This is a genomic window from Roseovarius sp., assembly GCF_030373445.1.
Lineage (GTDB): Bacteria > Pseudomonadota > Alphaproteobacteria > Rhodobacterales > Rhodobacteraceae > Roseovarius.
Genome location: NZ_JAUCYU010000011.1, coordinates 55878 through 113548 on the forward strand (window position 1 = coordinate 55878; position 57671 = coordinate 113548).

Annotated in this window: 51 protein-coding genes and 1 riboswitch (2 of these 52 cut by a window edge); of the genes, 33 read left to right on the forward strand and 18 right to left on the reverse strand. The window is 64.8% G+C overall.

Going from position 1 to position 57671, the window contains the following annotated elements:
* The 4 genes in view from QUV18_RS18305 to thiD are tightly spaced (at most 1 nt apart) and all read right to left on the reverse strand, a layout consistent with a single transcriptional unit that may run on beyond the window.
* Positions 1-68 carry the start of a thiazole synthase gene (locus QUV18_RS18305; RefSeq protein ID WP_300895536.1) on the reverse strand. Its footprint begins 703 nt before the window's first position, so only the first 68 of its 771 coding nucleotides appear in the window; it begins with the start codon at positions 66-68; its stop codon lies beyond the left edge, outside the window.
* A 1-nt stretch (position 69) separates the two neighbouring features.
* Entirely contained in the window at positions 70-267 is a 198-nt protein-coding gene (gene thiS / locus QUV18_RS18310; protein WP_300895537.1) for a sulfur carrier protein ThiS, read from the reverse strand.
* A complete protein-coding gene (locus QUV18_RS18315; RefSeq protein ID WP_300895538.1) occupies positions 264-1232 on the reverse strand; it encodes an FAD-dependent oxidoreductase in 969 nt (322 codons plus the stop codon). The genes thiS and QUV18_RS18315 overlap by 4 nt, the downstream gene beginning before the upstream one ends.
* Positions 1232-2044 (reverse strand): bifunctional hydroxymethylpyrimidine kinase/phosphomethylpyrimidine kinase, encoded by an 813-nt coding sequence (gene thiD / locus QUV18_RS18320; protein ID WP_300895539.1) that lies wholly within the window; start codon positions 2042-2044, stop codon positions 1232-1234. Before thiD ends, QUV18_RS18315 begins: the two co-directional genes overlap by 1 nt.
* 55 nt (positions 2045-2099) lie before the next feature.
* Positions 2100-2202: riboswitch (TPP riboswitch) on the reverse strand.
* A gap of 228 nt (positions 2203-2430) precedes the next feature.
* On the opposite strand from thiD, the gene QUV18_RS18325 reads away from it, so the two are divergent.
* Entirely contained in the window at positions 2431-4500 is a 2070-nt protein-coding gene (locus QUV18_RS18325) for a TonB-dependent siderophore receptor (protein ID WP_300895540.1), read from the forward strand.
* Positions 4497-5696 carry an MFS transporter gene (locus tag QUV18_RS18330; protein WP_300895541.1) on the forward strand — a complete coding sequence of 400 codons (1200 nt, stop codon included), beginning with the start codon at positions 4497-4499 and terminating at the stop codon, positions 5694-5696. The genes QUV18_RS18325 and QUV18_RS18330 overlap by 4 nt, the downstream gene beginning before the upstream one ends.
* Positions 5697-5700: 4 nt before the next feature.
* Here the strand turns inward: QUV18_RS18330 and QUV18_RS18335 are convergent, their stop codons facing one another.
* Together QUV18_RS18335 and QUV18_RS18340 are read right to left on the reverse strand one after the other, a co-directional pair.
* Positions 5701-6705 (reverse strand): DNA topoisomerase IB, encoded by a 1005-nt coding sequence (locus QUV18_RS18335; RefSeq protein ID WP_300895542.1) that lies wholly within the window; start codon positions 6703-6705, stop codon positions 5701-5703.
* 10 nt (positions 6706-6715) lie between these two features.
* Positions 6716-6901: a DUF3008 family protein gene (locus tag QUV18_RS18340; protein ID WP_300895543.1), complete on the reverse strand. Its 186-nt coding sequence runs from the start codon at positions 6899-6901 to the stop codon at positions 6716-6718.
* A gap of 651 nt (positions 6902-7552) precedes the next feature.
* Between QUV18_RS18340 and QUV18_RS18345 the strand changes: the two genes are divergently transcribed.
* The 4 genes from QUV18_RS18345 to QUV18_RS18360 all read left to right on the forward strand — a co-directional run bounded on the left by QUV18_RS18345 (position 7553) and on the right by QUV18_RS18360 (position 13271).
* Positions 7553-8434, forward strand: a complete 882-nt coding sequence (locus tag QUV18_RS18345) for a choline kinase family protein (protein WP_300895544.1) — start codon at positions 7553-7555, stop codon at positions 8432-8434.
* A gap of 8 nt (positions 8435-8442) precedes the next feature.
* On the forward strand, positions 8443-10890 hold the full coding sequence (locus tag QUV18_RS18350) for an FAD-dependent oxidoreductase (RefSeq protein ID WP_300895545.1): 2448 nt from the start codon (positions 8443-8445) through the stop codon (positions 10888-10890).
* 30 nt (positions 10891-10920) lie between these two features.
* Positions 10921-11694: an inositol monophosphatase family protein gene (locus tag QUV18_RS18355; RefSeq protein WP_300895546.1), complete on the forward strand. Its 774-nt coding sequence runs from the start codon at positions 10921-10923 to the stop codon at positions 11692-11694.
* Between the two features lie 221 nt (positions 11695-11915).
* Positions 11916-13271: a glutamine synthetase family protein gene (locus QUV18_RS18360; protein ID WP_300895547.1), complete on the forward strand. Its 1356-nt coding sequence runs from the start codon at positions 11916-11918 to the stop codon at positions 13269-13271.
* A gap of 38 nt (positions 13272-13309) precedes the next feature.
* Here QUV18_RS18360 and QUV18_RS18365 read toward each other — a convergent pair whose 3' ends face one another.
* From QUV18_RS18365 to QUV18_RS18380, 4 genes are all read right to left on the reverse strand, one after another.
* Complete coding sequence (locus tag QUV18_RS18365; RefSeq protein ID WP_300895548.1) at positions 13310-14101, reverse strand: DeoR/GlpR family DNA-binding transcription regulator; 792 nt, start codon at positions 14099-14101, stop codon at positions 13310-13312.
* A 127-nt stretch (positions 14102-14228) separates the two neighbouring features.
* On the reverse strand, positions 14229-16307 hold the full coding sequence (locus QUV18_RS18370; protein ID WP_300895549.1) for an ABC transporter permease subunit: 2079 nt from the start codon (positions 16305-16307) through the stop codon (positions 14229-14231).
* Between the two features lies 1 nt (position 16308).
* The gene (locus QUV18_RS18375) at positions 16309-17418 is read right to left on the reverse strand and encodes an ATP-binding cassette domain-containing protein (protein WP_300895550.1); all 1110 of its coding nucleotides are present in this window, start codon (positions 17416-17418) and stop codon (positions 16309-16311) included.
* Positions 17419-17542: 124 nt separating this feature from the next.
* A complete protein-coding gene (locus QUV18_RS18380; RefSeq protein ID WP_300895551.1) occupies positions 17543-18529 on the reverse strand; it encodes an ABC transporter substrate-binding protein in 987 nt (328 codons plus the stop codon).
* Between the two features lie 313 nt (positions 18530-18842).
* Between QUV18_RS18380 and QUV18_RS18385 the strand changes: the two genes are divergently transcribed.
* The 8 genes from QUV18_RS18385 to QUV18_RS18420 all read left to right on the forward strand — a co-directional run bounded on the left by QUV18_RS18385 (position 18843) and on the right by QUV18_RS18420 (position 27073).
* The gene (locus QUV18_RS18385; protein WP_300895552.1) at positions 18843-21194 is read left to right on the forward strand and encodes an aminomethyltransferase family protein; all 2352 of its coding nucleotides are present in this window, start codon (positions 18843-18845) and stop codon (positions 21192-21194) included.
* Positions 21195-21246: 52 nt separating this feature from the next.
* The gene (locus QUV18_RS18390) at positions 21247-21414 is read left to right on the forward strand and encodes a hypothetical protein (protein ID WP_300895553.1); all 168 of its coding nucleotides are present in this window, start codon (positions 21247-21249) and stop codon (positions 21412-21414) included.
* Positions 21415-21633: 219 nt separating this feature from the next.
* Entirely contained in the window at positions 21634-21909 is a 276-nt protein-coding gene (locus QUV18_RS18395; RefSeq protein WP_300895554.1) for a hypothetical protein, read from the forward strand.
* A 24-nt stretch (positions 21910-21933) separates the two neighbouring features.
* Positions 21934-23028: an LLM class flavin-dependent oxidoreductase gene (locus QUV18_RS18400; RefSeq protein ID WP_300895555.1), complete on the forward strand. Its 1095-nt coding sequence runs from the start codon at positions 21934-21936 to the stop codon at positions 23026-23028.
* Positions 23025-24698 carry an amidohydrolase family protein gene (locus QUV18_RS18405; RefSeq protein WP_300895556.1) on the forward strand — a complete coding sequence of 558 codons (1674 nt, stop codon included), beginning with the start codon at positions 23025-23027 and terminating at the stop codon, positions 24696-24698. Before QUV18_RS18400 ends, QUV18_RS18405 begins: the two co-directional genes overlap by 4 nt.
* The gene (locus tag QUV18_RS18410) at positions 24695-25240 is read left to right on the forward strand and encodes a flavin reductase family protein (RefSeq protein ID WP_300895557.1); all 546 of its coding nucleotides are present in this window, start codon (positions 24695-24697) and stop codon (positions 25238-25240) included. Before QUV18_RS18405 ends, QUV18_RS18410 begins: the two co-directional genes overlap by 4 nt.
* On the forward strand, positions 25237-25548 hold the full coding sequence (locus QUV18_RS18415) for an EthD family reductase (RefSeq protein WP_300895558.1): 312 nt from the start codon (positions 25237-25239) through the stop codon (positions 25546-25548). The genes QUV18_RS18410 and QUV18_RS18415 overlap by 4 nt, the downstream gene beginning before the upstream one ends.
* A 22-nt stretch (positions 25549-25570) precedes the next feature.
* A complete protein-coding gene (locus QUV18_RS18420; RefSeq protein ID WP_300895559.1) occupies positions 25571-27073 on the forward strand; it encodes an aldehyde dehydrogenase family protein in 1503 nt (500 codons plus the stop codon).
* Here the strand turns inward: QUV18_RS18420 and QUV18_RS18425 are convergent.
* A complete protein-coding gene (locus QUV18_RS18425; RefSeq protein WP_300895560.1) occupies positions 27064-28122 on the reverse strand; it encodes an Lrp/AsnC family transcriptional regulator in 1059 nt (352 codons plus the stop codon). The genes QUV18_RS18420 and QUV18_RS18425 overlap by 10 nt on opposite strands.
* A gap of 191 nt (positions 28123-28313) precedes the next feature.
* Here QUV18_RS18425 and QUV18_RS18430 point away from each other — a divergent pair, with 191 nt between their 5' ends.
* From QUV18_RS18430 to ribB, 4 genes are all read left to right on the forward strand, one after another.
* Entirely contained in the window at positions 28314-29279 is a 966-nt protein-coding gene (locus QUV18_RS18430) for an ABC transporter substrate-binding protein (protein WP_300895561.1), read from the forward strand.
* 64 nt (positions 29280-29343) lie between these two features.
* Positions 29344-30459, forward strand: a complete 1116-nt coding sequence (locus QUV18_RS18435) for a betaine/proline/choline family ABC transporter ATP-binding protein (RefSeq protein WP_300895562.1) — start codon at positions 29344-29346, stop codon at positions 30457-30459.
* Positions 30456-32591: an ABC transporter permease subunit gene (locus tag QUV18_RS18440; RefSeq protein ID WP_300895563.1), complete on the forward strand. Its 2136-nt coding sequence runs from the start codon at positions 30456-30458 to the stop codon at positions 32589-32591. The genes QUV18_RS18435 and QUV18_RS18440 overlap by 4 nt, the downstream gene beginning before the upstream one ends.
* A gap of 20 nt (positions 32592-32611) precedes the next feature.
* On the forward strand, positions 32612-33748 hold the full coding sequence (gene ribB / locus QUV18_RS18445; RefSeq protein WP_300895564.1) for a 3,4-dihydroxy-2-butanone-4-phosphate synthase: 1137 nt from the start codon (positions 32612-32614) through the stop codon (positions 33746-33748).
* A gap of 180 nt (positions 33749-33928) precedes the next feature.
* Here the strand turns inward: ribB and QUV18_RS18450 are convergent, their stop codons facing one another.
* Entirely contained in the window at positions 33929-34507 is a 579-nt protein-coding gene (locus QUV18_RS18450; RefSeq protein ID WP_300895565.1) for a hypothetical protein, read from the reverse strand.
* A gap of 282 nt (positions 34508-34789) precedes the next feature.
* On the opposite strand from QUV18_RS18450, the gene QUV18_RS18455 reads away from it, so the two are divergent.
* Both QUV18_RS18455 and QUV18_RS18460 read left to right on the forward strand, forming a co-directional pair.
* Positions 34790-35965, forward strand: a complete 1176-nt coding sequence (locus QUV18_RS18455; RefSeq protein ID WP_300895566.1) for an HlyD family secretion protein — start codon at positions 34790-34792, stop codon at positions 35963-35965.
* A gap of 3 nt (positions 35966-35968) precedes the next feature.
* Positions 35969-37930 (forward strand): glycosyltransferase, encoded by a 1962-nt coding sequence (locus QUV18_RS18460; protein WP_300895567.1) that lies wholly within the window; start codon positions 35969-35971, stop codon positions 37928-37930.
* On the opposite strand, the gene QUV18_RS18465 is transcribed toward QUV18_RS18460, so the two are convergent.
* A complete protein-coding gene (locus QUV18_RS18465; protein ID WP_300895568.1) occupies positions 37927-38997 on the reverse strand; it encodes a cache domain-containing protein in 1071 nt (356 codons plus the stop codon). The two genes, QUV18_RS18460 and QUV18_RS18465, sit on opposite strands and share 4 nt — an antisense overlap.
* A 349-nt stretch (positions 38998-39346) precedes the next feature.
* Here QUV18_RS18465 and QUV18_RS18470 point away from each other — a divergent pair, with 349 nt between their 5' ends.
* On the forward strand, positions 39347-41185 hold the full coding sequence (locus tag QUV18_RS18470; protein ID WP_300895569.1) for an FAD-dependent oxidoreductase: 1839 nt from the start codon (positions 39347-39349) through the stop codon (positions 41183-41185).
* A gap of 415 nt (positions 41186-41600) precedes the next feature.
* On the forward strand, positions 41601-42125 hold the full coding sequence (locus tag QUV18_RS18475) for a hypothetical protein (protein ID WP_300895570.1): 525 nt from the start codon (positions 41601-41603) through the stop codon (positions 42123-42125).
* 127 nt (positions 42126-42252) lie between these two features.
* On the opposite strand, the gene QUV18_RS18480 is transcribed toward QUV18_RS18475, so the two are convergent.
* On the reverse strand, positions 42253-42948 hold the full coding sequence (locus QUV18_RS18480) for a TetR/AcrR family transcriptional regulator (RefSeq protein ID WP_300895571.1): 696 nt from the start codon (positions 42946-42948) through the stop codon (positions 42253-42255).
* A 207-nt stretch (positions 42949-43155) separates the two neighbouring features.
* Between QUV18_RS18480 and QUV18_RS18485 the strand changes: the two genes are divergently transcribed.
* From QUV18_RS18485 to QUV18_RS18530, 10 genes are all read left to right on the forward strand, one after another.
* On the forward strand, positions 43156-44691 hold the full coding sequence (locus QUV18_RS18485) for an AMP-binding protein (RefSeq protein WP_300895572.1): 1536 nt from the start codon (positions 43156-43158) through the stop codon (positions 44689-44691).
* Complete coding sequence (locus QUV18_RS18490; protein WP_300895573.1) at positions 44663-45505, forward strand: enoyl-CoA hydratase/isomerase family protein; 843 nt, start codon at positions 44663-44665, stop codon at positions 45503-45505. The genes QUV18_RS18485 and QUV18_RS18490 overlap by 29 nt, the downstream gene beginning before the upstream one ends.
* A gap of 64 nt (positions 45506-45569) precedes the next feature.
* A complete protein-coding gene (locus QUV18_RS18495) occupies positions 45570-46676 on the forward strand; it encodes an extracellular solute-binding protein (RefSeq protein ID WP_300895574.1) in 1107 nt (368 codons plus the stop codon).
* Positions 46616-47602, forward strand: a complete 987-nt coding sequence (locus QUV18_RS18500) for an ABC transporter permease (protein WP_300895575.1) — start codon at positions 46616-46618, stop codon at positions 47600-47602. The genes QUV18_RS18495 and QUV18_RS18500 overlap by 61 nt, the downstream gene beginning before the upstream one ends.
* The gene (locus QUV18_RS18505) at positions 47599-48414 is read left to right on the forward strand and encodes an ABC transporter permease (RefSeq protein WP_300895576.1); all 816 of its coding nucleotides are present in this window, start codon (positions 47599-47601) and stop codon (positions 48412-48414) included. The genes QUV18_RS18500 and QUV18_RS18505 overlap by 4 nt, the downstream gene beginning before the upstream one ends.
* A complete protein-coding gene (locus tag QUV18_RS18510; protein WP_300895577.1) occupies positions 48411-49694 on the forward strand; it encodes an ABC transporter ATP-binding protein in 1284 nt (427 codons plus the stop codon). The genes QUV18_RS18505 and QUV18_RS18510 overlap by 4 nt, the downstream gene beginning before the upstream one ends.
* 30 nt (positions 49695-49724) lie before the next feature.
* Entirely contained in the window at positions 49725-51104 is a 1380-nt protein-coding gene (locus QUV18_RS18515) for an LLM class flavin-dependent oxidoreductase (RefSeq protein WP_300895578.1), read from the forward strand.
* A 3-nt stretch (positions 51105-51107) separates the two neighbouring features.
* A complete protein-coding gene (locus QUV18_RS18520; protein ID WP_300895579.1) occupies positions 51108-52295 on the forward strand; it encodes a CoA transferase in 1188 nt (395 codons plus the stop codon).
* Positions 52292-52810, forward strand: coding sequence for a flavin reductase family protein (locus QUV18_RS18525; RefSeq protein WP_300895580.1), 519 nt, complete (start codon positions 52292-52294; stop codon positions 52808-52810). Before QUV18_RS18520 ends, QUV18_RS18525 begins: the two co-directional genes overlap by 4 nt.
* Positions 52811-52835: 25 nt before the next feature.
* Positions 52836-53426, forward strand: a complete 591-nt coding sequence (locus QUV18_RS18530) for a malonic semialdehyde reductase (RefSeq protein ID WP_300895581.1) — start codon at positions 52836-52838, stop codon at positions 53424-53426.
* A gap of 279 nt (positions 53427-53705) precedes the next feature.
* Here the strand turns inward: QUV18_RS18530 and QUV18_RS18535 are convergent, their stop codons facing one another.
* Genes QUV18_RS18535 through QUV18_RS18550 form a run of 4 tightly spaced genes read right to left on the reverse strand, consistent with a single transcriptional unit; the run spans position 53706 to position 56967 of the window.
* Positions 53706-54659, reverse strand: a complete 954-nt coding sequence (locus tag QUV18_RS18535; RefSeq protein WP_300895582.1) for an aldo/keto reductase — start codon at positions 54657-54659, stop codon at positions 53706-53708.
* 25 nt (positions 54660-54684) lie between these two features.
* Complete coding sequence (locus QUV18_RS18540; RefSeq protein ID WP_300895583.1) at positions 54685-55386, reverse strand: SDR family oxidoreductase; 702 nt, start codon at positions 55384-55386, stop codon at positions 54685-54687.
* 1 nt (position 55387) lies between these two features.
* Positions 55388-55909: a VOC family protein gene (locus tag QUV18_RS18545; RefSeq protein WP_300895584.1), complete on the reverse strand. Its 522-nt coding sequence runs from the start codon at positions 55907-55909 to the stop codon at positions 55388-55390.
* Positions 55906-56967, reverse strand: a complete 1062-nt coding sequence (locus QUV18_RS18550) for an SDR family oxidoreductase (RefSeq protein ID WP_300895585.1) — start codon at positions 56965-56967, stop codon at positions 55906-55908. Before QUV18_RS18550 ends, QUV18_RS18545 begins: the two co-directional genes overlap by 4 nt.
* A 99-nt stretch (positions 56968-57066) precedes the next feature.
* Between QUV18_RS18550 and QUV18_RS18555 the strand changes: the two genes are divergently transcribed.
* Positions 57067-57671, forward strand: the 5' portion of a protein-coding gene (locus tag QUV18_RS18555; protein WP_300895586.1) for a LysR family transcriptional regulator. Its footprint extends 292 nt past the window's final position; the window shows 605 of its 897 coding nt (coding positions 1-605); it begins with the start codon at positions 57067-57069; its stop codon lies off the right edge, out of view.

Here is a 57671-nt window from a genome sequence, read left to right on the forward strand (position 1 = left end):
GGGGAGGGGTATTGCGCCGTGCCCAGCATCAGAGGCGAGGCGATCTCGGTGCCATAGAAAACCGGCATCTCAGCCTCCCTGCCGTGGCGCGAGGATTTCCAGCCGGTCGCCCTCGGACAGCTCGGTTCCGGCCCTTGCCGCGCCCGGCACGAACCGCTCGTTCACGGCGGTCGCCACCCTTGCTTGCGCATATCCCAGCTCCTTCAGCGCCTCTGACAGCGTCGTGGCGCTGACCTCGGCCGGCGCCCCGTTCACGGTGATCTTCATTCCATCAACTCCGGTGTTTTCATGTCCAGAAGGTGATCCGCCGCCATCCGCGCCAGCGCGGGCGCCAGCAGGAATCCGTGGCGGAACAACCCGTTGACATGCAGGCGGTCGCCCCGCCGCACGAGGCGCGGCAGGTTGTCGGCAAAGGCGGGCCGCGCATCGGCGCCGATCTCAAGCACCTCGGCCTCGGCGAACGCGGGGTGCAGCGCATACCCCGCGTTCAGCAACTCGACGGTCGAGCGCAGGCTGGCCGGCCCCCGCCCGTCGCTCTCGATCTGGGTGGCGCCCAGCATGTAGACGCCGTCGCCGCGCGGCACCACGTAAAGCGGATGGCGCGGGTGCAGCAGCCGCACGGTCCGCCCAAGGCGCACAGCCGGCGCCCGCAGCACCACCATCTCGCCCCTGACACCCCGCAACCCCGGCAGCACATCCCGCGCCGCCAGCCCCCGGCAATCGACGATCCGGCCCTCCGGCTCCGCGTTCCGCTCCACCGTCACGCCCCGTTCGGCCAGCCGCTCGCAAAGCGTTACCAACGCCCCGCGCGGATCGAGATGCGCCTCGCCTGCAAAATGCAGCCCCCGGCCAAACCGCCCGGCCAGTTCCGGCTCCAGCTTGCCAACCCCCTCGGCCGAAAGCGCCTCATGCCCCGCCGTCCGCCGCGCGAACCGGTCCAGCTCCGCCCGGTCCCGCCCAAGCGCCAGCACCAGCGTGCCTTTCTGCTCCACCGGCACGCCCGCCGCCTGCCACCAGCCGGCCGCCTCCTGGCCCAGGCGCACAACCTCCGCCTCCGCCGTCTCGCCCTCGCAGTCGGGCGCCAGCATCCCGCCGGCCCACCACGAACAGCCCTGCTTGCCCGGCCCGCCGCCGGGGTCGATCACCCGCACCCGCGCGCCCCGCGCGACAAGCTCCGTCGCCACGCACAGCCCGGCCACGCCCGCGCCCAGGATGGTCACGTCCACCGCCATCACCAGACCTCGTGGAAATGATGCACCGGCCCCTGGCCGTGGCCCACGCCCAACCCGTCCGCCGCGGCAATCGCCCCGTGCAGCCAGCCATGCGCCCGGCCCACCGAGTCCACCAGCGTCGCCCCCTTGGCCAGCTCCGCAGCAACCGCCGAGGACAGTGAACAGCCCGTCCCATGCGTGTTGCGCGTCTCCAGCCGCGGCGCCTCGAACACCGCCTCACACTCAGCCCCGCCGTCACCCGTCACCAGCACGTCACGGCACACCGGCCCCTCCGCATGGCCGCCCTTCATCAGCACCGCGCCCGCGCCCATCGCCCGCAGCGCCGCGCCCTGCGCCCGCACCTCCTCCGGCGTCGTGGCCACCTTCCGCCCCAGCAGCCGCGCCGCCTCGGGCAGGTTCGGCGTCAGCAAGCGCGACATCGGCAACAGCCGCTCGGCCACCGCCGCCACCGCCTCATCCGCCAGCAGCGCATCGCCCGACTTCGCCACCATCACCGGGTCCAGCACCACCGGCCCGTCAAACCCCGCCAGCGCATCGGCCACCGCATCCACGATCCCCGCATCGCCCAGCATCCCGATCTTGACGGCGCCGATCCCGATATCCTCCAGCACGGCACTGATCTGCGCGCCGACGATCCCGGGCGACAGCATCTCCACCGCCCGCACGCCGCGCGTGTTCTGCGCGGTGATCGCGGTCAGCGCCGTCGCGGCATAGACGCCAAGCGCCGAGGCGGTCTTGATATCGGCCTGGATACCGGCGCCCCCGCCGCTGTCCGACCCTGCGATGACAAGTAGTTTGGCGATCTGTTCCATCTTCGGCTCCGGTGTCGGGCACCGGTGCTCGGGATGGGGAAAACGGGCGTCTCTCGCGCGCTCGATCTCCGTTCCCTACGCCGGCATTGCCCGGATCAGGTTCGATGGGTTGACGCTTGGCCTCTCAGCCCCCTTGCGGGGCACCCCAACGGATTCGGGCGAACGTTAGCGGCTTTGTCCGGGGCGGGCAAGCGGGCGCGCGCAGGCCACGCATCAAACCGGCATACCGGCGCCCCATCGCCCGGCGACACGACAGGAACGGCAGGTAACATGATGCAAAACCTTGATAAATCTTCCGGCCCAGATTCCTGACTATTTCTGTTTGTTATTTCTGGCCGCCTGTGCCAGAACTCCGCCAAAACCGGGACAGGACAGGAGAAGACCTCGTGCGCACATCCATCAACGCGATCCTCGCGGCCACCGCGATCGGCCTGCCCGCCTCGGCCCAGCAGGCGCAGAATTACGACCTCGGCACGCTCCAGCTCGAGGCCGAAAGCGACGATACCCTGCAACAGGACGGCTACGTCGCCCAGCGGGGCCGGCAGGCCACGAAAGTGGACACCGAGATCCGCCGCATCCCCCAGAACATCAGCGTCGTCACCGAGGACCAGATCGAGGATCAGCAGCCCCGCACCCTGCTCGACACGGTGGGCTATTCCAGCGGCACCTCGGTCAACAATTTCGGCTTCGACACCCGCTACGACGCGCTCTACCTGCGCGGCTTCCCGGCCTTCTACACCGGCCTCTTCCGCGACGGGCTGCGCCAGTACAACGGCCCCTCGGCATGGTTCCGCAACGATCCCTACACCTACGAGGGCGTCGCGCTCCTCAAGGGCCCGGCCTCCTCGCTCTACGGCGTCAGCGGCCCGGGCGGCATCGCCAACGTGGTCTCCAAGCGCCCACTCGACTACCGCTTCCGCGAGCTGAAAGTCACCACCGGCACCGATGACCGGGCCGAGCTGGCCTTCGACTTCTCCGGCCCGGTGGACGAGGACGGCAAGCTGCTCTACCGCCTCACCGGCCTCTGGCGCGACGCGGGCACGCCGCTGCCGGGCTACGACGACGACAAGATGCTGCTCGCCCCCAGCCTGACCTACCACTTCAACGACCGCACCCGGATCACCTTCCTCGGCGAGTATTCCGAGGCCACGGTCGGCGGCACGGCGGCCTTCTACAACCCCAGCTACGGCACCGCCTCCAACCTCTACAACGGCGACCCCGCCTACAACGATTTCGACCAGACCCAGTGGCGCGCCGGCTACCAGCTCGAACACGACCTGACCGACGCCATCACCCTGCGCCAGAACCTGCGCTATGCCGAGGTCGACGCCGACCTCGAATACAGCGGCTTCTACGCGGCCGGCGGCGGCCTGGCCCGCTACTGGGGGCATTACGTCGAGGACATGCAGCAATTCACCGTCGACACCCATGCCGAGATCGCCTTCAACACCGGCGCGGTCGATCACGAGTTCGTCGCCGGCATCGACTACACGCAAGCCTCCTACGACGCCTTCTCCGCCGTCGGCTACGTGTCGGCCGCCGACACCGCGGCGATGCCGCTGCCCTATGCCGGCGGGCAGGAGAACGACCAGACGGGCGTCTATTTCCACGACCAGATGACCGCCGGCGCCTGGACGATCTTCGCCAGCGGCCGCTACGACTGGGTCGACACCACCGCCCGCGACGCCACCGGCACCCGCACCTCCACCTCCGACGAGGCCTTCTCGGGCCGGCTCGGCGTGGCTTACGAGTTCGCCAATGGCGTCACTCCCTTCGCCAACTACTCCACCTCCTTCTCGCCCAACGTGGGCCGCGTCTTCGACGACGTCACCTCCACCGTCAGCCGCGCCGCCGAACCCACCCGCGCCGAACAGGCCGAGATCGGCGTCAAGTACGTGATCCCCGGCACCGACAGCCTGATCACCGCCTCGCTCTTCGACATCCAGCAGGAAGACGGCGTGGTCTTCGACACCTCCACCGGCGTCAACAAGCAGCGCCAGCTCGACCTGCACTCGAAGGGCTTCGAGATCGAGGCACAGGCCAACCTGACCGAGGCGCTCCGCGTCACCGGCAGCTTCACGCAGGTCGAGGTCGAGATCGAGAAGGGCGCCGCCGGCACCAACGGCAACGACCTCTCCGCCATCCCCGAAACCAGCGCCTCGCTCTGGGCCTTCTACGAGCCCCGGGCCGGCGCGCTGAAGGGCATCGGCATCGGCGGCGGCCTGCGCTACGTGGGCCCAAGCTGGGGTGACGACCAGAACACCTTCCGCAACTCCGAGAAACTGTTCGCCGACCTCTCCTTCACCTACGACCTCGCCCGCCACGGGATCAAGGGCATGGTGCTGCAGGCCAACATCAAGAACCTCTTCGACGAAGACGGCCAGACCTGCAGCGCCGGCACCTGCTACCGCTACGAAGGGCGCACCGCGACCCTCGGCCTCCGGCACCGGTTTTGAGCACGCGCGCCCCCTCGGCGCCGGCGGTCGTGGGGGCGATCGGCGGCGTCTACGTCGCGCAAAGCGTGATCGGCGGGCTGACATGGTCGGGCCTGCCCGGCGTGCTCCGGGCACAGGGCCTGCCGCTCGACCGGATCGGCCTTCTGTCGCTGCTCGTCCTGCCCTGGGCGCTCAAGTTCCTCTGGGCACCCGCCGTCGAACGCTACCGCCTGCCCATGCGCGGCCGCCACCGCTCGGCGCAGATCGTGCTGGCGGGCGGGCTGGTGTCCATCGCCGGGCTGGCCATCGCCGGGCTGATCGGCCCCGCACCGGTGCTGCCGGTCATGGCGGTGCTGCTGGCCGTGGCCTTCGCCACCGCCACGGTCGACATCTCCTGTGACGGCTACGCCGTGGCCGCCCTGCAAGGCGGGCAATACGGCTGGGGCAACGCGGCGCAGGTGGGCGGCGCCTATGTCGGCTCGGCCATCGGCGGCGGCCTGTTCCTGGTGCTCGTCGACCGCGCCGGCTGGACCATGGGGGCAGGGGCAATGGCCGCCCTCGTGGCGCTGCTGATCCTGCCCTTCCTCCTCATCGCCCGCGCCGGCACGGACGAGTCCCGCTCCCACGTCCCCCGCCTCTCCGACGCGCTGTCCCGCCCCGAGGTCCGCCGCGGCCTCGCCATCGCGGCGATCTACGTCGTCGCCCAGAAAACCGCCATTGGCATGATCGGGCCCTTCTTCGTCGACGCGGGCTACACCCTCACCGATCTCGGCCTCGTCAACGGCGCGGGCAGCCTCGGCCTCGGCCTTCTCGGCGCCCTCTTCGGCGGCGCCCTCGTCCGCAGGCTGGGCAGCCGCCCGGTGCTGGCCGGCGCCGTGGTGATACAGGCGGCGCTACTGGCGCTCGTCGCCCTTTCGGCCGCCACCGGCATCGTCGAGACACGCCTCACCGCCCCTCTCGCCATCGCCGGCAGCGCGGCGATGATGGCGCTGGGCTTCGTGGCCCTCTACGCGCTTTTCATGAAATGGTCCGATCCCCGGCAGGCCGGCGTCGACTTCACCCTCTTCCAGTGCATGGACGCCGCCGTCAGCATGGTCGCGGGCACCCTCGCGGGCATCGTCGCCGAACGCTTCGGCTACGGCATCTTCTTCGCCATCGCCGCCGCCATCGCCGTCGCGGCCCTGCCAGCCATCCTCCGCCTCAGCCGCGCAACCTGAAACCTCAGCGCCGCGTGCCGCCCTCCAGGAACCCGATCAACAGGCCCTCCTGCGCCCGCAGCCCGCTCAACTCCACCTCCGCAACGGCCCCCAGCCGCGCCTCCCTTTCCCCGGGCGCCATCTCGGCCAGCGCGATCACCTCGGGGTGAATGTAGCTCCCCCGCGCGATGGCCGGCGTGTTGCCCAGCCGCTCCGCCGCGGCCTCGGCCATCATCGCGATGGTCAGCGGCCCGGGCGCCACCGCCACCCGGAACGCCGCGACCGTGCCGTTCCATGTCCGGAAACTCTTCGCCGTCGTCCCCTCGCCGCAGACCTCCTCCAGCAGCGCGTTCACCTGCGCCGGGCCGATGGCGTGATACGCCCCGTCCGGCCCCCGCCACGAGATCAGCTCCGCCCCGGGCAGGTCGCGCACTTTGTGCAGCGCCCGCAACAGCCGCGCCCCCTGCAGGTGGCAGGTCACCGGAAGCTGCCCCTTGCCGGGAAAGCTCAGCGTCACGCCGGTCTCGTCGAACCGCACGTGGCGGTTCTGCAGCGTCGTCGCGCCGAAACTCTCGTTCTCCTTGGCATACCCGGCCGAGCCCACCCGGATCGACGCGCGGTCCAGCAGCGCCAGCACCGACGCCAGCGCCAGCTCGCGCGACCCGGCAGGCGTGCGCAGCCCGGCGGCGATCCGGGCGCGCAGGGCGGGCAGGGTGCGCCCGAAACCCGCCAGCCCGTCATACTTGCGCCGCGCCCGCATCGCCTGCCAGTCGGCATGATACCGGTACTGCTTGCGCCCCTTGGCATCGCGCCCGGTGGCCTGAAGGTGGCCCAGCGGCTCGGGGGTGATCCAAACCGCGCTATAGGCGGGCGGCACGGCAATCGCCGCGATGCGGTCACGTTCGACCGCATCGCGGATCAGGCTGCCGTCGGGGGCGTGGTAGCTGAACCCGCGCCCCCGGCGCCGGCGGGTGATGCCCGGCCGGTCATCGGGGTAATAGAGCAGCCCGTTGAGACGTCTCGCTGTCATCGCGGCCGGATCACTCGCTGTCGATCTCGACCCCGGCCGGGTAATGCCGGCCGCTCATCTTCTCAAGCTCCTGCGCGGTCATCGACACGTAAAGCCGCCGCGCCGCGTCCTCCAGCTCGTTCACCTTCGTATAGCCGCGCTTGGCCAGCAATGCCGCGTCCGCGGCTTTCTGCTCGTCGGGCGTTATGAGTGACATGGCCTTTCCTCCTGAAACCCCGGCCTCACGCCGGGCCGGGCAATTCCGGAAACCCCCCAAACGCCCCTGCGGTTCCCGCCGCATGGCCCGCCTGCGCGCTATCGTACGGCGCCCTTCCGCCACTCCTCTCCGCGGCCGTTGCGCGGCCCCCCACATCTCGCGGCCCCCGCCACCGCGCGCCACATTAACCATTGGCGGTGCCGACGCCCGCACCGACGCGATACCGACGTGATACCGACGTTGAAACCCCTGCAAAATATGGCCATTAACCATTGAAGCGCTCCAGTCGACCGGCGCGGCCGCATCCCGAAGCGCTGCAACCATGGGCTCCCAGGGGTGTCGAAATCAACATTTTGCAACATTCATGCACTTTATCTGTTGAGTTCTGTTGCGATTGATGTGTGAATACTTCCCAGCGACCCAAGGAAGGAATCTGCCGTGACCCCTGCCACACCCGTCCCGCCCGACCGGCCAGTCTCCCCCGGGCAATGCGTGTGGCAAGGCCCTGTTCTGGAAGGGGAAAACCGCCATTCCGCCCTGTCTTGCCGACACCCCGCGCCGCCACTCCGATCAGGGCCGCCGCGCTCTCCCCGGCGGGGCGCTGCCCCGGGCCTGTCGCTTGCAGCCAGAATTGTCTAGAAAGTTGATATCATGAGCGAAAATGACCTGATCGCCCGCATCCAGGCCTTGCCGATCTGGAAAGGCAGGATCACGGCCACCCCCCTCACGGGCGGTATCACCAACGTCAACTACCGCGTCACCGACGACCAGGCCACCTACGTCGTCCGCGTCGGCGACGACATCCCCCTCCATCAGGTCCTGCGCTTCAACGAACTCTCCGCCGCCCGCGCCGCCCACGCCGCCGGTCTCTCCCCGGCGGTCGTCCATGCCGAGAACGGCCTGACCGTGCTCGACTACATCGAAAGCCGGACCCTGACCGAGGAAGACGTGCGCCGCCCCGACATGCTGCCCCGCATCCTCGATCTGGTGACCCGCTGCCACCGCGAGGTGCCCGCCCACCTGCGCGGCCCGGCCCTTGTTTTCTGGGTGTTTCACGTCATCCGCGACTATGCCGCCACGCTCACCGAAGGCCAGAGCGACCACAAGGCGATGCTGCCCGAGCTGGTCGAAACCGGCAACGAGCTGGAACGCGCCGCGGGCCCGTTCGAGATCGTCTTCGGCCATAACGACCTGCTCTGCGGCAACCTGCTCGACGATGGCACCCGGCTCTGGCTGATCGATTTCGACTATGCCGGTTTCAACACGCCCCTCTTCGACCTCGGCGGGCTGGCCTCTAACAACGGGCTGAGCCCCGAACAGGAAGACTGGATGCTCGAGACCTATTTCGAGACCCCGGTCACCGACGACCTGCGCCACCGCTATGCCGCCATGAAATGCGCCTCGCTCCTGCGCGAAACGATGTGGAGCATGGTCTCGGAACTGACCTCCGACATCGACTTCGACTACCGGGCCTACACGGCCGAGAACCTCGCGCGCTTCCACGCCGCACTGGAAAATTTCAAGCAAGGCTGAATACGGACATGAGCGAACTACCCTCAACCGCAAAGGCGGTCATCATCGGCGGCGGGATCATCGGCTGTTCCACCGCCTACCACCTGGCAAGGCTCGGCTGGACCGATACGATCCTGCTGGAACGCAACAAGCTCACCAGCGGCACGACCTTCCACGCCGCGGGCCTCGTCGGTCAGCTGCGCTCGAACGCCAACATCACGCAATTGCTGGGTTATTCCGTCGATCTCTATAACAGGATCGAGCAGGAAACCGGGCTGGGCACCGGCTGGAAAATGAATGGCGGGCTGCGTCTCGCCTGCACCGAGGAACGCTGGACCGAGGTGAAGCGCCAGGCGACGACTGCCCATTCCTTCGGCCTGGAAATGAACCTCCTCACCCCGAAGGAGGCCCAGGAGCTCTGGCCGCTCATGGACGTCTCCGACGTCATCGGCGCCGCCTTCCTGCCCACCGACGGGCAGGCCAACCCCTCGGACATCACCCAGGCGCTGGCCAAGGGCGCCCGCATGGCCGGCGCGAAGCTGTTCGAGGACACGGCCGTCACCGATATCGAGATCGAGGATGGCGTCATCCGCGCGGTGATCACCGATGCCGGGCGGATCGAATGCGAGAAGGTGATCTGCTGCGCCGGACAGTGGACACGCGCCTTCGCCCGCCGGTTCGGCGTGAACGTGCCCCTGGTCTCGATGGAGCACCAGTACATGGTCACCGAGCCGTTCGACGGCGTGCCCGCCAACCTGCCCACGCTGCGCGACCCCGACCGCCTGACCTACTACAAGGAAGAGGTCGGCGGGCTGGTCATGGGCGGCTACGAGCCGAACCCCATTCCCTGGGCGGTGGACGGCATTCCCGAGGGGTTCCATTACAGCCTGCTCGACAGCAATTACGAGCATTTCGAACAGCTTATGGAACTCTCGCTCGGCCGCGTGCCGGCGCTGGAAAGCGCGGGCATCAAGACCCTGACGAACGGTCCGGAAAGCTTCACCCCCGACGGCAACTTCATCATCGGCGAGGCGCCGGAACAGCGCAATTTCTTCGTCGGCGCGGGGTTCAACGCCTTCGGTATCGCCGCCGGCGGCGGCGCCGGCATGGCGCTCGCCGAATGGGTCCACAAGGGAGAGCCGCCCTTCGATCTCTGGTCTGCCGACATCCGCCGCTTCGGCCGCCCGCATTTCGACACCGACTGGGTCCGCACCCGCACGGTCGAGGCCTACGGCAAGCACTACACCATGTCCTGGCCCCACGAAGAGCACGACAGCGGCCGCCCCTGCCGCAAGTCCCCGCTCTACGACATCCTCAAGGCCCACGGCGCCTGCTTCGGCGAAAAGCTGGGCTGGGAACGCCCCAACTGGTTCGCCGACACGGCCCGGGGCGAAACCCCGGAGGACATCTACAGTTTCGGCCGCCAGAACTGGTTCGACGCGGTCGGCCGCGAGCACGCCGCCGCGCGCAACGCCGCCGTCCTGATCGACCAGACCTCCTTCGCCAAGTTCCTGCTGAAAGGCCCCGACGCCCTCGACGCGCTCACGTGGATCTGCGCCAACGATATCGACAAACCGGTCGGCGCCCTGACCTACACCCAGATGCTCAACGACCACGGCGGCATCGAGTGCGACCTCACCGTCGGCCGCATCGCCCATGACGAGTTCTACATCGTCACCGGCACCGGCTACGCCACCCACGATTTCGACTGGATCAGCCGCAACATCCCCGCCGGCATGAACTGCCAGCTCGTCGACATCACCTCCGCCAACGCGGTGCTGTCCCTCATGGGCCCCAACGCCCGCAAGATACTCGGGACCGTCACCCGCGACGACGTCTCCAACGCCGCCTTCCCCTTCGGCACCCTGCGCACCATCGGCATCGCCGGCTGCCCGGTGCGCGCCCTGCGCGTCACCTACGTGGGCGAGCTCGGCTGGGAGTTGCACCTGCCCGTCGAGTACGCCCAGACGGTCTACCAGGCGATCATGCAGGCGGGCGAACCCCTGGGCCTCGTCAATGCCGGCTACCGCGCCATCGAGTCCCTGCGGCTGGAAAAGGGTTACCGCGCCTGGGGCGCCGATATCGGCCCCGATCACACCCCGGTCGAAAGCGGCCTCGGCTGGGCCGTCAAGCTGCGCAAGAACGTCGACTTCAAGGGCCGCGACGCCGTGAAGGCGCAAAAGGAGGCAGGCGTGAAGAAGAGGCTCGTCTGCTTCACCACCGACCCCGATGTCGTGCTCCTGGGCCGCGAGACGATCTATCGCAACGGCGAACGCGTCGGCTGGCTCAGCTCGGGCGGCTTCGGCTACACGGTCGGAAAATCCATCGGCTTCGGATACGTGCGCTGCGCCGATGGTGTCGATGCCGATTATGTCACCGCTGGCACCTACGAGCTGGAAGTGGCCACCGAACGGGTCGCGGCGCAGGCGACCCTTGCCCCGCTCTACGATCCGAAGATGGACCGCGTCAAAGCCTGAGCCGTGATGCCCGCCAAAGGAGACCCCACCGTGACGGAGATCGACCAGCTGGAGCATCACGCCCTCGGTGCCGCCCGGCTCGCCGCCGACACCGCGATGCGGTATTTCCGCAACCCCCTCGATATCGAGATCAAGCCCGACGAAAGCCCCGTCACCCAGGCTGACAAGGCGGTCGAAGCCGCCGTTCGCGCCCATCTCCGGCAGGCCTTCCCCGATCACGGCATCTTCGGCGAAGAGCACGGAACGGAAGGCGGCACCGCCCGCGACCTCTGGGTCGTGGACCCGATCGACGGCACGCGGTCCTTCCTGTCGGGGAATCCGCTCTTCGGCTTCCTGCTGGCCCACCTGGCGGACGATACGGTCGACCTCGGCGTGATCGGCATGCCCGCGCTGGGCGAAACCTATCTCGGTGTGCCCGGCCGCGGCGCCTCCCGCAACGGCGCGCCGATCCGGGTGTCCGGGCAGACCGACCTGGCCAGCGCCGTCTTCTACCTGAACGAGGCCGAGAAGATCTACCGCGACCGCCCCGAGCTTTTCGAGACGCTGGCGCGATGCGGCCAGACGCGCCGCTTCGGGTATGATTGCTACCCCCATGCGCTGCTGGCCTCGGGCCTTGTCGACGCGGTCGTCGATTACGACCTGCAACCCTATGATTTCCTCGCCGTCTCCGCGGTGGTCGAGGCCGCCGGCGGGGTCATGACCGACTGGCAGGGCAACCGCCTCACCCGCCAGTCCGACGGCGCGGTCCTCGCCGCCGCAACGCCGGGGCTGCACGCAAGCCTCCTGGCGCTGCTGAATGGCTGAGGGCGCGCCCGCGCGGGCCGGGCAGGGCACAGCGCCTGACGCGGCCGCGCCCGGCAGGACCGCCTTCAAAGCCCAATTCTTCACCCTGTCAGCCCACCGACCGCCCCGCGCGGCCGGGATCGGCTTGCTGAATGTCCCTTGCCCCCGCATGGTGAACGCAAGACCGCGCCGGGCCCGGCCCCGCATTACAACACGCCCCCGACTGCACTGGAGACACCGACATGACCATCAGCCTTGAAACCCTGCAGGAAAAAACCGCCAGCGGAGAGATCGATACCGTTCTGGTCTGCTTTCCCGACATGCAGGGCCGCCTGTTGGGCAAGCGGTTCCACGCGGGCCACTTCGTCGACGGCGGGTATGACGAAACCCATTGCTGCAACTACCTGCTGGCCACGGACATGAAGATGGCCACGCCCGACGGCTATGCCTCCACGAGCTGGGAAAAGGGCTATGGCGACTACGTGATGAAACCCGACCTCGGCACCCTGCGCCTGATGCCCTGGCTCGAGGGCACGGCGATGGTGCTCTGCGACATCCTCGATCATCACACGCACGAGGAAGTGCCGCACGCCCCCAGAACCATGCTCAAGCGCCAGCTTCGCCGGCTCGAGGCGATGGGCTTCGAGGCGATGATGGCGACCGAGCTGGAATTCTTCCTCTTCGCCCGAAGCTACGACGAGATCCGCAGGTCCGGCTTCCGCGATCTCGAGCCGATCTCGGGCTACAACGAGGATTACCACATCACCCAGACCACCCGCGAAGAGCACGTGATGCGCCCGATCCGCAACCACCTGTGGAACGCGGGCATCCCGATCGAGAACTCCAAGGGCGAGGCCGAGACGGGCCAGGAAGAGCTGAACATCAAGTACGCCCCGGCGATGGACACCGGCGATTATCACACCATCGCCAAGCATGCGATCAAGGACATCGCCCATGCAAAGGGCCATGCCGCCAGCTTCCTGCCGAAATGGCACCAGGACAAGGTCGGAAGTTCCAGCCACGTGCACCAGTCGCTCTGGAAGGACGGCACCCCGGCCTTCTATGCCGAGGACGACGAACTGGGCATGAGTGACCTGATGAAGAGCTACATGGCGGGGCTGCTGAAATACGCGCCCGATTTCACTTATTTCCTCGCGCCCTACGTCAACAGCTACAAGCGCTTCCAGGTCGGCACCTTCGCCCCCACCCGCATCATCTGGTCGGTCGACAACCGCACCGCGGGCTTCCGCCTGTGCGGGGCCGGCACGAGGGCGGTTCGCGTCGAATGCCGGGTCGGCGGCTCGGACATCAACCCCTACCTCGCGATGGCCGTTCAGATCGCCGCGGGGATCGCCGGGATCGAGGAAGGTCTGACGCTTCAGCCCGCCTTCTCCGGCGATGCCTACCAGGGGCAGGATGGGATGATCCCCTCCGACCTGCGCGACGCGCGCGCCGCGCTCCTGGGCTCCGACATGCTGCGCAACGCGCTGGGCGACGACGTGGTGGATCACTACGCCCGCGCGGCCGAGGTCGAGCTCGAGGATTTCGCCCGCGTGGTCACCGACTACGAAATCGCCCGCGGCTTCGAGATGGCCTGACGGGGGAAGTCGAAGGGACGGGCAGGGCGGGCGGTCCGCTAGCGGACCAGCTTCGCCTTCTTGCCCGCGACGGCGCCGTCGGCCACCACCAGGTGCGGCCCGACCAGCGCGTCGAAATCCTCGTGCGGGCGGGCCTCGCTGACGACAATGTCGTTGGGACGCAGCTTCGGCAGGCGTATCGGCGGAAACTTGTCCGCGATTTGAAATTTCGAACTGTCGACCGCGAAGATCGACCTGTCGGATATGGCGATCATCGACCTCGCCATGTCCACCTCGCATTGCTCGTACCCCAGGAACCCCATCTCCGGATGGACGCCCGAGGCCGACAGGATGGCGTATTCGACCGACAGGCTCGCTATCACGTCATAGGCCGCCCTGTCGAAGGCCGCGCCGTCATGGTTGCGCAGCTGCGTGCCGGCCATGAACACCCGGTTCCCCTCGATCAGCGACAGGGTGCTGGCGATGAAGGCCGAGTTGGTCACGACGCTCAGGTTGCGCTTCTGGCGCAGGATCTGCGCCACGAAGCCCGAGGTCGAGCCGGTGTCGATCGCCAGCGAACTGCCATCCTCGATGAGGTTGGCGACGCAATTGGCGATCGCCACCTTGGCCGAACGGTTGGTCTGCATGCGCGACAGGAAGGGCGGGTCCATCGTGTCCTGGTTGCTCACCAGCGCGCCGTGCACCTTCTTCAACTCGCCGCGCTTTTCCATCGGCTTGACGATGCGGCGGATGGTCTGGTCCGAGACATCGAGAAGCTGCGCGATCTCGGCAACCGTCACGGTGCCCCGTGTGTTGACCGTGTTCAGGATTTCCTGCTCGTATTTCGACATCTGCGCGCACTCTTCTCTCTCTGCCGGGGCCGGATCACGGCGAAATCGACCTCTGGATACTTCCTAACCGGCGGAAGACACCACCCCCCAAAGCCGGCAAATCAACATTTTCCAACACCGCGCCCGGCTAGGCCAATCCCAGCATCCTCTTCTTGTTGTTCGCCCAGGTCCGAATCACCTGGTCCGCCGCCAACCCGATAAACGCCACACAAACCCCCAACACCAACCCGACCCCGGTCCCCTGCGGATCCGAAATTGCCTTTAGAATCAATTGCCCAAGGTCGGTCGTGCCGATGAACGCGCCGATGATGACCATGAACAGCGCGAAGATGACGGTCTGGTTCAGCCCCAGCATGATATGCGGAAAGGCCACCGGAAACTCGATCGAGACAAGCCGCTGAAACCGCGACACCCCCGCCATCGAGCCCGCGTCCTGCAGCACCTCGGGAATGCTCAGCAACCCCTCGATCGTGTAGCGCGTGGCGGGCACGGTGGCATATGCGATGGCCGCGATGATCACCGACGTGTCGGTGATCCCGAACAGGAGGATCACCGGGATGAGGTAGATGAAGGACGGAAACGTCTGGAAGAAATCGCACAGCAGAAGCGCCATCCGGCTGGCATGGGCATTCTGTGCGCAAAGCGTCCCGACGGTCACCCCGAGAACCGCCGACACGATCACCGCGAAAGACGCCATGTAGGCCGTGATCAGCGCCCGGTCCCAGTATTCCGAGAACGCGATGAACAGAAGGTAAAGCAACACGATCACCGCCGACCGCAGACCCGCCAGGATATAGGCCATCCCGCCCACCAGCAGGAAGGTCGCTGCCACCGGCATCGCCAGGTAGGCGTCGCGCATCGGCACCAGCACGCTGGAAATCAGGAACTTGTTGAAGCTGTTCAACGGCTCGAAGAACGCGTTCCAGATCCAGTCGACAAGCCCCTGCCAGAACGTCTCTGTCGTCAGGCCCTTGTTATGTGGGATCTGGTGGAGGTAATTGAAATCCTCCCGGAAGATGACGCTTCCCAGCATCGCCAGAAGTGCCCCCGCAACCAGGATCCCGGCGCCCAGGAGAAGGGCCGTATGCCGCTGCAGAAACGTCCGGTCGGCAAAGTAATCTGTCTTCCGGTTGGCCCAGGCGATCGACACCTTGTCGAGGAACACCGCCATCAGAACGATGCAGATGCCGATCTCGATTCCCGTCCCGATCTTCAGCGAATTGAGCGCGATCATCAGGTTCGACCCCAGCCCTTTTGCTCCCACGAACGAGGCGATCACCGTCATGGCAAGGCATTGCATGACCACCTGGTTGACACCCAGAAGCACGTCGCGCTTGGCCGCCGGAATCAGCACTTTGAAGGTAAGCTGCCTGTTGCTGCACCCCGTCATCAGGCCGGCCTCGACGACATCGTTCGGCACGCCCTTCAGGCCGAGAAGCGTCAGGCGGACCATCGGCGGAGTCGCGAAGACGATCGTCGCCACGGCGGCCGCATGGTCACCCACGCCGAACAACACGATCACCGGAACGAGGTACGAGTAATGCGGCATCGTCTGTGCCACGTTCAGGAGCGGGTTCATCGCCGCCTCGACCACGCTGCTCCGGTAGCACCAGATTCCCAGGCCCAGGCCCAGGAGCGCGGCGGCCGGCGCCGTGATCAGCACGAAGGACAGGGTTTGCATCGACGGCTCCCACTGTCCGAAGATCGCGATGAAACAGGTGGTGGCCGCCCCCAGCACGGCAAGGCGCATCCCCTCGAGCCGGTATCCCAGAAGGGCGGCCCAGCCCGCGACCACGGTCCAGGGCAGGGCGGGCCAGTAGACCCATTCATGCTCGTTTATGAAATCCCACCCGGTAAAGGCGACGATGGTGTTCACGCCCCCCAGCAGCACTTCGCGCACGAAATTGATGACGAACAGCAGCCCGTCGGACACGCCGCGGGTGACCTCCCGCAGCAACGGTTTCTGCTCGTAGAGGTCCATGATCGGGTCATAGACCGGGATCGGCATCCACTCGAACAGCATGTATTGAACGGCATCGTTGATCGCGTAGGGCAGCGCCTTCAACAAGGGCGGCAGCCGCCACAGCGGGTTCGACTCGCCCGGATCAATGAACGCGCACAAAAGCAGGAAGACCGCGACCAGCAGGACGCTCATCGCCGGTTTCGAGCGATACCACGGGGGGCGCATCTCCGGTGCTGCGCTCATCCTATGCCCCGTCCGCCGACCGGTGCCCGGCACTCGCGCCGAAAAGCACGCTCAGCACGTGCGACGGGTGAAGCACCCCGACCAGCGCGCCGGAGCCGTCGACCACCCCGACCGGCAGTGACTGTCCGAGTACATCCTCGGCCACGTCCTCGATCAGCGCGTCGCCCGGCACCCGCAGCTCTCCCGGTGTCTCGCCCGCGGCGGGCGCTTCCATCACGCTTACGACACGCAGCACCTTCTCTCGCGGCACGTCCTCGGTGAACTTGCGCACGTATTCCGTCCTGGGGTTCAGCACGATATTGGCCGGCGTATCCAGCTGCTCGATGATCCCGTTCTTCATGATCGCGATCCGGTCGGCCAGGCGCAGCGCCTCGTCGAAATCGTGCGTCACGAACAGGATCGTTTTGTGCAGGACCTTCTGAAGCCTCAGAAACTCGTCCTGCATCTCCTTCCGGATCAGCGGATCGAGCGCCGAAAAGGGCTCGTCCAGAAACCAGATGTCCGGCTCGATCGCCAGTGAGCGGGCGATGCCCACCCGCTGCTGCTGACCGCCCGACAGCTGTCGCGGAAAGTAGTTCTGCCGGCCATGCAGCCCGACCAGCTCGATCATCTGCATCGCGCGGTCCATGCTCTCGCGCGTCTTCCGGCCCTTCACCTGAAGCGGAAAGGCGATGTTCTCCAGCACCGTCTTGTGCGGCAGAAGGCCGAAATTCTGGAAGACCATCCCCATCTTGTTGCGCCGCAACTCGATGAGCTGCTTGTTGTTCATCGCCAGCAAGTCGCGCCCGTCGACGATGACCTTGCCCGCCGTCGCTTCCGTCAGGCGCGAGATACAGCGCAGGAGGGTGGACTTGCCCGAGCCGGACAGGCCCATGATCACCAGCAACTCCCCCTCGCGGACTTCGAAACTGGCGTTGTTCACCCCGACGATACAGTCGGCCTCCGCCGCCGCCTCCGGGGTGATGTAGCCCTCCGCTGCATTCACCAGCCGCTTCGCGTTCTTGCCGAAGACCTTGAAGACGTTCTCGCAGCGAATGGCGACCGGCGTCGTCCCGGCATCCGGGATGTCGCGGGTGGAACCGGCGGGTGTCCCGGTCGGTGATGGAGTCATGTAAGCCTCGGATGGTTGCTGCTGCTCTGAAAGCCTGGGCGCCTGCGGAAATCGGCCTCCGCCCGGCACGGGCAGAGGCCGTCAGCCACACCGGGGTAACCAGCGCCCCGGCAGGGCAGGGAGATCAGTTCGCCCCGTCGAGCACCGATGCCGTCCACGGCTTCCAGACCTCTTCATTGTCTGCAAGCCACTTCTTGGCGGCGTCCTCGTGGGTCATCTTGTCCTGGTCCACGAGGGCGGCCATGGTACCGATCTGATCCGTGGTGAAAGACACCTTGGTGAAGGCCGCGTAAGCCTGCGGATGCGTCACCGGGAACCGGAAATTCGCCGCCTTTTTCAGCCAGCCGCGCGGCGAGCCGCACCCGGTTGTGCTCATGTCGCCCCCGTCGATGATCCGGCAGCCGTCGAAATAGGGCGGGAACTCGATGAAGGTGAAGCCCTCGGCATCCGTGAAGTTCGGCGTCCAGTTGAAGATGATCGTGCCTCGCCCCTCTTTCTTGGCCGCCTCAAGCTCGACCCAAAGCGCATCGCCCGTGCCCGCGAACTTGACCATCCACTTGTCGTCCAGGCCCAGCCCCTTCAGCCGGTTCGGCATCACGTCGCCATGCCAGCTTTGCGGACCTTCAAGCCAGCGGCCCTTGCCGCCGGAATCCGGGGTGGCGAAGTTCTCGTGGCAATCCTTCAGCGCTTCCCAGTTGGGAAGGCCGGGGCAGAGGTCCTGCTCGATCACCCAGTTGGGCACGCCCATCTCCTCGAGCGTTTCGGCCGCGTGCGTGCCCGCATCGATGAGGCCGCCCTTTTCCATCGCGTTGTAAAAGGCGTTCTGGTGCGTCGCCTGCCAGACCTCGTGGCCGATGGTCAGGTCGCCGTTCCGGATGGCCTCGAAGGCCGCCTGGTTGTCGACGGGCACGTATTCGACCCGGCTGCCCATCTCTTCGAACATGCCGCCGATCACATGGGCCATGACGATCTGGCTCGACCAGTTCTTGATCGGGATCTTGATCGGCTCGCTGCTGTCTGCGCTGACGGGGCCGGCGACCGACGCGACGGCCATCGCCGTGGCGGCGAAAAGGCCGCGCGCGGCTTGCTTGGATATTGCTTGAATTCTCATGAATGACTCCCTGTGTATCCGTTCCCTTGGTTCCGCGCGGCGCAAATGTCGCGCACGGTCCAGTCCGGTAAAGCCGCCATCTGACCTGTCGGCAGATACGCATCTCTCCGCGTCAACCAGAATGAACAGATTAAAACACCAATCAACAATTTTTTGTCTTAAACTGTCCAAAACACCCCATGTAAGCAACAATAACCAACAAAATGATTTGAGCGAAGGCCGTTTCGCGCTTACAACTCAACGCAGGCAACCGGGCCCGGCGGCGAATCCCGACCTGCATCCCGGGCACGATTCGACAGATAGGAGAGGGCGCATGACCCTGTTTGATCCGGCTTCAAGTCGATGGGGGCACCTGGTCGAGCCCGGCATCTCCCTCTGGCAGCAGGGCAAGGAACGCCACGAGTTGACCAGCCGCCAGGTCGCGATCCACTCGCTCTCGGAAGGCGACCGCCTCGACATCCTCGACGTGGACGGCGCCCGGCCATGCTACCTATGCTTCTTCGACCATGCGGGCCGTGCCGAGCCCGCAGGACTGGACAGGGTCGCCGGCGACCCGGCACCGACCTCCCTCGACTGGAACGACCTGGCCGACGGGCTTGACCCCGGGGCCCGCGCCCGCCTAGCGGCCTTCCACCGCCGGGCCGCGACACCCGCGTTCGCCCTCTTTCCCGACTCCTCGGCGCCGAACCGTCACTACCAGCTCGTCGCCAACCAGCCCGGCACCTGCCTCCTCGTCGCGCCGAGCCCGGAAATGACCGTTACCGGCGATCACGCGCCCGCCACGGTCGAATTGCTGATCACCCGCCGGAGCCCCCGCGAAACCCTCTGGGGCAAGCCGCCGGAGCCCCTGGCCGATCCGTTGCAGGATATCCACGTGCCGCACTCCTCGGCCGTGGAGTACGAGGTCCGCGCCGGCGAGTTCATCCAGATCATCGACCTGTCCGGCCGGCAATGCTCGGATTTCCAGGGGCTCACCCTGCGCGGGCTGGACAAGGGGCGCGAACTGGAGATCGACCACACCACCACCCGCTCGCTCAATGGCAACGCCTACCCCGGGCCGGGCCTGCATTCCAAGTTCTTCAATGTCGACCAGGAACCCATGTTCGAGGTCATCAGGGATACGGTCGGCCGCCACGACACGTTCGGGCTGGCCTGTTTCGCCCGCTTCTACGAGGAGATGGGCTATCCCGGCCACATCAACTGCACCGACAACATGAACGCGGCGCTCGAGCGCTACCAGGTTGGCCCCCGTGTCGGTTGGGAGGCGGTCAACTTCTTCTTCAACTCCCGCGCCGAACACGACAATTCCCTCAGCTTCGACGAAGCATGGTCCCGTCCGGGCGACTACGTCCTCTTGCGCGCCCTGACGGATTGCGTCTGTGTCTCGACGTCCTGTCCGAACGATCTCGATCCCGCGAACGGCTGGAACCCGACCGATATACAGGTGCGGACCTACAGCGAAAAACAAGTCTTCTCAAAATCGGTGGCCATCAGAATGACGCCTGACTCCTCCCCGAAACTGACCCGCGACTCCGCCTTTCATCCCCGAACCTCGGAGATCGCGAAAGAGTTTACCGACATGGCCGGGGTTTGGCTGCCGGCAAGCTATCGCAACCACGGCGCCATCGCCGAATATCACGCCTGCCGCGAGGGGGTGATGATGATGGACATGTCGTCGCTGCGAAAGTTCGAGGTGACAGGCCCGGACGCCGAGGCGCTGCTGAACCTCGCGCTGACCCGCAACGTCGCGAAACTTTCGGTGGGGCAGGTGGCCTATTCCGCGATGTGCCACGAAACCGGCGGGATGATCGACGACGGCACCCTGTTCCGCCTCGGGCAGGATCTCTTCCGCTGGGTCTGCGCAGAGGATTACTGCGGCGTGTGGCTGCGCGAGCTTGCCGAGAAGAACAACTTCAAGGCCTGGGTGAAATCCTCGACCGAGGTGCTGGCGAACATGGCGGTGCAGGGGCCGATGAGCCGCGATACCCTGCGCAAGGTCATCTGGACGCGCGACAACGAGACGCCGCTCGACGGGCTCGACTGTTTCCGCTTCTCCGTCGCCCGGCTTGGCGGTTTCGATGGTGCGCCGCTCATCGTGTCGCGCACCGGCTATACCGGCGAGCTTGGATACGAGATCTTCTGCCATCCGAAACACGCGGTCGCGCTGTGGGACGCGGTGGCCGACGCGGGCGCGCCGTTCGGCATCACGCCCTGCGGCTTCGACGCGCTGGAGATGATCCGGATCGAGGCTGGGCTGGTGATGGGCCACGCCGAATTCGACGGCTCGGTCGACCCGTTCGAGGCCGGGATCGGCTTCACGGTCCCCCTGAAGTCGAAGTCAGCGGATTTCGTCGGCCGGGCCGCGCTTGAAGCTCGCAAGCAGAACGGGCGCGCCTGCCTTGCCGGTCTGGAACTGTCCGGAAACGAGGTGCCACGGCACGGCGACAAGGTCTTCGCCGGCCGCGCCGAGATCGGCGTTGTCACCAGCGCCACGCGCTCGCCAATCCTCGACAAGACCATCGCGCTCTGCCGGCTTGACAAGACCCACGCGCAAACAGGCACGCAGGTCGAGATCGGCAAGCTCGACGGCCATCAGAAAAGGCTGATAGCCAACGTCGTGCCCCAACCCTTCTACGACCCCGAAAGGCGCCGGATGAGGGGATAGCGAGGCGATCACGTCACGCGTCCGCGCCTCGTGCTGCGGATGTCCGGCAGGCGTGAGACGTATCGAGCCCGCACATCCATGCCGGGTGGCGACGTTCCGCGACCCGGTCTCCCCAGAGGTCTGCGAAGCGGACGATCCGAGCCCGTTCATCCCGGTCGAGGAAGAGCCCGCCGAAGGCCCGATGGACAGGCTGTTCGAGGCGTTCGCGAACCAGGAATGACACCAAGACCCACGCTGCGCTGAGTGTTCGGCGGCGCCTTGCATCGCGGCCAGCCTCACCCCATCGCGACCGAATGCAGTGTCTCCTGTCATGTTGTTTCGCCGGCGCGCTGTTTGGCAGCGAGTCGCGGTCCCGATTCCTGACTGTCGGCCCCACGTGACCTGAATTGCGCAATGCCGTCGGCCCTCCCGACGACCACGCTGAGGTCCCGTTGCCGAATTGGTCAAACCGGGTGCGCTGCATCCCGGCCGGGCTCAATTGGCTTCAGGATTTACGAGCGTTTCACCGCGTCGCGAGGCTAATCCGCGTTCGGTGCGCCGTTGGGCGCGGCAGGCAGAAACGATATTAGGTAACAAATGCCCTAAAAAAAGGCATTTTGAATACGAAGATCAGATAAAAATACGGAAAAGGGAAATGAAAAACGAATTAAATGCGAAAAACGAACTTGACAGGCATTGGTCCGGTATTGAAGGTTCGTGGGAAATTCATGTTTGAGATGCCAGTCAGCGGAGGACGCCAATGAAAATCGGGATGCTTCAAGAGGGCGAGATCATGCCCGGTGTAAGCTACGCCCAGCGCTACGAGGAGATGATCCGCGAAGTCGCGCTGGCCGATGAAATGGGCTTCCACTGCTGGGGCACGTCCGAACAGAAATTCAGCCCGCCAAGGTTCACGGTCTCTGCGCCGGAGGTGCTCTACGCCGCCGTGGCGCGGGAGACGCGCAACATCAAGCTGCGGATCATGTGCTCGGTTCTGCTGCAGTGGAACCATCCCCTGATCGTGGCCGAGCGGCTTGCGACGCTCGACATCGTCTCGGGTGGCCGGGCAGAGCTGGGCACGGCGCGGTCGAACAACCTTCACACGCTCTCGACCTTCGGGGTGGAACCCAAGGACACCAAGCCCATGTGGGCGGATTCGCTGGAGGTGCTGGCCAAGACGATGGCCTCGCCGAACGTCAGCCATGACGGGCCCTACTGGTCCTTCGAAGAACGCGAACTGGTCCCCTACTACGTCAGCAAACCCCATCCGCCCATCTACGTGGCCGCCTCCTCTGCCGCGTCGTGCAAGGAAGCCGGACAGCGCGGCATCGGCGCCATCCTCTTCGAAAGCTATTTCGGCTTCGATTACATGCAGGGCTGCATCGACGCCCATGCCGAGGGCGTGGCGGAAGGCACCACCATGTTGCCGGATCGCGTGGATACGATGGGGCTCTACGTGGCCTCCGCCTTCTGCGACCGCTCCCGCGCCGACGCCATCGAGAAGGCCAGTGACGTGGTGCTGGGCTATGCCGGCTTCATCGCCGATCTCTACGCCCCGCTCGCCAAGAACAGCTCTTACGAATATCTCGACGAGCACATGGCCCGTTTCCTCGAGAACCAGGCCAACATGGATTTTCTCGTATCCGGCACGCCGTCCGTCATGGTCGGCACGCCCGACGATTTCATCGAGCGGCTGAAGGATCTCGAGGCGCGCGGCATCGACGAGGTTCTGCTGCGCATCGACGGTATGCCGCACGACCAGATCATGGAGTCGATCCGCCTGATCGGGGAAGAGGTCATTCCCGTCTTCAAGGACGACGCGACCAGCCCGAAGATGGAGGTCGCGACCTCATGACTTCGGATAGTTTCGGCGCCGCCGACACCATCGTTCTGGGCGGGCGCGTGATCTCGATGCACCCCGGCATCGGCGACCATTACCAGGGCGTGGCGCTCAAGGATGGCCGGATCATCCGCCTGATCCGCCGCGACGACGTGGCCGAGATGTCGGGCCCGCAAACCGCCCTGCACGACCTCGGGGATCGCCCCATCCTGCCCGGCTTCGTGGATGTTCACGCCCATAGCGAGGTGCTTTTCCGCACCTCCTTCGCGACCATCGACTGCCGTGCGCCGGAATGTTCGGCCGTGGCTGATGTATGCGACGCACTGGCAACGGGCGCGCAGGGCACCGACCGGGGCGACTGGGTCGTGGGGCAGGGCAACCTGTTCTTCGACCGCAAGCTAAAGGAAGGGCGCCTGCCCACCCGCGCCGAGCTGGATGCCGTTTCGACCGACCATCCGATCGCCGTGCGCGCCGGCGGGCACATAACGGTGCTCAACAGCAAGGCGCTGGAGGTGTCGGGCATCGACCGCGATTACGTGCCCCCGGATTATTCCGTCACCGGCCCCCCGCAGGTCGAGCGTGATGGCAATGGCGACCCGACCGGCATCGTCAAGGAAATGGACGCGCTTCTGCCCCTGCCGGGTGTCGAGAAGTCCCGCCTGAAAGAAGCCTTCAAGGACGGGCTCGAACGGTATTTCACGCGCTACGGCGTCACCACGATCGGCGAGATATCCGAGACCATCGACGGCATCCAGACCTTCGACGAAATGGCGCAGGCAAGTGAACTGCCGCTGGCCTACCGGGTCTACCTCTGGGCGCCGGGCACGATGAAGCTGGAAGATGCCTGCAACTGGCAGGAGCATTTCAGCCTCGGTGCCTCGGCCCATGACATCCGCATCCAGGGGCTCAAGCTGTTTGCCGATGGCGGCTTCTCGGCCCGCAGCGCCGCGGTGACCTGTCCCTATCTCGGCACAGATGGCGCCTGTGGCGAGATCGCGTTCGCCAAGTATTTCTTCCGCCGCGCGGTCGAGCTGACGCAGGGCAACGACATGCAGCTTTCTGTGCATGCCAACGGCAACCGGGCGCAGGAATGGCTGTGCGCCCGCCTGCTGGAACTGGGCGGCGCGACGTCGGGCAAGACCCGTATGCGGATCGAACACGCCGCCAACCTGCTGCCGCGCCCCGAGACGATGGACTGGTGGGCGCGGGCCGGGATCATCCCGGTGCCGCAGGCGGTGTTCCTCTACACTTTCGGCGAATATTTCGAGGATTACCTCGGCGAGTTCGGCCGCGAGGGCCGGTTCCAGTTCAAGACCCTCATGGAACAGGGCTGGCGCCTGAATGCCTCCTCCGATGTCTGGATCGGGTCGGAGCGGGAAGCCACCAACCCGATGTTCTCGATCTGGTGCTGCCTGAAACGACAGGCCTACTCGGGCAAGTTCATCGACCCCGAAGAGGCGTTGACGCTCGACCAGGCGCTGCGCATGCACACGCTCGATTCCGCCGCCGCGCTGGGCGAAGACGACGTGCGCGGCTCGCTCGCGCCGGGCAAGATCGCCGATATCATCGCGCTGGAACGCGACCCGTTCGAGGTCGAGGTCGATGACCTCCGCACCCTCCCGGTCGATTTCGTCATGGCCCGCGGGCGGGTTGTCCGCAACACCACGGCCGGGGCGCCGGCATGACCGGGGCGGGCAACATGATGGATGCGGTCGAGGCGCGCGACATGGGCGGCCCGGACATGGAAGCGTTCAAGGCCGCGATGTCCGACATGCCGGCGGCCGTGACCGTTGTCACCTGTCTCGACTTGGGTGAACAGCCCATCGGCACCACGCTCTCTGCCGTCTCGTCGCTGTCGCTGGCGCCGCCGATGATGCTGGCCTGTTTCGACGTGGGCTCCAACACGCTCAAGGCCCTGCTGCCGGGGGTGGATTTCCTGATCCACGTGCTGGCCGAGGGTCAGGAACAGATCGCCTACCGCATGGCCGGCAAGGGTGCGCAGAAATTCGACGCGCTCGACTGGGCCCTCGGCCCGCGCGACTTGCCACAGATCGCGGGCTGTGCCGCGGTGATCCATTGCAGCGTCGGCCAGCGCGTGCCCGGCGGCGACCACGTCATCGTCACCGGAAACGTCCGCCGCGTCACCCGAAGCGACGCCGTTCCACTGGTCTATCACCGTCGCGCCCTCTTCCCCATTCCGATGCAAAGCCAGGAGGCAGCCCCATGAAACGCGTCATCGTCAATTACGGAATGCCCACCGACACCGCGGCGTTCGACAAGCACTACGCCGAGGTACACACGCCGCTCACCAAGGCCATGCCGCACCTCAAGAGCTTCGAGGTCAGCCGTGGCGAGGTGGTCAGCAGCAGCGAGGACGAAAAGGTCTATGTCACCGCGATCCTGACCTACGAGACCCAGGCGGATCTGGAGGCGTCGATGGCCTCTCCCGAGGGGCAGGCGGCTGTCGAGGATCTCGGCACGCTGGCAACCGGCGGCGTCACCATCCTGACGATCGAAACCGAAGAACTGATGTGACCACACAGGCAGGAGACCCCAGATGAATATTCACACTTCCATCGAGAATTTGCTGTCCGACGACGCCCGCGCCTTCCTGGCCAAGCCGAAGCAGATGCTGATCGGCGCCGAATGGCGCGACGCGCAATCGGGCGACACCTTCGATACGATCGACCCGGCGTCGAACACGCTGATCTGCAAGGTCGCCCATGCCGGCGAGGCGGATGTGGACATGGCCGCCAGGGTCGCGCAGCAGGCGCTCGAAGGCGACTGGGCCAGGTTCACGCCCGCCGACCGCGAAGCCGCGATGCGCCGCTTTGCCGACCTGATCGAAAAGAACTCCGAACTGATCGGCCAGATCGAGTCGCTCGACAGCGGAAAGCCGGCCGAGCATATCAAGTTCGTCGACGTGCCGCTTTCGGTGGGTGCGATGCGCTACAACGCCGGGTTCCCCTCGAAGATCCAGGGCGACACGCTGCCCGTGACAGCGCCCGACATGCATGTCTATACCCGGCGAGAGCCGATCGGCGTGGTGGGCGCCATCGTTCCGTGGAACTTCCCCATCTGCCAGGCCTGTTTCAAGCTCGCCCCGGCGCTGGCCGCGGGCTGCACGGTGATCCTGAAACCGGCCGAGCAGACGCCGCTCTCCGCGCTCATCCTTGGGGAACTGGCGCTCGAGGCGGGCATTCCCGCCGGTGTCATCAACATATTGCCCGGCCATGGCGAGACGACCGGACAGGCAATCGTCGATCACCCGGGCATCCACAAGATCGCCTTCACCGGCTCCGAGCCCGTGGGCAAGATGATCGCGGCACGCGGCGCGGCGCATCTCAAGCATGTCTCGCTCGAGCTTGGCGGCAAGAACCCGAACATCATCTTCGCCGACAGCGACATCGAAACCGCCGCGGCGACGGCGGCGATGGCGATCTTCTTCTACAGCGGACAGGTGTGTACCGCGGGCTCGCGCCTGCTGGTCGAGGAAAAGGTCTATGACCGCGTCGCCGAGATCGTGCTGCAGGAGGCCGGCAAGGTCGCGGTCGGTCACGGCCTGCAGCCCACCACCACGATGGGGCCGCTGGTCTCGGCCGAACAACTGGAACGCGTGTCCTCCTATGTCGACACCGCCCGGGCCGAAGGGGTGGAGGTCAGCTACGGCGGCAACCGCTGCGGCGGCGACCTTTCCGGCGGGCATTTCCTTGAACCCACGGTGCTGTCCAACGTGCCCGACGACAGCCGCGTCGCGCGCGAGGAAATCTTCGGCCCGGTTCTGGCGATGCAAAGCTTCAAGGACACCGACGATCTGGTCCGCCGTGCCAACGCCACGACCTATGGTCTGGCCGCCGGCATCTGGACCCATGACCTGCGGAAGGCACACCGCACCGCTGCCGCGCTTCAGGCGGGCACCGTCTGGGTCAACACCTACAACCAGTTCGACGCGGCAGCGCCCTTCGGCGGGTACAAGGCATCGGGCTACGGCCGCGACAACGGCATGGCCGGGATCGACAAGTACCTCCAGACCAAGGCGGTCTGGGTGAACTACGGCTGAGCTTCGTAGAACGAATGGACCGGCTCGTCGCCCGACGCGCCGGTCCGGTTCTTCAGATGGACGGGAAGAAGGCGCTTGTAGTGCAGGTTGGTGTAGATGAAAACCTCGGTGTCGCGGATGCCTTTCAGCGGGCGGATCTCCCTGTCGAGGAGATCCAGCAAGCTGGCCTGCGAGGTCGTGATCGCCTCGGCGAAGATGTCGAAACGGCCCGCGCAAATCGTCACGTAGGAGATGCTGGGCATCGCGGCGAGCGCATCTGCCACGTCCGTCAGCCGCGTATCGGGCGAGACCTTGATCGCGACCCACGCCATCGTCCGGTCGAGCAGCTTGAGCGGGTTGAGGATCGCCATGATCCGAAGCTGCCGGTTCTCGATCATCGCCTGCACCCGCTGGCGAATCTGCCCTTCGGACGCGCCCAGCTGTTCGGCCACGGCCGAAAAGGGCATGCGCCCGTCGACATTGAGATGCGAGGCGATGGCCTTGTCGGTCGCGCCAAGCTCGATATCGCGAACGCCGCCGTCCCGCTCGGCTTCGGTGTCGATGATGCGCGCCTGCTGGTAATGCAGGCTGAAATAGGGGAAAAGCTCTACCCCGGTGATCCCGCTGATCGCGCCGATCTGCGTTTCGATCGTGGTCTGCAGCTCCTGCATGTCGCGCGCGATGATCTCGGCGAAGATGGCGTAGCGGCTGTTGGTCAGCACCACGTAATCGATGGTGTCGATCCGTGCCAGGGCGTCCGAGATCTGGGTGCCCAGCGCCGGCGAGTTGATCGTGATCGCCGCCAGCGCACTGACCGAGTAGCCAAGCGCCACCGGCGACACGAGCGCAACGATCTCGATGACCTGCTGGTCAAGCAACGCCCGCGCGCGCGTGCGCACGGTCTTTTCCGTCACCCCGATATCCTGCGCGATGGCCGCATAGGTCCGGCGCCCGTCCTGCTGCAGGTGCGAGATGATCCGGCGGTCGGTTTCGGTCAGCGGCAGACTGCCCAGAAGACCGGGGTCGCTGGGGGGCGCCGTCGGTTTGCGGGCAGGGGTCTTCGGGGGCATGGCGCTCGGCCTCGGCTAGACGCGTTCGACTGTCCCGATACTCCGGGAGCGCCACGCGATGCAACCGAAATACGGAACACGAACCAGAGGCGGTATGACCTTTCCGGTAAACCATCCGGAAATCGAAGTGGAAAACCGTCATGGACAGCCAAAGACAAATCAATGAAATGAAACCAACAGGAGACCAGAACATGACGAAACACTTCCAGATATCAACGCTGGCCATCGCCGGATTGCTCGCACTCACGGGCGTCCCGGCCGCCGCCTTCGAACCGGAAAGCGCCGACCCGATCGTGCTGCCGCTCAATGAATGGACCGGTCAGCATGTCACCACGCGGATCGCGGGCGAGACGCTCAAGAAGATGGGCTACAACGTGGAATACGTGACCGCCGGCTACGTCCCCCAGGTGCAGGGCGTCATGGATGGCAACCTGACCGTCGCGATGGAAATCTGGGAACAGACCATCCAGGAACATTTCACCCGCGCGATCGACAGCGGCAAGGCCGTGGACCTGGGCGAGACCGGGATCGACAGCAGGGAAGGCTGGATCTACCCCGCCTACATGGAAGAGCAGTGCCCGGGCCTGCCCAGCTACGAGGCGTTGAAGGAATGCCAGCAGATTTTCGCCACGCCCGAGACCTTTCCCAAGGGCCGCCTGCTGGATTATCCTGCCGACTGGGCGCCGGACAATGACAAGCGGCTCGAGGCGCTCGGCCTCGACTTCGTCGCGATCCCGTCGGGCTCCGAAGGGGCCGCCGCGGCCGAGTACAAGGCCGCCGTTGCCGCGAAACGCCCGATCGTGATGATGTTCTACTCCCCCCACTGGCTTTTCGCCGAGGCGGACCCGCAATGGGTCGACCTGCCCGAATCCACCGACGCCTGCTACGAGGATGCCAGCGCCGGCCCGAACCCCGATGCCACGCATGATTGCGGCTGGCCCGCCGGCTGGGTGCGCAAACTGGCCTGGGCCGGAACCGAAGAGAAATGGCCGGGCGCCTACCGGTTCCTCGATGCCTTCCAGATCGACAACGCGATCCAGGAACAGCTGGTGCTGGAAATCGACGTCAACGGCGTCTCGCAGGAAGACGCCATCGCCGCCTGGATGGAGGCCAACACCGACACCTGGCAGGCGTGGATCGACGCGGCCACCGAGTAAGTGGAAATGCCACCGGCGCGGGCCAGCCGCGCCGGTCCGGCCCGAATACCGAGACGAGAGAGACATGCAGCCCGTGAACGCCGCCGCTTCCCCCATCGATGAACCGGACCTCGCGCCGGTAAAGCTGTCCTGCCGCGCGTTATGGAAGGTCTTCGGAACCGATCCGGAGCAGGTTCTCGCGAACACGTCTGACACCGGCGGCCGCCAGTCCCGCATTCGTGCGATCCGTGAAGCGGGCCATATTCCCGCCGTCTCCGATGTCAGCTTCGATGTGCGCGAGGGCGAAATCTTCGTTCTCATGGGCTTGTCCGGCTCGGGCAAGTCCACCGTTCTTCGCTGCCTGTCACGGCTGGTCGAGGCGACGGCGGGCGATGTCCTCTTCGAAGGACAGAACCTCGTCGAACTCGACGACAAGGCGATGATCTACATGCGCCGTCACAAGATGGGCATGGTGTTTCAGTCATTTGGCCTCTTGCCGCACCTCACCGTGCTGGAGAACGTCGCCTTTCCCCTGAAGATACAGGGCGTTCCGCTTCGGGAACGCCTCGACCGTGCGCGCGAGTTCGTGTCGCTCGTCGGGCTTGAAGGGCGCGACGCGGCCATGCCGGACGAGCTGTCGGGCGGGCAGCAACAGCGTGTCGGGATCGCCAGGTCCCTTGCCGTCAACCCCGAGCTCTGGTTCCTCGACGAGCCGTTCAGCGCGCTCGACCCGCTCATTCGCGGGCAGATGCAGGACGAGTTCGTGCGCCTCCAGTCGCAACTTGGCAAGACCATCGTCTTCGTGACGCACGACTTCCTCGAAGCGCTCAAGATCGCCGACAGGATCGCCATCATGAAAGACGGGCAGGTGGTGCAGATCGGCACCCCCGCCGACCTGGTCCTCAGGCCCGCCGACGATTACGTGCGCAGCTTCACGGCCGACGTCCCTCTCGTGCGCGTACTCAAGGTGTCGGATGCCACGGTGCCGGGGCCGGTGACGCCGGAGACAGGGCTTGCGGTCGCGCCCGAAACGACGCTCGAAGACCTTTTCGCCATGCATGACTTCAACGCCGGTGACGTGTCGGTGCGCCACGCGGACGGAACCGTCATGGGCCGCGTCACCTCTTCTTCCGTCATGTCGATCCTGCACCGGGCAATGATGCGCGACCATGGGTCCAAGGACGAAAGGCCCGGCGGATGAGCGACGCCATGACGACGCTTGTCGACCGCACCGCGCTGCCGACCTCCCACCGTGCGTACCAGCTCTACTGGGCCTGCGTGGTGATCGCCATGGCAGCGGTCACGCTGATCGGTCTCCAGTACGGCTGGTTGCGCGACGTGCCCGAGGTGCTGACGATCCCGGTCGCGGAATGGATCAATGTCGCCATGGCCGCCATCGTCGACCGGACCCAGCCCGCGTTCCGCGCGCTTTCGTGGCTTCTGGCGCAGCCGATGCACGGGCTGCAGGCGGTTCTCGCCCTGTTGCCCTGGCTGACGGTGGCCATGGCCTTCGCCGGGCTGGCCTGGGTCGCATCGGGCGCACGACTCGCGGTCTTCGCGGCAGCCGGCTTGCTGCTGACGGTGCTGCTCGGGTACTGGACGGAAATGATGAATACGCTCGCGCTGGTGGGCGTGTCGGTGCCGCTGTCCATCGCGCTGGGCTTCGGCCTCGGCGCGGCCGGCTTCCTGTGGCCGCGCTGCCGCCGCGGCCTCGACCTGCTGCTCGACCTGATGCAGACGGTGCCGGCCTTTGCCTACCTCATCCCGATCCTTCTGCTCTTCGGCTTCGGCCCGGTCGTGGGCCTCATCGCCAGCGCGATCTATGCCGCGCCGCCGATGGTGCGCAATACGATGCTGGGTCTCTCCCGCGTTCCCGAAGGGCAGGTGGAAAGCGGCAAGATGGCCGGGTGTTCCCCCGCACAGCTTTTCTGGCTGGTCCGCCTGCCCGGCGCGATGCCACAGGTGCTCGTGGGCGTGAACCAGACCACCATGCAGGCGCTGAGCATGGTCATCATCGCGGCGATCATCGGCGGCTTCGACGATATCGGCTGGGCGGTGCTGACGGCGCTGCGAAAGGCGCAGTTCGGCCAAAGCCTCATGGCCGGGCTCTGCATCGTCTTCCTTGCGGTGATGATCGACCGGATCACGCTCGGTTTCGCCGAGAAGGCGCGGGTGCACCGTGGCCGTGCGCCGGTGCCGCTGCTGCGCCGGCGCTGGGCCGGCGTCGCGCTCCTCGTGCTGCTCAGCCTGCCGGTCGGGCTCGCCCTCCCCGCGCTGAACGAGGCGCCCGCAAACTCGGTCATCGCCGTGGCGGAGCCGCTCAATGATTGGCTGGAACAATTCCTGATCACCCACGGCGCGCTCCTCGCAACGCTCAAGACGCAGTTCTTCTATGTCGTCATGTTCCCCCTGCGCGCTGGGCTGGAAAATGCGGTCACGCCATTCACCTGGGGTATCGAGCTGACGCCGACCCTGATCGGCGCATACTGGGCGCTGGCAGCCCTTGTCACGCTCGGGCTCGGCGCCCGCTCCTTCGCGCTGGGCTGTGCCGCGCTCTTCGTGTTCTGGCTTGGCTATTTCGGCATGACGGGAGTTTCGTGGGTCGCGTTGACGCTGTTCATGATCGCGCTGGGCGGGACATTGGGCGGGGTTCGCTCGGCGCTTCTCTGCGCCTCGACCTGCCTGTTCTTCGTCCTGACCGGCCTTTGGGACCTGGCCATGCTGTCGATCTACCTTTGCGCCATGGGTGTCGTGATCTCTCTCGGTCTCGGCGCGATCATTGGCGGGCTGGCGGCCCATTCCGGCCGCCTGTCCGAAATCGTCCGCGTCGTCGTCGACACGCTTCAGACCATGCCGCAATTCGTGCTGCTGATCCCCTTCCTGATGATCTTCCAGGTGGGCGAGTTCACCGCCCTGCTGGCCATCGTGATCTATGCCGTCGTTCCGGCGATCCGTTACACCGAACACGGGCTTCGGAAGGTCGACCCCGGTATCATCGAGGCCGCGCGGCAGATCGGCTGTACCCCGTGGCAGATTCTCTGGCAGGTGCGGGTGCCCTTGGCCCTTCCGGCACTGGCGCTGGGAATAAACCAGACGATCATGTTCGGGCTTGCCATGCTCGCCATCACCGCGCTTGTGGGCACGCAGGATCTTGGCCAGGCGGTTTACGTCGCCTTGTCACGCGCCGATGCGGGGCAGGGGCTTCTGGCCGGGCTGGGCATCGCGGCAATCGCGCTGACCTCTGACAGGCTGGTGCGCGACTGGATCGTCCGGCTGCAGACGCGGCGGCCGGTGCCGGACGCGGCAATGGGCCCGAAACCGGGCCCGCGGTGACGGACGAACAAGGAAGGATCATGACCGTGACGCGCGAAGTCTCAGGCGTGGAAGGCCAGCCGGTCTTCTCCACCACGGAACAGCTGATAGAGACGGCAAGATCCGGCGGGATGTTCATCCTCGTCGATCACGAGGATCGCGAGAACGAGGGCGACCTGGTCATCCCCGCCGCCTTTGCCGATGCCGCGGCAGTCAACTTCATGGCGCGCCACGGCCGCGGCCTGATTTGCCTCGCGATGGAAGCCGGCCGCATCGAGGCGCTGGGCCTGCCGCAGATGTCGGTGCGCAATTCCTCGCGCTTCGAGACCGCCTTCACCGTCAGCATCGAGGCCCGCGAAGGCGTCAGCACCGGTATTTCCGCCGCCGACCGCGCCCGCACCATCGCGGTGGCCATCGATCCTGCAACCCAGCCCGCCGATATCGCGACGCCCGGCCATGTCTTTCCGCTCAAGGCCCGGGACGGGGGCGTTCTCGTCCGCGCCGGGCACACCGAGGCGGCGGTCGACCTGGCGCGGCTTGCCGGGCTGACACCGGCCGGGGTGATCTGCGAAATCATGAACGCCGACGGCACGATGGCGCGCCTGCCGGACCTGCTGGCCTTCGCGGCACGGCACGGGCTGCCCATAGGCACGATCTCCGATCTCATCTCCTACCGCCGAAGGCATGACAACCTGCTCACGGAACTGGTGCGCGACAGGATCACCTCCTTCATCGGGGGCGAATGGACCATCCAGGTCTTCGAGGACGCGCCGGGCGGCGCGGAACACATCGCGCTTTCGCGCGGCGATATCTCCGATGGGCGCCCGGTGCTGACGCGGATGCACGTGATCGACCCGCTCGAGGATCTCCTGGCGCTGAACCCGACGCGCTGGAACCAGGTGGCGGATTCGATGGTGGAAATCACCCGGGAAGGCCGCGGCGCGATCGTCCTGTTGCGCGACGCGGCGCGGAACCTCATCTCGTCGAAGTTCAAGGGGCCCGTCACCCCGCGCAAGACGCAGCGCCGCTATGGCATAGGTGCGCAGATCCTGCGTTGCCTCGGCGTGCGCAAGATCGTCCTTTTGACCAATTCCGAGGCCCCGGATTTCGTCGGCCTCGAGGGGTATGACCTTACCCTCGTGGGCACCCGCCCGATCCCGCGGGTCAGTCTCGATTGAGGCCAGGGCGCCGTATCCTCCGGCTTGAAAGCTGAAATCGCCTCCCATGCACACCGTTGGGTCGTGCGGCTCGTACAGCGCGAGAGGGGGCTCATCATCCGGGTAAGGCAGGCGAGGGGAGACATCGTCAATCGCGCTCATCCCCCCGGTGCTTCACGAACTGACCCGGCGCGCCGATACTCAGAACGTGTTCACCGAAATGCCGACAAAGGTTTCGTCGCTCTCGATCTTGTGGCCAAGGCGCAGGCTGGCCTTTGTGTTGGGGATCCCGAACGCCAGGGCGGCCACCGTGTCACGAAATCCGTCGTCGTCGCCAAGATGGCTGAGTTCGAAGGTCACCTTGGGGTTGCGCAAGCCGAAGGCGGCCAGGGCGAAGTAGCTGAGGTCGATGGTCGAGAACTCGCCCAGCAGGAAGACGCTGCCGAAGCTGGTGGGCTGGTAATGCTCCGCCACGAGCCGCAACCCGCCCTTCAGGGTGTCGAGCCCCTCGTGCTGAAGCGTGGGGCCGGCGCGGAAGGTGACGGGCGTGCCAAGATTGAACTTGTAGGTGACCGAAAGGTTGAGGTCTTCGGGTCCGGTGTAATCGCTGTAGACCAGCCCGAAGGCCAACGGGCCACGCTCGACCGACAGGACGGCGGTCGTCGTGTCCGGCCCTGTGTCGAACTGGAAGAACTCGCCATCCGCCCGCACGTCCGTCGCCGCGAACATCATGGGTATGGCGGCAATGGCGAGCGTGGCGCGCCGCTTTCGATGTGTCACCTCGATGGCCCTGTCCTGCCTGTTCCTCGTGTCGCAACGGGAGCCGCGTGCCTGACTGGCAGGCCATGTGCGGTTTGGTCCGCCACGCGAGCCGGTATACGTCCCATTTCGTTGACACGAAGCATACCTTCTTTGCAAGCTCAGGTATAGCCGGTTCCCGCTTGGCCAGCTCAAACCACATGGACCGGGCGGATCACTTGCACTATCGATAGGATGGGGTGGATTGGCTGTGCGGTGCGATTTCAAGCCGGGCTTCCGGCAAGGTTGGATGCGAGCAGGACGATGAAGATATTCTGGAGACTATTGTTTGGCCTCGCGATGGTGGCGCTTGCGCTCTGGGTCATCGTGGGAGAGCAGATCACCGGGGCGAGCGCGGATGCGACCATTAATGCACGCCTCGTCACCGTGCGAACCCCCATCGCCGGCGACCTCAACCTAAGCGCGCGGGCGCTTGGCGCTTCGCTCGATCGGGGTGAAGTTCTCGGAACGGTACAGGATCAGCGCGTCGACGCGGTTCGGCAGGACGATCTGGTGATGGAGGTGCGCCTCGCGGAAGCCGCGATCGCGCGCCATGCGAGCCTGCGGGACGAGACCGCGAAAATCATCGAGGGTCTCGAGGCCCGCGCACAGACATTCCGCACCCGGCGTATCGCCGAAATTCGCCTGCGGCTCGATTTCGCACGCGAGCGGCTGAACCTGCTTGAAGAGGGCGTCTTTCCGCCGGCCTTCGATATCGCGCCGCCTGCCGACGCCGGGGTCGAACGCGGGGCCGAGCCGGACGTGGCGGGTTTGCAGGAGCTCTGGATCAACGCAGTCCTGGAAAGGATCGCGGTCCTTGAGAACGAGCTTGCCGCTGCCGAGGAAGGCGCCTTCCTGGGTGATGGCTACAACGATGCCCCGAATGCCCAGCAGCGTGTCGTCGAACTGGAAAGCGAGATGGCCGCGCATTCCGCACAGCTTGCCGAGGCGGAAGCGCGGCGCGATGCCTACACCACGCGCCTTGAAACCGAACGTCTCAGAACGAACCGCGCGGGAACCGTGGAAATCCGCTCGCCCGTGGCCGGACGGCTCTGGGAGGTGCTGGAGGCCTCGGGCACCAACGTACAGCGCGGCGATCCGGTCGCGCGCCTGCTCGATTGCCGGTCGGTGATCGTTACGGCCTCCGTCACCGAAGCTGTTTATAACAGCCTCGCCGTCGGACAGGAGGCGGTCTTCCGGCCCTCGGGCGGCGGCCCGACCTTCGAGGGCACGGTGGTACGCCTCGCAGGCGCGGGCGCGGCCACGATCTACCGGCACCTGGCCGTGGCTCCCAGCCAGCGCCACCTGCAACGCTACGACGTGGCAGTCTCGGTGCCGGGGATGAATGCCGACCAGACCCTGGGCTGCGCAGTCGGCCGCACGGGCCGGGTCTTCTTCGACCGGCGACCGCTCGACTGGCTGCGCAGCATCGGGCTTTGAGCGATGCTGTATCTGGGTGAGACCGGGGCAAGCTACATGCACCTGCTTCTGGTGGCCGGCCTTGCGATGCTGGTGCCCGTTTTCGCCGACCCGGCCCGTACACTGCACCGTTCCGTGCTGCTGGCCGTGTCGGTTCTGCTTGCCCTGCGATACATGTGGTGGCGGGCCACGGAAACCATCGCGCCCCTTGGCCTGACATGGGACTGGGCCGCAAGCTGGTCGCTTCTGGCGCTGGAGATGGCCGCCGTCTTCGGGTCGATCTCGGCCTTCGTCATGCTCTCGCGCACCAAGGACCGGAAGGACGAGGCGACCCGGAACCTCGCCTGGTGGGGAGAAGGCCCCGCGCCCCGCGTGGCGATCATGATCGCCACCTATAACGAGGAAGAGGAGGTGCTCGACCGCACCGTCGTGGGCGCGCTCGGCCTGCGCCACGAGAACAAGACCATCCACATCCTCGACGACGGCAAGCGCGACTGGCTGCGCGACTATTGCGAGAAACGCGGCATCGACTATATCCGCCGCCCCGACAACCGCGATGCCAAGGCCGGCAACATCAACCACGCGCTCAAGGTCATGGCGGATGATCCGCCGGATTTCATCGCCGTCCTGGATGCGGATTTCGTGCCGCATCGCGGCTTCATCAGCCGCACGCTCGCGCTCTTCAAGGACGCCACCGTGGGCCTTGTGCAGACGCCGCAGCATTTCTTCAACGCCGACCCGATTCAGCACAACCTGAACCTCTCGCGCTCCTATCCCGACGAGCAGCGTTTCTTTTTCGACACGATGCAGGCCTGCCGCGACGCGTGGGACATCGCCTTTTGCTGCGGCACCTCTTCTGTAGTGCGCTGGCAGGCCATCCAGGATATCGGCGGCTTTCCCACGCAGAGCGTGACCGAAGATTTCATGCTCACCGTGGTGTTGCAGAACGCGGGCTGGCGCACGGTCTATCTCAACGAGGCGTTGACGGAGGGGCTCGCGCCGGAGGGGTTGAAGGAATACATCACCCAGCGCGGGCGCTGGTGCCTCGGGATGATGCAGATCGCGCGAAGCCATGTCGGCCCGTTCTCGCGCTCGAAAATCCGTCTTCGCGACCGCTGGAGCGTGCTGGACGCCGGTATATACTGGCTCACCACCTTCCCGTTTCGCATCGCGGCGCTCGTCTATCCGCTGCTCTACTGGTATTTCAACATCATCGTGGTCGACGCCCGCGTGCCGGATGTGCTGAGCTATTTCGGCGTCTATTATCTCTGGACGCTGGTGGCCCTCAACCATGTCTCACGCGGCAACGTGGTTCCCATCATCAACGACGTCAGCCAGCTCGTCGGCGCCTTCCAGATCAGTCAGGCGGCAATCGTGGGGCTTTTCCGCCCGCATGGTCACCCGTTCAAGGTGACCGCGAAGGGCGGCGACAGGAGCCGGATCCAGGTGCAATGGCGGCTGATGGCGCCGTTCGTGGCAATGCTCGTGCTCACGCTGATCGGGGTCAGCCTCGGAATGGTAAGTGATCGGTTCGCCTTCTTCGATGCGGGGGATGGCAAGTCCGTTGTGCTGTTCTGGACGCTCTACAACATCTTCGTGCTCGCTTTCACGATCATCGTTTGCATCGAGCTGCCCCGCAAGGAACGCCACGTCGCCGACGCGCCCGAAAGGGCCGAGCTCGTCATCGACGGCAAGACGCGGGAGGTCTGGATCACGGCCCTGACCAGCAGCGATGTGCGCCTGCGCGGGCTCGAGCTGCCGGCAGGTGCGCACGTGAACCTTCGTGTCGCGGATGTCGGTACACTGGCCGCGGTAAGCCTCGGCCATGCCCATGACGGCTCGCGCCTGCAGCTTCTGACGACGCCCGAGCAGGCCGATGCGCTCGACCTCAAGCTCTACGCCGAGGACAACGTGCCCGGTATCGCGGGTGCGCGCAGCCTGCTGTTACTGCGCGACCTCGCTCGCCGTCTGGCCTTCACCCGCTAGGTCCGGCCAAGGTCGCTCCCGGTCGTATCATCCGCACGCGTTCGGGCGCCATCGCTCAGTCGCGCGAGCGACGCCGCAAGTTTCGCGGCCTCCGCCGTGCTGCGTGTCTCTTCCGGGTACGCGGTCTCGCCGCGGCTGATCCGGTCGGCGGTGTCCGTGAGCCGGATCATGGGCTGCAGGAATACGGTCGTGAAGACGAAACAGGCAATCGCGAAGATGCCTGCGGCGGCCAACCCCAGCGCCACGCCATGAGTCATGATCGTGTGCCGCGTGAACGCGTAATCCGAAACGTCGATCCGCGCCACCATGCGCCAGCCGAAACTGGGCAGATCCTGATAGGCAATCTCCGGCAACACGACCGACATGTAGGTCGTTCCGTCTGGCCATTCCTCCTCGCCGATCATCGCCGCACCCGCGCCGGCCGAGCGAATGGCGCTCACCGACAGGGCATCGCCATCGAGTGGCGCGGTTGAAACGGAGACCTGTCCCTCCGGGCCGACAAGGAACACGTCCATCCCCCGCGTCGCGGCTGCTTCGGCAAGATAGGATTGCAGCCAGCCGGCATCGATATGCACGGCCAGAACACCGCGCACCTGTCCGTTTTCGTCGGTCACGGGGTGGGCGAGGTCGATGAATCGCAGCGGGTCCGTCGCATCCGGTGCGAGAATGGATTGCAGCAGCTTGGCTTCGTGTACATCACCGGCATAGTTGCCGTTGAGCCCGGCGGCGAACCACGGGCGCTGCGCCACCGACTCGCCCTCGAGCAATCCGTTCGCGGCGAATCTTACAATCCCATCGGTTCCGGCGAAGCCCGCCCACGAGACGTTCTTGCTGCCTGCCACCCCTTCCAGGAAAGCCCGCCCCAGTTCGGGTTCGATATCGGCGATCTGGTCTGCGAGAACGCCGAGTTCCTCCCATTCGGCATGCAATCGCCGCCCCAGTTCGAGCGCCAGCGAGGCCGAACGCGTCTTCACCGCGCGTTCGAGCGCCTGCGTCTGGGTGGTCTTCGCGAAATCCGGAAGCACCACGAGAATGGCCGCGGTCAGGGCAATGACACCGGCAAACATACAAGTATAAAGGGCGGTTCTGAGAGACATGGGTACCATTTTCCACACAATCACGACATCACAGGCTCGTCGGTTCCCGGATCATACACCGATTATGAGGCAACACTTAGTCAACCCGGGCGCCTGGCTTCCATTTTTCTCGCCATGCGCGGATGGGACCGTGGTCGGGAACGCAAAAACCTCCGCGATGTCACGTCGGGCGGTGCAGGATCACGTGTTGGGCGTGGCGACGAAGATCGCAAGCTTATCGCTCTCACAGCGTGCCATCTTGGTATACGGGCCTGCGCCATTGATATAACACTGGGCTCAGGGCAATTCTCCAGGATAATGACGGGCAGGCGCGCGACCAATGAACACCGACGAATACGAGGATACCGCCCGACAGATGGACGCCGACGTCGTGGTCATAGGCGGTGGCGTGGCCGGTTTGAGCGCGGCGACTGCGGCGGCCTGGTCGGGCAAGCGCGTGGTGCTGGTGGAACGTTCGGCCGTGCTGGGCGGCACCGCGCGCCAGGCGAATGGCAGCATCTGGATACCCAACAACCATTTGGCGAAAGCCAAGGGTATCCAGCACGATCTAGATGATGAAATGCGGTTCATCCTGAGCGAATGCTGGCCCGCGTTCTCGGAAGGGTCGGATTATCACGGTGTCGGACAGCACGCCTATACGCGGTTGGAGACCTACCTCGCCTCGGGTGAAAAGGTCATCCGCGACCTCGACCGCTCCGGCGTTCAGAAATTCACGCAACTGGACCAGATCTTCAAGAGCTTCTTCTTTTCCAAGGCCGATTCCAAGGCGATTGCCCGCGACGCCCTCGAACACAAGGACCGGCCCGATGCTCCGCATGACATCCGCCTGGCCGCACGGCAATCCTGGGATTATTGCTGGAACAATCCCTACAACCGGGTGCCTTACGGCAAACATGTCTGGGCCGCGTTCGACCGTCGCATCACCGGCCAGTATTTCCGGACCGGATTGAAGAAGCACGGGCGCCATATCTTCCGGAACTTGCGCTCCCTCGGAAGCTTGTCCTCGGTGGGTGATCAGCTGAAGAAACTGCCCACGAAATTCTGGGGGATGGGCCACGGCCTCATTCTCGTGGAACGTTTCCGCCGCCACCTGGAAGGGGCAGGGGTGCAAATCCTGCTCGAACATGAATGCGTGGCCGTCGAAACCTCGGACGAGCGGGCCGATGCGCTCCTTTTGAAGTCCACCAAGACGTCCGGCACGATACGGTGCAGGGTCAACGACGCGGTCATATTCTCGAACGGGTGCATGTCGCAATTGACGGTCGAACAGGAGGAAGGGCCATACAAGCCGGTCCGGTCCACCTGCGTCGCGCCCACCAGCACAGGCGATACCTTCCGGATCTTCGACGACATGGATGTCTCGCTCGACCGGGCACACAAGCCATTGCTGGCGCAGAGCATCTTTCAACTGGCGCAGCAAGGAAAAGGCCTGTCGAACGAGCCCGTCTTCTTCATTTACGGCGACAGCTTTTTCATCGTCGACCGACACGGGCGCCGGGTTGTGAATGAGAAGCTCAACTACCACGATCGCGCCTCGTGCCAACTGGGCGACCCCGACAGGGAATTCCTGTTTCTCATCGGCGACCGCAGGTTCGTTGACCGCGCATGGGGGTTCGGCATCGGGCTGCCCTTCGACAGGTCACTCGTCCTTGAAGGCGACAGTTTTGCCGAGTTGCAACAGAAAGCCGATGCCCTGTTCGAGAGGGAAGGGGTCGACTTCAGATTGTCGGACGACTTCGCAGAGACGGCGGGCCAAACCCTGGACGTTTTCAACGGCTATGCCGCCAAGGGGCACGATCCGGATTTCGGGCGCGGTGAAAACGCCTATGATGTGCTCGGCTACCCCAGGCCGGACCGCGATCACAGCTCACCCTCCCGAACCATGCAGCCGCTGACCGGCGAACGGCTGTACCTTTGCGTCTATTCCCTTTCGGCGTTTACCACGCACGGCGGCATTTCGTGCGACAAGGACTCCCTGGTCCTGAACCGCGACGGCCAGCCATGGCGGAACCTGTACGCGGTCGGAACCTGTGCAGCCAGTTTCCTGAACGGACACTACCCTGCGCATGGCCTCTCGATCGGGTCCTGCCTCGTACAGGGCTACCTTGCGGGCCTCCACGCGACAGGCAACGAGGAAAGATTGCATCTCGTCGATTGATCCCGCCGGTCGAGCCGCAAGCCTCGCAACATCAAAACGCGAGCAGGATGACGACAATAATCGGGATGATTATGACGGTCGCTATTACCTGTTTCCCGTTAGGATCCATGATCGCCCGATTGCTTGAGATGCGCAGAGTGGGGGCAAGCTACTTTATCCTCCCCGTCATTGCAATGCAGCGGGCCCCATGACGTGGGGACCGTCACCCTCGCGGGTTCAGCCAGCGACCCTACGGCGATAGCCTGACCGACCGCCGCTCTGCCCGGCAATTGTCGAGATGCGACAGCCATCTCAGAGAAGCCTCATTACCGCCTTAATGCCGCAAGATTAGGCCTCCATTAACGCCCGTGAACGCAAGCGGGATGTCGGGCATCGCCCGAGGTTCACGCCCCCCGAACTGGCATGGAGAAGCATAGTGATTACGTTGAATACGGGTCTCGACCTGGTGGTTAAGGCAACTTACACGGACTCGACCGAAGCGCTGTTCGAAAAGGCCAGAAGCTTTGCCGACATGATGGAAGTCTCGCACCCGGTTACCGTCTACGATGGCCTTCCGTCCGAATTGATGCAGCCCGGCAAGACATACGTCACGAACGTCACGGCCTTGGGCTTTGCCAAGTCATACGACTACCATATCCGCATCGACGAGGTCTGCCCCCGCACCATGGTCATAGAAACCAGCGAATGGGGCAAGGGTATCCGCCACTGGCTGCATACGATTGAAATTCTGCCGGGGAACGATGGCTCCGTTTGGACCGACCGGATCAGCATCGATGCCGGCCTGACAACGCCGGTGCTCGCTCTCTTCGCCCGGCATATGTACCGGCACCGGCACAAGGAACGGGGCGCCGTCGAGCTTTCTGCCAGCTTGCAACGCAGTCGCAGCGTGACGTCCCGGTCGCTCCAATCGGCAACCCAACAGAAAGGCGCTGTCCGGTAAGTCCTGCCTGATCATGTCGGGAATGCTCACGATCATCCCGACCTCGTGACCACGGCGCGTTGAAAAGCAACGGCACAGTTTGCGTGCGTGCAGACCGGGCAGGGCGCCGGCAGGCTCCGACGCATGTTCACCCTTCCGAGGCCTGCCCGTCGCGGCCGGTGAAGGATCGGAACCATACGTTCGTGAACGTGTTCGCCAGCATTTCATGCCCATAGCCCAGCTTGTCCGGATAGGCGCTTATCATGCGCAAACATCCGTCAACGGAGGCAATGCAGGACAAGGCTGTCGCCATTCGCTCGTCCGCGGTGGCGGGCCAGGTTCCGATCAACCCTTCGTTCTCGAAGGCGGCGACAATCCGTCTGGCGATCCGGATATTCTGGGCCAGGTCCATCTCGGCAAACTTCGGTAGTTGATCGACCAGTTGAAAATGGCAACGCATCAACCCGGGGTTCTCGAAGTATATGCTGATGTAATAGAGGTGCCCGACACTCAGGCGGGAATACAGCGGCACCTGCTCGACAAAACGCGGGCGCTTTTGCCGTATCGTGGCCATGAAAAGCGTCAAGGTGTCGAATGTCGCGGCTTCGGTGTCTTTCCAGTACCGGTAGAACGTCCCGTTGGCGACCCCGGCTTCCGAACAGATATCGGTGACCCTCAGGTCGTGATACCCGCTCTCAGAGAGAATCTTCGCCGTGGCGATCTCGAGGGTGGCGCGCGTCCTTTCTCCCTTTCGCAAACCGGATGAATTTTTAAGCTTTGACTTCAAGTGGTCTACAAAATTGAAGCCGTTGGCTGATTTTTCATTCACTCCCTCAGTGCTCACTCTCGGTATCCTCCACTTATTCTTGACAAGGGCAAAACCGCGAAGCTCAAATATGAAACTGACGTCACTTTTTGTTTTAACGGGTATGGCCTGTTTGATTCGGTCTGACAATACGCAGGAGAAAGCTTTCAAGTGAAGCACTTCAATCAAATATCGGACTTTTACGAGAGGGCTCTGAACTGCCGGATGCATGGCAGTGTTCACGGCTTGATCGATGATGCCGCCAGCCGCATTCCGGAGGCCAAGGCGTGGCATTTCATCGAGAGCCGCCACGAGATCAGCTACGCGGACCTGTCCCGGGCCACGCGGCAGGTCGCGGCGGGGCTCTCTTTGCTGGGCGTCGGTTCGATGGATCGCGTGGCCGTTCAGCTTCCCAACGTTCCCGAATTTCCCTTGTCCTGGATCGGGATCGGCCGGCTGGGCGCGGTCATGGTTCCGGTCAACTACCGCTATTCGCCGCGGGAAGTGGCCTACGTGATCAACGACAGCGGGGCGAACCTCCTCGTCACCACGGCCGAAATGGCGCGGGCCTTCATGACGAACGCCGAAACGGCCGACCTCATAAGCCCCGACAGGATCATCGTTGTCGACGGCGAGGTTCCCGGCACGAAAGGCTGGGCGGACATTGCCGAGGCCGACCCGGTCGAGTTGCCGGATGTCGACGCGGACGCTCTGCTGAACATACAATATACATCCGGCACGACGGGATTTCCCAAGGGTTGCATGCTGTCACACGACTACTGGCTGGTTCTCAGCGCTGTCGTGGCGGCCCGGCTGAACTTCCAGAAACAGAATGTCCTGGTGGCGCAGCCCTTCTTCTACATGGATCCTCAATGGACACTTGCCATGTCCGTCCGCCTCGGCGGCACGCTTGTCGTCGCCCCGGGGCCCTCGATCTCGCGATTCATGGGGTGGGTTCGGGAATACGACATCGGTTTCTGCAGCTTTCCGGAGCTGCTGGCCAAGGAACCCCCCAGGCCGGACGATGCGGACAACCCGTTGCGCGACGTGGTCATTTACGGTGTGCCGGGTCACATGCACGCCGATGTCGAAAAGCGTTTCGGCATCAGGGCGCGCGACGGCTACGGGATGACCGAGATCGGATCGGCGATCATCTCGCCGTTTGAACTGGAGAACATCATCGGGTCGGGAAGCTGCGGCATTGCCTCGCCCTTCCGGGAACTGTCGATAAGGGACCCGGAGGGAAACGAGGTTCCCGTGGGCCAGGAAGGCGAGCTGTGGGTCCGTGGCCGATCCATCATGCAAGGCTACTGGCAAAGGCCGGACGCCAACGCCCAAAGCTTCGGAGACGGCGGTTGGTTCCGCACGGGCGACCTGTTCTGCCGGGACGAGGCGGGGCTCTTCTACATCACCGGCCGCCTCAAGGACATGATCCGCAGGTCGAGCGAGAACATCGCCGCCCGCGAGGTCGAGGTCGTATCCGTCGGCTTCGCAGGTGTCCGCGAGGCAGCCGCGGTTCCCGTGCCCGATGAAGCCCGCGGCCAGGAGGTGAAGATCTACCTCGTGCCCGAGCAGATGCCCGATGATCGCGACGCCTTCCTCGGGCGATACTTCGAGCACTGCCAACGGGAACTCGCCCCTTTCAAGATCCCGCGTTTCGTGGAGCTTCGCGAAGCTCTTCCCAAGACGGTCTCGGACAAGATCGCGAAACAGGACCTCATCAATTCAACCCCGGATCTGCGTGTCAACTCCTATGACCGCGTCGATCAAACCTGGCGATAGAGTAAGCATGACAGTGAAATATGAACGTGACGGCGCAATCGGAATCTTCACCTTCGACAACCCGCCGGTAAATCCTCTTACGCCATCGATGCACAAGCAATTCTTCCATGCCATGCAGGAGTTTCTTGCGGATGACCAGATCCGTTGCGGAATCCTGACCGGCGCGGGCGACCGCGCCTTCTGCGCCGGCGATGACATCAAGACGCCCTACAAGAAATCCCTGAACCGTCAGGAAGAGCTGGCAGATCACCTTTGGCCGCACCGCAACGAGGGTGAGACGCCGGAGAATTTCACGTGGGCACGCGACCTGGTGATGGTCGAGCGGTACAAGCCGATCATCGGGGCGGTCAACGGCTGGTGCCTGGGGCAGGGCTTCATCTACCTCATGCACCTCACGGACATCCGGATCGCCTCGCCGGATGCCCAGTTCGGCGCGCCGGAGATTAACTACGGTATGGCCGGTGTCGGCGGAAATACCCGCCTTGGCCGGTTTCTTCCGCCCCCGGTTGCAATGTGGATGCTGCTCACCGGCGAGCCCTTGTCCGCCGAAGATGCACTGAAACACAGCCTGATCAACGAGATCGTCGACAAGGAGGATCTCCTGACGCGCGCCCGTCAGATCGCCGCGATGATTGCCGTGCATCCGCCAGAAGCGGTGCGCATAGAAATGGAGGTCTTTTACCGGTCGCTCGATCTTTCCAAGACCGACGCGCTGGCCTTCACCAAGCACATGTACCGAATGCAACGCCTCGGGCTCGCCACCCATGGCGGAGAGAGCATCGGGGATATGAAGTTCGCCTATTCAACAAAATAACCAGAGCAATTCGATTGCCATCACCCCAGCCCGGCTCGACCGGCGAACCAACATGGAGATCAAGATGACCAACTACGAAGGAAAATCACGACGTCATGCAACAGGCGTGCTGCGCGCGGGCCGAAGACTGGGGGTCGGGCTCGTTCTCGCCGGTTCACTTCCTGCCATCGCCGCGGCCCAAAGCTGTCACCCCGACGGGGACCCCATCGAGGGGCAGGTCTACTTCTTTTCGAGCGGCGGGTCATACGGCCGCGCCATCGAAGAGGCGTATTTCGAACCCTTCACCGAGGAATGCGGCGTGGAGGTCGTCCACACCACCGGCACCCGGAATTTCGCCCAGCTCGAGCAATTCGTCGAATCCGGCAACGTCCCCTGGGACATCGCGGCAACCCTGACCGACCAGGAATATCCGCTGGGGGTCGAGAAAGGCCTTTTCCACAAGCTGCCGGACGGCTTCTGGACGGAAATCGAAGACGAGATGTCCGAAGGCGCGATCAGCGAGTACGGCGCGTGGGCCGCACCCTATTCGGACGTGATGGTCTACTCCACGGTCGGTGAGGTCGAAATGGAAGGCTGGGCCGATTTCTGGGATACGGAAACGTTTCCCGGCCCCCGGATGATGCAGAACAGTCCGATGAGTCTGGCGATTGCCCTGCTGGCGGACGGTGTGCCCGCAGACGAACTGTATCCTCTCGATCTCGATCGCGCATTCGCCAAGATGGACGAGCTGAAGCCCAGCATCCGTGCCTTCTGGTCTTCGGCGGAACAGCCCATTCAGGGCACGGCCTCAGGGGAATTCGTCGCCGGTACGACATGGAACGGCCGGGTCATCACGGCGATGAAGGATGGCAAGGATGTCGGAATTTCCTGGGAAGGCGCCTTGTTGCACAGTTCCTGGACCTTCATTCTCGAGGGGGCGCCAAATGCCCGCAACGCCGAAGCGCTGATGTATTTCATGCAACGGCCCGAGCAACAGGCCAAGCTGGCCGAGATCACCGGCTATACCGGTGGCAACGCCAGGGTCGCCGAATTCCTGACGCCCGAAGTGCTCGAAACGCTTCCGACCGCACCCGAGCACGTGGCGCAGGCTTCCGTCGTGGACGGCAAGTGGTGGGCCGAGAATATCTCGGAAGTGCAGGGGCGCTGGGACGCCTGGGTGGTCGCCCAGTGACCCAGGGGGCAGACACCTACGCCTCCAAGAAGGCCGGCCCGTCGATATCGGGCCGGCTCTTCAGGCGGCGCGCGAGCAGTGGACAGGTGAAGGCCCTGCGGTATCTGCTTCTCGCGCCCGCCGTCGTTCTTACTGTCCTGATCGTCTTCGTGCCCCTGCTCATGGCCCTGGGGGAATCGGTCGGGTTCGACGATGGCTGGTCGCTGGAGGCATTCCGGACGGTGCTGACCCAATCGCCCTATCCGATTGTTCTGAAGAACACCTTCGTGATCGCGGGGATCGTCACGTTTTTCGCCCTGCTCCTGGCCGCGCCGGCCGCCGCCTTCATCGCCCGGCAATCCAGCCGAACCTCGGGCGTGTTGCTTGCCCTGATCGTGGCTTCGCTGTGGATCTCGGTCCTGGTCAAGATGTTCGCCTGGCAGGTGGTCCTCGGCAGGCTCGGACCGCTGAACGATCTCCTCCGCTTCATCGGCCTGACCGATGCCCCGATCTCGATGCTCTACACGCGCGGTGCCGTCGTGATCTCAATGGTCCATTTCATGATCCCGCACGCCTGCATTCTGCTCGTGGCGGCGATGCGGCGGGTCGACTGGGAAATCATCATCGCCGCCAGCACCCTCGGGGCAAAAGCCGGGCTGATCTTCCGTGAAGCCTACTGGCCCCAGATCAGGCTCTCCTTCATCATGACGGCCTTGATCGTTTTCGTTCTTTCCAGTGCCTTTTTCGTCGCCCCCGCGCTGCTCGGTGGACCGGGGGAAACAATGATCGGCATGCAGATGAAATCAGATCTTTCCACCCGCTACGACAGCGGTCTTCCCGCCGCCACCGGGATCCTCCTGACCCTCAGCCTCATCCTGGTGTCCGGCATCGCAGTGCTGATGACCGGCGGGTCGTTCCGGAAGGCCACCAGGGAACTTGCCAAATGAAGTCGCGCCACCTGAATATCCTCGGCTGGGTCTATTGCTGCCTGCTCATCGCGTTCCTGCTGTTCCCGATCATCATCATGGTGCCGATCAGCTTCGGAGACACCGATACGCTGCATTTCCCGCCCGAGCGTCTGTCCCTTCGCTGGTACGAAACCGTGCTCGGGGATGATCGCTGGCTCGACTCGGCCAAGCTGTCGCTTTGGATCGCGATCTGGGCAGCAGGACTGGCGACCGTTGCCGGCCTGCTCGTCGGGCTTGTCCACATGCGACTCGGCCGGATCGGGGTGCCGTTGCGCATCGTGCTGATGATGCCGCTGGTGGCCCCGAACGTGGTGATCGCGACGGGCCTGTTCTCGCTTCTGCTGCCGCTCGGCCTGCTTGGCTCTCCGACATCGCTGATCCTGGGGCATGCCTGCCTGGCGGTTCCCCTGACGATGGTCATATTTCTCAACGCCGCGGACTCGCTGGACCCGCTGCTCTGGACGGCGGCGGATTCCCTCGGTGCCAGATGGCCCCGGATACTCCGGGAGATCGTCCTGCCCAATCTCGGCATCAGCATCGTCGCAGCCTTCCTGATTGCCTTCATAACGTCCTGGGACGAAGTCACCCTGGCCATCTTCGTCGGCCCGATCGTGGTGCCGACGCTGCCCAGCCGGATGTTCTCCTTCCTGACCGAGATGATCGACCCGGCCGTCACCGCCATTGCCACGATGCTGATCGGCGTCACCGCCCTGATCGGCCTGCTCATGATCATCCTGAACATCGTGGGCCGAAAGTATTCCGCGGCCAGGCGGCAGGGGGCAGGGCAATGACGGACACCCGGCATGGCACTGCGACCACCGGGATCCCCACGGTGGCGGAATCCGGATTGGCGCATCCGGAGGCTCGGACCGGGCAGGAGCATTTCCATTCACGTCAACCGAGAGGTCGAGCACGAAACATGGGTAAGCAATTCAACATGAAAACCACTCGGCAAGACGCGGCTTCGACCTCCCAGGACAACGCGCCAGCCGGCCAGAATGCACTTGAAATGCGCGCTGTCACCAAGGATTACGGGTCGCTGCGCGTCCTTCATCCGACGGACATGACGGTCGGCGCCCACGAGTTCGTCACGCTGCTGGGGCCGTCGGGCTCCGGCAAATCGACCATTCTCTCGATTGCGGCCGGCATCACCGCCCCGAGCGGGGGACAGGTCATTGCCCGGGGCGTGGACATCACCGATACGGCGGCGAACGCGCGCAACATCGGCATGGTTTTTCAGCGCTACACGCTGTTCCCCAACAAGTCCGTCTTCGACAATGTCGCCTTTCCGCTCAAGGTTCGGGGCATCCCTGCCTCGGAGAAGAAGGACATGGTCACCCATTTCCTGGAACTCGTGGGGCTGGAAAACCAGGCCCATCGCTTCCCGGCCGAGATTTCGGGCGGCCAGGCACAGCGTGTCGCGCTGGCCAGGGCGCTCGTATTCGAACCGGCGCTTCTGCTGATGGATGAACCGCTCGGCGCGCTCGATCGTCGACTGCGTCAGACCCTGCAGGAAGAAATCCGGCGCATTCAGCAGGAAACGAAGGTTCCGACGCTCTACGTGACCCATGATCAGGAAGAGGCGATGTCGCTGTCCGACCGCGTCCTGATCCTGCGGGAGGGCCATGTCGTGGCAGACAAGGGGCCGGTCGAGCTCTATTCCAATCCCCCGACATTGTGGTCGGCCCAGTTCCTTGGCGACGCGAACGCCCGCGCCCTCGAAAAGGTATTCGAGAAAGACGGTCAGACATGGGCCAGAACCACCTGCGGCGTCGAAAGCCCCGTGCGAAAGGCGGTTGAAGGCACCAGGGACGACCTGGTCATGCTGGTCCGGCCCGAGGATTGCGTCGTCGTCGCCGAGGGCGAAACGCCGGCCGAGTGCTCCGGCGACATCCTCCCTGCCACGGTACGGGACGTCACGTTCCTCGGTCCCTTCCGGCAAATGCATATCGAGAGCGACGGTGGATGGACCCTGAAGACCCTGGTCTCCGGTGACATGAATCTCGCGCCGGGCACGCGCGTGTCCTGCGGTTTTCGCCGTGGGCGTCCCGTGCTGGCCGCCGCCGACTGAAGTAACCCTGCCCATAACGGAGTTCCCCCAATGTCCGCAAAAAAACAGCTAAGCCTCGCCCTGTCTCTCGGAAACCTGGGTTATCACAACGCCTGCTGGCGCCACCCTGACGTTCCGGCAGGCGGCAACATGCAGTTCTCTCACCTGGCCGAAGCGGTCCAGCTTGCAGAACAGGGCATGTTCGACATGGTCTTCTTTGCCGACGTCGCCGCCACGCGCGATCTGGACAACCATCTTCTTGCCCGCGAGCGCCTGCACCATATCGTGAAACACGAGCCGCTGACGCTGCTGGCCGCCCTTGGGGCGGTGACCAGGAATGTCGGCCTGGTCGCGACCGCCTCGACCACCTATAACCATCCGTTCGACGTGGCCCGGAAATTCGCCACGATCGACCATATCAGCAAGGGCCGCGCGGGGTGGAACATCGTCACCTCCTTCTCGCCGGACGAGGCGCGGAACTTCGGGTACGACACCCTGCCCGATGCCAAGTACCGCCACGATCGTGCGGTAGAATTCATCGCCGTCGCCAAGAAGATGTGGGACAGCTGGGCGCCAGACGCCTTTCCCCGCGACAAGGCCTCCGGGATCTACATGGATCTCGAAAAGATGAACCTCGCCGAGCACCGCGGCGACAACTTCTCGGTACGCGGCCCGCTGGACGTGGCGCGCCCTCCGCAGGGTTATCCGTTGTTCGTGACGGCGGGCGACAGCCCGAAATCCCAGCAATTCGCCGCGGAATACGCCGATGTTCTCTACGCCGCACAGCCCGATCTCGAAAGCGCACAGGCGTATTATGCCAGCGTCAAGGAACGGGTGCGCAAGCAGGGCCGGGCCGAGGACAGCCTGCGCATCATGCCGGGCGTGATGGCCTTTATCGGCGCGACCGAACAGGAGGCCCGCGACAAGCAGCGCCAGATGCACGACCTGATCGACCCCAAGGCCGGGCTTGGGTACATCCTCCCGATTTTCGGCGACCTTTCGCACCTGCCGCTCGACGAGCCCATCCCGATGGCCGAAATCGAAAAGGGGTCCGACTACGTCGATTTCCAGGAACACAACTCCTCCAAGGCGAAACTGATACGGCGTATCCGCGACGAACGTCTTACGGTCCGGCAGCTCTACGAAGCCATCGCAGAGGGGTACTGGCACCTCGGAATGGCCTGCACGCCGGTCCAGCTTGCGGACATGATGGAAGAGTGGCTCAATTCGAAAGCCGCCGACGGGTTCATCTTCCTGCCTCCCTTCACGCCGGGGGCGATCGAGGATTTCGTGACCATGGTCACGCCCGAGCTGCAGCGGCGCGGCATCCTGCGCAAGGAGTATACCGGGGGCACGCTTCGCGAGAACCTCGGTCTGCCCGTCGTCCCCTGGGCCAAGGCATCGGCCCAAGACGCGCTGGCCCGGGTCTGAGTGATGGCGCAGCCCGACGGCGATCAGGACATGGCGCCCTTGAACGGCATCACGGTGCTTGATCTGGGCCGGTTCATTGCCGGCCCGGCCTGCGGGGCGCTGCTGGCCGACCTGGGGGCGGAAGTCATCCGGATCGACAAGCCCAACGGCAGCGAGGATCGCGAGTTGATGTCCCGCACGCCCGAGCAGGACGGCAAGGCGTACCTCGTCAACAACCGCGGCAAGAAATCCATCGAACTGGACCTGCAAGACCCGTCCGACCGTGCCTTCTTCGATGTCATGCTGGCGCAGAGCGATGTGGTGATCGCGAACTTGCCGCTGACGGCCCTGAACAGGCTGGGCGTGGGATACGAGGCGCTGTGCAAGGTCAAGCCGGACATCGTCCTGGGATGTATCAGCGCATTCGGCAGCGAAGGGCCGCTTGCAGACCGCACCGGGTTCGATGGTGTCGCGCAGGCCGTTTCCGGCGCCATCCACCTGTCGGGCACTCCGGATCGGCCGATGCGGTCTCAAGTGACCTACGTGGACTACGCGACCGCCCAGGCACTGGCGTACGGCGTGGCCTCCGCCCTGTTCCGGCGCGACCGGACCGGAGTGGGCGGTATCGTCGAGGCATCGCTGCTCGCCTCTGCGCTGTCCATGGTGAACGCGACACTTCTGGAAGACATCGAGAACGGCGAAGACCGTGCGCGTACGGGCAACAGAAGCACGGTTGCCGGCCCCTCGGACGTGTTCGAGACCAGCGATGGCCTGATCGTGGTGCAGGTGGTGGGAACGCCGATCTTCAGGCGCTGGACAAGGCTGGTGGGCCGCCCCGACCTTGAAACCGACCCGAGGTTCCTGACCGACTTCGGCCGTGGCCGGGCGGGACGGGAACTGAGCCTGATCACCGCCGAATGGGTCCGCACCCTGACAACGGAAGAGGCCCTGCGCCGGCTTGACGAGGCCCGCGTTCCCTGCGGGCGGGTCCTTTCTCCGCTGCAGATGTGGCAATCCCCGGACATCCAGCAGGGGGGGTACTTCACCGAGGTGACCCATACCGGGCATGGCAGTTACCCCCTGGTCGGCGCCCCCTTGCGGCTGTCGGGATATGACGTCAGGCCCGCCACGCCCGCGCCGGCGTCGAACGCCCACGGCAAAACGCTCCGCGCCCGTTTCCACGCCTCGCATTCCCAAGGGAGCCTTTCATGAGTTACGTACCAAAGACCCCGGACGTGCTTCTCGATGCAGAGGGGCTGAGAACGGTATTCGCCTCGCATGCCTCGGGCGTCGTGGCGATCGGGGCAAGCACGCCCGGCCACAGATCCCTGCTGGTGGCCTCCTCCTTCATGACCGGTATATCGATGGATCCCCCGCTGGCGCTCTTTGCCGTTCAGAAGAACTCCGGCACATGGCCGGCACTGCGGTCTGCCCCCAGTATCGGCATATCGATCTTCGCCAGGAACCAGGGGCAGCTCTGCCGCGAGATGGCCTCCCGCCCGTCCGAGAAGCGCGTGGTCGACGAGGAAGTACGCCAGGTCTCGGACGGGTGCCTGTTCGTCCGAAACAGCTGTGTCTGGATGCAGGGATCGATCTATGCCGAACACGAGGCCGGTGATCATCAGCTCGTCCTGTTTTCCGTTCGCAGTGCCTGGATCGACCCCGAGGCCGAACCCCTGATCTTCCACCGATCCAGGTTCCGTATACTTGCGCCGGATCAGCCCTGACCCCGAAGAAACCACGAAAGTTGACATGTCTACAGCACTCGACGACACGGCCCTGGCCACCCTCTTTCTCACCGCGCGCACGGCAAATGCCTGGGCCGGGAAAGACGTCACCGAAGACCAGATACACCGCCTCTACGACCTCGTCCGCATGGGGCCGACATCTGCCAATTGCTGCCCCGCCCGGTTCCGGTTCCTGAAGTCGGCCGAGGCGCGTGACCGGCTCGCCACCACCATGTCGAGCAGCAATGCCAAGAAGGTCCGCGCTGCGCCGGTTACCGTGATCATCGGGTATGACGAGGCGTTCTACGACAAGCTGCCCGAGCTGTTCCCGCATGTGGATGCACGCCCCTGGTTCACCTCCAGCAAGGAGATGGCCCATGAGACCGCGTTCCGCAACAGCACCCTTCAGGGCGCCTACCTCATTCTCGCGGCGCGGGCGATCGGCCTTGATGCGGGGCCGATGTCCGGCTTCGATGCCGCGATGGTCGACGAGCTTTTCTTCGCCGGAACCACGACCCGCGTGAACTTCGTGGTCAGCCTCGGTTACGCGGATCCATCCGGTACGTATGACCGGCTGCCCAGGCTGGCATTCGAGGATGCGGCAAGAATTCAATAGGGGGGCGCACCACTTCGCCCCCATCCGGCACCCGGCTGCATCAGGCGGCCCGAGCAGAGTGAACGCGCGCCCCTGGCGGGCACCGGATCACCTCCCCGCCGGTTCTGAGACAACGAGACGGCGCCGCGTCTTGACGTAAGGACAGGCCAAGTCGCCACGCCGGCCCGTCCCGGCCGGTCTGCCATTCACAGCGGGCGGCCCGGATCGGAAGGGAACGCCGGAAGCTTGTCGCTCTGGCATTCCCTTCGGGGGGCACCGCGCCGTGAAAGCCGAACGGCTTCAGTCCCCGGCGGCAGACAGCCGCGACAGGTCGTCGTCGGAAAGGTTCAGCTCGGCCGCCCTGGCAAAGCTCTCCACCTGGGCCACGCTCGTGGCGCTGGCGATTGGCGCGGTGACGCCGTCCTGCGCCATGATCCATGCAAGCGATACCTCGGAAGGCTGCACGCCATGCTCCGACGCCACCTCGTCCAGCGCGTCCAGCAGCCGCATGCCGCGTCGGGTCAGGTATTTCTCTACCATCCCGGACCGCTTGCGATCGCTGAGATCGTCCGCGCTGCGGTACTTGCCGGTCAGGAAACCCGCCGCAAGAGAGAAGTAGGTTACCACCCCGATATCGGCGTCCTTGCACAATGCCTGCAACGATCCTTCGAAGGCCCCGCGATCATAGAGGTTGTATTCCGGCTGGATCACCTGGTAGGCGGGCAGCCCTTCGGCCTTCGATACCTCCAAGGATGCCTTCAACTGCGACGCGTCGTAGTTCGACGCGCCGATCGCACGAATCTTGCCGGCTTTCAGAAGCTTTTCGTAAGCGCCGAGCGTTTCGGCATGGCTTACCTCTGCGTCGGGCCAATGCGAAAAGTAGAGGTCAATGGTCTCGACCTGCAACCGCGTCAGCGATTTCTCCACCGCCTTGGTGATCCACGCCTCGGAGAGCCCCTTTTCACCCGGTCCCCCCATGTCAGAGCCGACCTTGGTAAAGAGTGTCACCCTGTCGCGCATCCCCGGCCGCGCGGCGAACCACTTGCCGAGTATGGTCTCGGATTCGCCGCCCACATGCCCGTCGACCCAGGCCGAGTAAACATCTGCAGTGTCGATCGTGTTGAACCCAAGGTCGATGAACGCGTCGAGCACGCGAAAGCTTTCCGCCTCGTCGGTGGTCCATCCGAATACGTTGCCGCCGAAGACGATCGGCGCCGTCTCCAGCCCGGTTGTGCCGATTTTGACCTTGTTCATGGTATTTCCTTTCCTGTCTTTCCGTTCAAGCAATCGCACCGCCACCATCGACGAAGATCGTCGCGCCGCTCATGTAGGGGTTCATCATCAGTGCCAGCGCCTGTGTGGCGATGTTCTCGGGCGTACCGACACGCCCCACGGGCAGCGTCTCGGCGGCGCCGTCAAACATGGCCTGCCGGCTGTCGCCCTTGCTCTCGTCCAGCATCTCGGTCTTGATCAGGCCCGGCGAGATGCAGTTCACGCGTATCGGCGCAAGCTCGAGGGCCAGGCCACGGGCCAGCCCTTCGAGCCCGGCATTGATCGCGCTTTGAATGGCGGCACCGGGCTTGGGCCGCACGGAGAGATAGCCGGATATCAACGTCAGCGAGCCGCCGTCACGGATATTGGCCGCTCGGGCGAGCCGATAGGCGCCCCAGAACTTCGACTGGAAATTCGCATAGGCATCCTCGAGCGGCAATTCGCGCACGGGCGCGACCGAGGTTTTCGCCGCCGAGCAGAAGATATGGTCGAACGCGTTGTCCCCGAAGAACGTCTCCAGCGCGTCCGTGTCGCCGGTATCGAGCACCGCGTATCCGCAGCCGAGGGACTTTGCCGCCCTTTGCAGCCTATCCTCGGATCGGGAAGCGATCGTGACGGTCGCACCGGCATCCAGCGCCGCCCGGGCCACGCCGAACCCGATCCCCGACGAGCCGCCGACCACGAGAATGTTTGCGTTGGCAATCGTCATCTTAACTCTCCTTCGGGATCCAGCGACGCGCCGTGGCGTCCGGGAAATAGGTCATCTCGGAGGGCAGGGCCTGGATTTCGATCAACAGCCCCCACGGCGTGCGGCCAAAGACGCCGCGATTGCCCGGCCCGTCCTCGGGCGCCCCAAGCGCGTAGGGTTCGGACAACAGCGTGCCACCGGCGGCAGAGAACCGCGCGATCGTCGCGTCCAGGTCGCTCGTGTTCACGCTGAAATGCGAGATTCCGTAGTTCGCGATGTTCGCCACCGGGTCGCCCGCCGGGTGCGCGATCTCGAAAAGCTCCACGTTCGGACCGTTGCGCAGCCGCAGAACACTGACTTTCACCATCGCGGTCCCGGCCCGCAATCCGTTGAGCTTGCCGATGTCCTCTGCCGGGAAGGGCCCGCCATGGGTGTCAGTCTGAGAATACATCGGTTCGGCGTCGAATGCGGCCTTGAAGAAGGCGACGGCGGCGTCGTGGTCGGGAACGGTGACGCCGACATGCTCGATTCCGCGAATGGTCATGGTATGACTTTCCTTTCCTTGAATTCGTCGATCAGGCGCAGGAACATCTCCTCGCTGTCCACCGTCCGGGTGAAACCGGCCTGCCGGATCCGGGTGGTGGACGTGATCACGTCCCAGTCAGAGTGGAAAATGAAATCGCCGAAATCCCATGCGGCGATCTTGTCGAACGGGACGTCCACAAGCCCGTATCGTTTCTTGATCTTCTCCCAAAGCGGCGCCTTGTCCGCCATCATTTCGCTCAGGGAGATCGGCATCGGTTCGCCCGGGTTCATGTCAAGATGGGCGGCAATCCGTTTCCAGAGGCGTGACCAGCGGAATATGTCCCCATTGGTCAGGTTATAGGCCCGGCCGCCCTTGCCCTGTTCCGCCGCCCAGACCGACCCGTGCGCAAGCTGCGCCGTATCTGTCACCTGCGCAAGCTTCCCGTAACACGTCGCCGTGCCGGGGAAGCGAAGCGGCAGGTCGAGCTCCTTGCAGATCGCCGCATAGACGGCAATCACCATGGCAAGGTTCATCGGGTTCCCGATCGCGAATCCGCACACCACGTCCGGGCGCAGGTAAACCGCATCCCACGCCTTTCCCCGCGCGGCCTGGGCCAGCCAATCCTCCTGGTCGTAGTAGAACATCGGTGGCATGACGCGTGGATCGTCTTCACAGGCGGGCGTCGGGAAGGCGCCAAGATGCGCTCCGTAGTACTTTGCGCCTTCGTAAAGCACGACACGCTGGAGGCCGGAAGACGCTGCCTCCGCCCCCGTGACGCAATTGCGAAGCATGGCCAGGTTGGTCTCCACCTGCTGCACGGGGTCATCGTGTTCCTGGTAGGCCGCGTAGAACACATGCGTGAACGGGCCGGCGCGCTCCAGCTCGCCGCGCGTCGTTTCGGCATCCAGAAGGTCGACCGAAAGATAGCGGGCGCGGGTGTCGAAATCCGGGGCGCGGCGCGACAAGGCGGTCACCTGCCAGCCGAGCGTGTCGGCCAGGTATGTTGCCACGTTGCGCCCGATTACGCCGAGCCCGCCCGCCACGAGGGCATGGGGCGGTTGTTTCGTGTCCGTCATCTGTCTGAACCTCGCTCTTGCATCTCGCCATAGAGATAACTTTTTTCTGAGAATTTAAATTGATACGATATTGCAAAAACTATTCGACTGGATTGAAAAATGGATACGCTGAAGTCAATGCGCATGTTCGCCGCGATTGCCGAAAACGGGTCGTTGTCGGCGGTTGCGCGCGATTGGGGCGTCGCACCCTCGACCATCAGTTACGGCCTTCACGCACTCGAGGATCGACTGGGAGCCCAACTTGTCTTTCGAACAACGCGCAGGCTTTCCCTCACGGACGAGGGGCAACGGTTCCTGATCGAAAGCCGCCGCATCCTCGCCGACGTCGACGAGGTCATGACAGGGCTTTCGGACAGGGAGGGGATCAAGGGCAACATCCGCATCACCTGCACCAACGACCTCGGGCGCCAGCGTATTGCCCCGCTGGTCGACCTCTTCATGCGCGAACATCCGAATGTGACCGTCGAGCTTTTCCTGCACGATCGGGTGATCGACCTGATCGACGGCGGCTTCGATCTCGCGATCCGCACCGGGCCCCTGCAGGCGTCGGAACTGAAAGCGCGGCTCCTGTTGAGAGGCACCAAGAGCATATGTGCCTCTCCCGGCTACTGGGCGCGTCAGGGCAAACCGACCCATCCCGACGATCTCGCGCGGCATAACTGCCTGATGCTCAGCGAACCGGGGGAACGCCATGCGCTTTGGCG

Excerpts from the sequence above, each read along its gene's own strand:
- QUV18_RS18495 (WP_300895574.1), top strand. The coding sequence starts at position 45,570 with ATGACCAACTACGAAGGAAAATCACGACGTCATGCAACAGGCGTGCTG.
- QUV18_RS18360 (WP_300895547.1), top strand. The coding sequence starts at position 11,916 with ATGACCATCAGCCTTGAAACCCTGCAGGAAAAAACCGCCAGCGGAGAG.
- QUV18_RS18400 (WP_300895555.1), top strand. The coding sequence starts at position 21,934 with ATGAAAATCGGGATGCTTCAAGAGGGCGAGATCATGCCCGGTGTAAGC.
- QUV18_RS18415 (WP_300895558.1), top strand. The coding sequence starts at position 25,237 with ATGAAACGCGTCATCGTCAATTACGGAATGCCCACCGACACCGCGGCG.
- QUV18_RS18470 (WP_300895569.1), top strand. The coding sequence starts at position 39,347 with ATGAACACCGACGAATACGAGGATACCGCCCGACAGATGGACGCCGAC.
- QUV18_RS18350 (WP_300895545.1), top strand. The coding sequence starts at position 8,443 with ATGAGCGAACTACCCTCAACCGCAAAGGCGGTCATCATCGGCGGCGGG.
- QUV18_RS18535 (WP_300895582.1), bottom strand. The coding sequence starts at position 54,659 with ATGAACAAGGTCAAAATCGGCACAACCGGGCTGGAGACGGCGCCGATC.
- QUV18_RS18440 (WP_300895563.1), top strand. The coding sequence starts at position 30,456 with ATGAGCGACGCCATGACGACGCTTGTCGACCGCACCGCGCTGCCGACC.
- QUV18_RS18455 (WP_300895566.1), top strand. The coding sequence starts at position 34,790 with ATGAAGATATTCTGGAGACTATTGTTTGGCCTCGCGATGGTGGCGCTT.
- QUV18_RS18540 (WP_300895583.1), bottom strand. The coding sequence starts at position 55,386 with ATGACGATTGCCAACGCAAACATTCTCGTGGTCGGCGGCTCGTCGGGG.
- QUV18_RS18460 (WP_300895567.1), top strand. The coding sequence starts at position 35,969 with ATGCTGTATCTGGGTGAGACCGGGGCAAGCTACATGCACCTGCTTCTG.
- QUV18_RS18550 (WP_300895585.1), bottom strand. The coding sequence starts at position 56,967 with ATGACGGACACGAAACAACCGCCCCATGCCCTCGTGGCGGGCGGGCTC.
- QUV18_RS18525 (WP_300895580.1), top strand. The coding sequence starts at position 52,292 with ATGAGTTACGTACCAAAGACCCCGGACGTGCTTCTCGATGCAGAGGGG.
- QUV18_RS18465 (WP_300895568.1), bottom strand. The coding sequence starts at position 38,997 with ATGTTTGCCGGTGTCATTGCCCTGACCGCGGCCATTCTCGTGGTGCTT.
- QUV18_RS18435 (WP_300895562.1), top strand. The coding sequence starts at position 29,344 with ATGCAGCCCGTGAACGCCGCCGCTTCCCCCATCGATGAACCGGACCTC.
- QUV18_RS18425 (WP_300895560.1), bottom strand. The coding sequence starts at position 28,122 with ATGCCCCCGAAGACCCCTGCCCGCAAACCGACGGCGCCCCCCAGCGAC.
- QUV18_RS18385 (WP_300895552.1), top strand. The coding sequence starts at position 18,843 with ATGACCCTGTTTGATCCGGCTTCAAGTCGATGGGGGCACCTGGTCGAG.
- QUV18_RS18380 (WP_300895551.1), bottom strand. The coding sequence starts at position 18,529 with ATGAGAATTCAAGCAATATCCAAGCAAGCCGCGCGCGGCCTTTTCGCC.
- thiS (WP_300895537.1), bottom strand. The coding sequence starts at position 267 with ATGAAGATCACCGTGAACGGGGCGCCGGCCGAGGTCAGCGCCACGACG.
- QUV18_RS18375 (WP_300895550.1), bottom strand. The coding sequence starts at position 17,418 with ATGACTCCATCACCGACCGGGACACCCGCCGGTTCCACCCGCGACATC.
- QUV18_RS18530 (WP_300895581.1), top strand. The coding sequence starts at position 52,836 with ATGTCTACAGCACTCGACGACACGGCCCTGGCCACCCTCTTTCTCACC.
- QUV18_RS18490 (WP_300895573.1), top strand. The coding sequence starts at position 44,663 with ATGACCGCGTCGATCAAACCTGGCGATAGAGTAAGCATGACAGTGAAA.
- QUV18_RS18370 (WP_300895549.1), bottom strand. The coding sequence starts at position 16,307 with ATGAGCGCAGCACCGGAGATGCGCCCCCCGTGGTATCGCTCGAAACCG.
- QUV18_RS18335 (WP_300895542.1), bottom strand. The coding sequence starts at position 6,705 with ATGACAGCGAGACGTCTCAACGGGCTGCTCTATTACCCCGATGACCGG.
- QUV18_RS18315 (WP_300895538.1), bottom strand. The coding sequence starts at position 1,232 with ATGGCGGTGGACGTGACCATCCTGGGCGCGGGCGTGGCCGGGCTGTGC.
- QUV18_RS18340 (WP_300895543.1), bottom strand. The coding sequence starts at position 6,901 with ATGTCACTCATAACGCCCGACGAGCAGAAAGCCGCGGACGCGGCATTG.
- QUV18_RS18345 (WP_300895544.1), top strand. The coding sequence starts at position 7,553 with ATGAGCGAAAATGACCTGATCGCCCGCATCCAGGCCTTGCCGATCTGG.
- QUV18_RS18410 (WP_300895557.1), top strand. The coding sequence starts at position 24,695 with ATGACCGGGGCGGGCAACATGATGGATGCGGTCGAGGCGCGCGACATG.
- QUV18_RS18405 (WP_300895556.1), top strand. The coding sequence starts at position 23,025 with ATGACTTCGGATAGTTTCGGCGCCGCCGACACCATCGTTCTGGGCGGG.
- thiD (WP_300895539.1), bottom strand. The coding sequence starts at position 2,044 with ATGGAACAGATCGCCAAACTACTTGTCATCGCAGGGTCGGACAGCGGC.
- ribB (WP_300895564.1), top strand. The coding sequence starts at position 32,612 with ATGACCGTGACGCGCGAAGTCTCAGGCGTGGAAGGCCAGCCGGTCTTC.
- QUV18_RS18515 (WP_300895578.1), top strand. The coding sequence starts at position 49,725 with ATGTCCGCAAAAAAACAGCTAAGCCTCGCCCTGTCTCTCGGAAACCTG.
- QUV18_RS18365 (WP_300895548.1), bottom strand. The coding sequence starts at position 14,101 with ATGTCGAAATACGAGCAGGAAATCCTGAACACGGTCAACACACGGGGC.
- QUV18_RS18420 (WP_300895559.1), top strand. The coding sequence starts at position 25,571 with ATGAATATTCACACTTCCATCGAGAATTTGCTGTCCGACGACGCCCGC.
- QUV18_RS18430 (WP_300895561.1), top strand. The coding sequence starts at position 28,314 with ATGACGAAACACTTCCAGATATCAACGCTGGCCATCGCCGGATTGCTC.
- QUV18_RS18545 (WP_300895584.1), bottom strand. The coding sequence starts at position 55,909 with ATGACCATTCGCGGAATCGAGCATGTCGGCGTCACCGTTCCCGACCAC.
- QUV18_RS18505 (WP_300895576.1), top strand. The coding sequence starts at position 47,599 with ATGAAGTCGCGCCACCTGAATATCCTCGGCTGGGTCTATTGCTGCCTG.
- QUV18_RS18520 (WP_300895579.1), top strand. The coding sequence starts at position 51,108 with ATGGCGCAGCCCGACGGCGATCAGGACATGGCGCCCTTGAACGGCATC.
- QUV18_RS18510 (WP_300895577.1), top strand. The coding sequence starts at position 48,411 with ATGACGGACACCCGGCATGGCACTGCGACCACCGGGATCCCCACGGTG.